Annotated in this window: 56 protein-coding genes (2 of these 56 cut by a window edge); 17 read left to right on the top strand and 39 right to left on the bottom strand. The window is 68.4% G+C overall.

Annotation, left to right across the window (positions count from 1 at the left end; translation table 11 throughout):
* A protein-coding gene (locus NA12_RS18565; protein ID WP_132370101.1) for a thiamine pyrophosphate-dependent enzyme crosses the window boundary here: on the top strand, window positions 1-1,501 show its 3' portion. 716 nt of this gene lie to the left of the window's left edge; the window shows 1,501 of its 2,217 coding nt (coding positions 717-2,217); its start codon lies beyond the left edge, outside the window; it ends in the stop codon at window positions 1,499-1,501.
* Here the strand turns inward: NA12_RS18565 and secG are convergent.
* Window positions 1,488-1,721: a preprotein translocase subunit SecG gene (gene secG / locus NA12_RS18560; protein ID WP_067452533.1), complete on the bottom strand. Its 234-nt coding sequence runs from the start codon at window positions 1,719-1,721 to the stop codon at window positions 1,488-1,490. The two genes, NA12_RS18565 and secG, sit on opposite strands and share 14 nt — an antisense overlap.
* A 34-nt stretch (window positions 1,722-1,755) precedes the next feature.
* Window positions 1,756-3,351, bottom strand: a complete 1,596-nt coding sequence (locus tag NA12_RS18555) for an MFS transporter (RefSeq protein ID WP_067452445.1) — start codon at window positions 3,349-3,351, stop codon at window positions 1,756-1,758.
* A gap of 225 nt (window positions 3,352-3,576) precedes the next feature.
* On the opposite strand from NA12_RS18555, the gene NA12_RS18550 reads away from it, so the two are divergent.
* Window positions 3,577-4,086: an MmpS family transport accessory protein gene (locus tag NA12_RS18550; RefSeq protein WP_067452442.1), complete on the top strand. Its 510-nt coding sequence runs from the start codon at window positions 3,577-3,579 to the stop codon at window positions 4,084-4,086.
* 70 nt (window positions 4,087-4,156) lie between these two features.
* Window positions 4,157-4,942, top strand: a complete 786-nt coding sequence (locus tag NA12_RS18545; protein ID WP_067452439.1) for an META domain-containing protein — start codon at window positions 4,157-4,159, stop codon at window positions 4,940-4,942.
* Between the two features lie 73 nt (window positions 4,943-5,015).
* Here NA12_RS18545 and tpiA read toward each other — a convergent pair whose 3' ends face one another.
* From tpiA to uvrC, 7 genes are all read right to left on the bottom strand, one after another.
* Complete coding sequence (gene tpiA / locus NA12_RS18540) at window positions 5,016-5,804, bottom strand: triose-phosphate isomerase (RefSeq protein ID WP_067452436.1); 789 nt, start codon at window positions 5,802-5,804, stop codon at window positions 5,016-5,018.
* A gap of 3 nt (window positions 5,805-5,807) precedes the next feature.
* Entirely contained in the window at window positions 5,808-7,022 is a 1,215-nt protein-coding gene (locus NA12_RS18535; RefSeq protein WP_067452433.1) for a phosphoglycerate kinase, read from the bottom strand.
* 5 nt (window positions 7,023-7,027) lie between these two features.
* Window positions 7,028-8,044 (bottom strand): type I glyceraldehyde-3-phosphate dehydrogenase, encoded by a 1,017-nt coding sequence (gene gap, locus NA12_RS18530; protein ID WP_067452430.1) that lies wholly within the window; start codon window positions 8,042-8,044, stop codon window positions 7,028-7,030.
* 205 nt (window positions 8,045-8,249) lie between these two features.
* Complete coding sequence (gene whiA, locus NA12_RS18525; protein ID WP_056810477.1) at window positions 8,250-9,233, bottom strand: DNA-binding protein WhiA; 984 nt, start codon at window positions 9,231-9,233, stop codon at window positions 8,250-8,252.
* Entirely contained in the window at window positions 9,224-10,288 is a 1,065-nt protein-coding gene (locus NA12_RS18520) for a gluconeogenesis factor YvcK family protein (RefSeq protein ID WP_067452427.1), read from the bottom strand. Before NA12_RS18520 ends, whiA begins: the two co-directional genes overlap by 10 nt.
* Window positions 10,285-11,241: an RNase adapter RapZ gene (rapZ, locus tag NA12_RS18515; RefSeq protein WP_067452424.1), complete on the bottom strand. Its 957-nt coding sequence runs from the start codon at window positions 11,239-11,241 to the stop codon at window positions 10,285-10,287. Before rapZ ends, NA12_RS18520 begins: the two co-directional genes overlap by 4 nt.
* Before the next feature lie 120 nt (window positions 11,242-11,361).
* Window positions 11,362-13,347: an excinuclease ABC subunit UvrC gene (gene uvrC, locus NA12_RS18510; protein ID WP_067452421.1), complete on the bottom strand. Its 1,986-nt coding sequence runs from the start codon at window positions 13,345-13,347 to the stop codon at window positions 11,362-11,364.
* A gap of 112 nt (window positions 13,348-13,459) precedes the next feature.
* On the opposite strand from uvrC, the gene NA12_RS18505 reads away from it, so the two are divergent.
* Complete coding sequence (locus NA12_RS18505) at window positions 13,460-13,873, top strand: hypothetical protein (protein ID WP_067452417.1); 414 nt, start codon at window positions 13,460-13,462, stop codon at window positions 13,871-13,873.
* Between the two features lie 243 nt (window positions 13,874-14,116).
* Window positions 14,117-16,069, top strand: coding sequence for a gamma-glutamyltransferase (ggt, locus tag NA12_RS18500; RefSeq protein ID WP_067452414.1), 1,953 nt, complete (start codon window positions 14,117-14,119; stop codon window positions 16,067-16,069).
* Window positions 16,070-16,120: 51 nt separating this feature from the next.
* Here the strand turns inward: ggt and NA12_RS18495 are convergent, their stop codons facing one another.
* The 4 genes from NA12_RS18495 to NA12_RS18480 all read right to left on the bottom strand — a co-directional run bounded on the left by NA12_RS18495 (window position 16,121) and on the right by NA12_RS18480 (window position 19,184).
* Complete coding sequence (locus tag NA12_RS18495; RefSeq protein WP_165914830.1) at window positions 16,121-16,606, bottom strand: PH domain-containing protein; 486 nt, start codon at window positions 16,604-16,606, stop codon at window positions 16,121-16,123.
* A 2-nt stretch (window positions 16,607-16,608) separates the two neighbouring features.
* On the bottom strand, window positions 16,609-17,085 hold the full coding sequence (gene ribH, locus NA12_RS18490) for a 6,7-dimethyl-8-ribityllumazine synthase (RefSeq protein WP_067452411.1): 477 nt from the start codon (window positions 17,083-17,085) through the stop codon (window positions 16,609-16,611).
* 25 nt (window positions 17,086-17,110) lie between these two features.
* A complete protein-coding gene (locus NA12_RS18485) occupies window positions 17,111-18,355 on the bottom strand; it encodes a bifunctional 3,4-dihydroxy-2-butanone-4-phosphate synthase/GTP cyclohydrolase II (protein ID WP_067452527.1) in 1,245 nt (414 codons plus the stop codon).
* Window positions 18,356-18,560: 205 nt separating this feature from the next.
* Window positions 18,561-19,184: a riboflavin synthase gene (locus NA12_RS18480; RefSeq protein WP_067452407.1), complete on the bottom strand. Its 624-nt coding sequence runs from the start codon at window positions 19,182-19,184 to the stop codon at window positions 18,561-18,563.
* 550 nt (window positions 19,185-19,734) lie between these two features.
* Here NA12_RS18480 and NA12_RS18475 point away from each other — a divergent pair.
* The gene (locus tag NA12_RS18475) at window positions 19,735-20,205 is read left to right on the top strand and encodes a hypothetical protein (protein WP_243654977.1); all 471 of its coding nucleotides are present in this window, start codon (window positions 19,735-19,737) and stop codon (window positions 20,203-20,205) included.
* Here NA12_RS18475 and rpe read toward each other — a convergent pair whose 3' ends face one another.
* Window positions 20,206-20,862 carry a ribulose-phosphate 3-epimerase gene (rpe, locus tag NA12_RS18470; protein WP_067452405.1) on the bottom strand — a complete coding sequence of 219 codons (657 nt, stop codon included), beginning with the start codon at window positions 20,860-20,862 and terminating at the stop codon, window positions 20,206-20,208.
* Between the two features lie 153 nt (window positions 20,863-21,015).
* Between rpe and NA12_RS18465 the strand changes: the two genes are divergently transcribed.
* Together NA12_RS18465 and NA12_RS18460 are read left to right on the top strand one after the other, a co-directional pair.
* Complete coding sequence (locus NA12_RS18465; RefSeq protein ID WP_243654976.1) at window positions 21,016-21,384, top strand: ATP-binding protein; 369 nt, start codon at window positions 21,016-21,018, stop codon at window positions 21,382-21,384.
* A gap of 152 nt (window positions 21,385-21,536) precedes the next feature.
* Window positions 21,537-22,292: an RNA polymerase sigma factor SigF gene (locus tag NA12_RS18460; protein WP_067452521.1), complete on the top strand. Its 756-nt coding sequence runs from the start codon at window positions 21,537-21,539 to the stop codon at window positions 22,290-22,292.
* Between the two features lie 27 nt (window positions 22,293-22,319).
* On the opposite strand, the gene NA12_RS18455 is transcribed toward NA12_RS18460, so the two are convergent.
* From NA12_RS18455 to NA12_RS18425, 7 genes are all read right to left on the bottom strand, one after another.
* Window positions 22,320-22,664: an MmcQ/YjbR family DNA-binding protein gene (locus tag NA12_RS18455; RefSeq protein ID WP_067452400.1), complete on the bottom strand. Its 345-nt coding sequence runs from the start codon at window positions 22,662-22,664 to the stop codon at window positions 22,320-22,322.
* Between the two features lie 94 nt (window positions 22,665-22,758).
* Window positions 22,759-24,117 carry an RsmB/NOP family class I SAM-dependent RNA methyltransferase gene (locus tag NA12_RS18450; RefSeq protein WP_132370097.1) on the bottom strand — a complete coding sequence of 453 codons (1,359 nt, stop codon included), beginning with the start codon at window positions 24,115-24,117 and terminating at the stop codon, window positions 22,759-22,761.
* 533 nt (window positions 24,118-24,650) lie between these two features.
* Window positions 24,651-25,574, bottom strand: coding sequence for a methionyl-tRNA formyltransferase (gene fmt / locus NA12_RS18445; RefSeq protein WP_067452397.1), 924 nt, complete (start codon window positions 25,572-25,574; stop codon window positions 24,651-24,653).
* Window positions 25,574-26,113 (bottom strand): peptide deformylase, encoded by a 540-nt coding sequence (gene def, locus NA12_RS18440; RefSeq protein ID WP_067452394.1) that lies wholly within the window; start codon window positions 26,111-26,113, stop codon window positions 25,574-25,576. The genes fmt and def overlap by 1 nt, the downstream gene beginning before the upstream one ends.
* 76 nt (window positions 26,114-26,189) lie before the next feature.
* Window positions 26,190-27,209, bottom strand: a complete 1,020-nt coding sequence (locus tag NA12_RS18435; protein WP_084472884.1) for an esterase/lipase family protein — start codon at window positions 27,207-27,209, stop codon at window positions 26,190-26,192.
* Between the two features lie 62 nt (window positions 27,210-27,271).
* Entirely contained in the window at window positions 27,272-27,958 is a 687-nt protein-coding gene (locus NA12_RS18430) for a PadR family transcriptional regulator (RefSeq protein WP_067452391.1), read from the bottom strand.
* A gap of 110 nt (window positions 27,959-28,068) precedes the next feature.
* Window positions 28,069-28,656 carry a TetR/AcrR family transcriptional regulator gene (locus NA12_RS18425; protein ID WP_067452388.1) on the bottom strand — a complete coding sequence of 196 codons (588 nt, stop codon included), beginning with the start codon at window positions 28,654-28,656 and terminating at the stop codon, window positions 28,069-28,071.
* A gap of 79 nt (window positions 28,657-28,735) precedes the next feature.
* Here NA12_RS18425 and NA12_RS18420 point away from each other — a divergent pair, with 79 nt between their 5' ends.
* Window positions 28,736-29,581, top strand: a complete 846-nt coding sequence (locus tag NA12_RS18420) for an SDR family oxidoreductase (RefSeq protein ID WP_067452385.1) — start codon at window positions 28,736-28,738, stop codon at window positions 29,579-29,581.
* An 8-nt stretch (window positions 29,582-29,589) separates the two neighbouring features.
* Here NA12_RS18420 and NA12_RS18415 read toward each other — a convergent pair whose 3' ends face one another.
* From NA12_RS18415 to NA12_RS18350, 14 genes are all read right to left on the bottom strand, one after another.
* Window positions 29,590-31,860, bottom strand: coding sequence for a primosomal protein N' (locus NA12_RS18415; protein ID WP_243654975.1), 2,271 nt, complete (start codon window positions 31,858-31,860; stop codon window positions 29,590-29,592).
* 14 nt (window positions 31,861-31,874) lie between these two features.
* The gene (metK, locus tag NA12_RS18410) at window positions 31,875-33,086 is read right to left on the bottom strand and encodes a methionine adenosyltransferase (RefSeq protein WP_084472883.1); all 1,212 of its coding nucleotides are present in this window, start codon (window positions 33,084-33,086) and stop codon (window positions 31,875-31,877) included.
* A 215-nt stretch (window positions 33,087-33,301) separates the two neighbouring features.
* Entirely contained in the window at window positions 33,302-34,519 is a 1,218-nt protein-coding gene (gene coaBC, locus NA12_RS18405) for a bifunctional phosphopantothenoylcysteine decarboxylase/phosphopantothenate--cysteine ligase CoaBC (protein ID WP_067452376.1), read from the bottom strand.
* A gap of 28 nt (window positions 34,520-34,547) precedes the next feature.
* Entirely contained in the window at window positions 34,548-34,826 is a 279-nt protein-coding gene (rpoZ, locus tag NA12_RS18400) for a DNA-directed RNA polymerase subunit omega (RefSeq protein WP_067452373.1), read from the bottom strand.
* Window positions 34,827-34,853: 27 nt separating this feature from the next.
* On the bottom strand, window positions 34,854-35,438 hold the full coding sequence (gmk, locus tag NA12_RS18395) for a guanylate kinase (RefSeq protein ID WP_067452369.1): 585 nt from the start codon (window positions 35,436-35,438) through the stop codon (window positions 34,854-34,856).
* Between the two features lie 6 nt (window positions 35,439-35,444).
* Window positions 35,445-35,765, bottom strand: coding sequence for an integration host factor, actinobacterial type (gene mihF / locus NA12_RS18390; RefSeq protein ID WP_056815410.1), 321 nt, complete (start codon window positions 35,763-35,765; stop codon window positions 35,445-35,447).
* Window positions 35,766-36,741: 976 nt separating this feature from the next.
* Window positions 36,742-37,563 (bottom strand): orotidine-5'-phosphate decarboxylase, encoded by an 822-nt coding sequence (gene pyrF, locus NA12_RS18385; RefSeq protein ID WP_067452366.1) that lies wholly within the window; start codon window positions 37,561-37,563, stop codon window positions 36,742-36,744.
* Between the two features lies 1 nt (window position 37,564).
* Window positions 37,565-40,927 carry a carbamoyl-phosphate synthase large subunit gene (carB, locus tag NA12_RS18380; protein WP_067452363.1) on the bottom strand — a complete coding sequence of 1,121 codons (3,363 nt, stop codon included), beginning with the start codon at window positions 40,925-40,927 and terminating at the stop codon, window positions 37,565-37,567.
* Window positions 40,927-42,042: a glutamine-hydrolyzing carbamoyl-phosphate synthase small subunit gene (gene carA / locus NA12_RS18375; RefSeq protein WP_067452360.1), complete on the bottom strand. Its 1,116-nt coding sequence runs from the start codon at window positions 42,040-42,042 to the stop codon at window positions 40,927-40,929. The genes carB and carA overlap by 1 nt, the downstream gene beginning before the upstream one ends.
* Window positions 42,039-42,545 carry a PH-like domain-containing protein gene (locus NA12_RS18370; protein WP_067452357.1) on the bottom strand — a complete coding sequence of 169 codons (507 nt, stop codon included), beginning with the start codon at window positions 42,543-42,545 and terminating at the stop codon, window positions 42,039-42,041. Before NA12_RS18370 ends, carA begins: the two co-directional genes overlap by 4 nt.
* A gap of 12 nt (window positions 42,546-42,557) precedes the next feature.
* A complete protein-coding gene (locus NA12_RS18365; RefSeq protein ID WP_067452354.1) occupies window positions 42,558-43,856 on the bottom strand; it encodes a dihydroorotase in 1,299 nt (432 codons plus the stop codon).
* Entirely contained in the window at window positions 43,853-44,806 is a 954-nt protein-coding gene (locus tag NA12_RS18360) for an aspartate carbamoyltransferase catalytic subunit (protein WP_067452351.1), read from the bottom strand. Before NA12_RS18360 ends, NA12_RS18365 begins: the two co-directional genes overlap by 4 nt.
* Window positions 44,803-45,429 (bottom strand): bifunctional pyr operon transcriptional regulator/uracil phosphoribosyltransferase PyrR, encoded by a 627-nt coding sequence (pyrR, locus tag NA12_RS18355; RefSeq protein WP_067452348.1) that lies wholly within the window; start codon window positions 45,427-45,429, stop codon window positions 44,803-44,805. Before pyrR ends, NA12_RS18360 begins: the two co-directional genes overlap by 4 nt.
* Before the next feature lie 290 nt (window positions 45,430-45,719).
* Window positions 45,720-46,568 carry an SAM-dependent methyltransferase gene (locus tag NA12_RS18350; RefSeq protein ID WP_067452346.1) on the bottom strand — a complete coding sequence of 283 codons (849 nt, stop codon included), beginning with the start codon at window positions 46,566-46,568 and terminating at the stop codon, window positions 45,720-45,722.
* Window positions 46,569-46,667: 99 nt separating this feature from the next.
* Between NA12_RS18350 and NA12_RS18345 the strand changes: the two genes are divergently transcribed.
* The 3 genes from NA12_RS18345 to NA12_RS18335 all read left to right on the top strand — a co-directional run bounded on the left by NA12_RS18345 (window position 46,668) and on the right by NA12_RS18335 (window position 48,358).
* A complete protein-coding gene (locus NA12_RS18345) occupies window positions 46,668-47,225 on the top strand; it encodes a TetR/AcrR family transcriptional regulator (RefSeq protein ID WP_207905631.1) in 558 nt (185 codons plus the stop codon).
* Window positions 47,226-47,288: 63 nt separating this feature from the next.
* Window positions 47,289-47,864: a GNAT family N-acetyltransferase gene (locus NA12_RS18340; protein ID WP_084472882.1), complete on the top strand. Its 576-nt coding sequence runs from the start codon at window positions 47,289-47,291 to the stop codon at window positions 47,862-47,864.
* 203 nt (window positions 47,865-48,067) lie between these two features.
* Window positions 48,068-48,358, top strand: coding sequence for a hypothetical protein (locus NA12_RS18335; protein ID WP_067452341.1), 291 nt, complete (start codon window positions 48,068-48,070; stop codon window positions 48,356-48,358).
* 10 nt (window positions 48,359-48,368) lie between these two features.
* Here the strand turns inward: NA12_RS18335 and NA12_RS18330 are convergent, their stop codons facing one another.
* The 4 genes from NA12_RS18330 to NA12_RS18315 form a co-directional block, all read right to left on the bottom strand.
* The gene (locus tag NA12_RS18330; RefSeq protein WP_084472881.1) at window positions 48,369-49,253 is read right to left on the bottom strand and encodes an EamA family transporter; all 885 of its coding nucleotides are present in this window, start codon (window positions 49,251-49,253) and stop codon (window positions 48,369-48,371) included.
* A 184-nt stretch (window positions 49,254-49,437) separates the two neighbouring features.
* On the bottom strand, window positions 49,438-50,970 hold the full coding sequence (locus NA12_RS18325) for an FAD-dependent monooxygenase (protein ID WP_243654974.1): 1,533 nt from the start codon (window positions 50,968-50,970) through the stop codon (window positions 49,438-49,440).
* 124 nt (window positions 50,971-51,094) lie between these two features.
* On the bottom strand, window positions 51,095-51,730 hold the full coding sequence (locus NA12_RS18320) for a LysE family translocator (RefSeq protein WP_067452335.1): 636 nt from the start codon (window positions 51,728-51,730) through the stop codon (window positions 51,095-51,097).
* Between the two features lie 43 nt (window positions 51,731-51,773).
* Window positions 51,774-52,349 (bottom strand): TetR/AcrR family transcriptional regulator, encoded by a 576-nt coding sequence (locus NA12_RS18315; RefSeq protein ID WP_067452332.1) that lies wholly within the window; start codon window positions 52,347-52,349, stop codon window positions 51,774-51,776.
* A 99-nt stretch (window positions 52,350-52,448) separates the two neighbouring features.
* On the opposite strand from NA12_RS18315, the gene NA12_RS18310 reads away from it, so the two are divergent.
* The 5 genes from NA12_RS18310 to NA12_RS18290 all read left to right on the top strand — a co-directional run.
* Window positions 52,449-53,414, top strand: a complete 966-nt coding sequence (locus tag NA12_RS18310) for a quinone oxidoreductase family protein (RefSeq protein WP_067452329.1) — start codon at window positions 52,449-52,451, stop codon at window positions 53,412-53,414.
* 94 nt (window positions 53,415-53,508) lie between these two features.
* Entirely contained in the window at window positions 53,509-54,180 is a 672-nt protein-coding gene (locus NA12_RS18305) for an HD domain-containing protein (RefSeq protein ID WP_243654973.1), read from the top strand.
* Between the two features lie 118 nt (window positions 54,181-54,298).
* A complete protein-coding gene (locus NA12_RS18300; RefSeq protein WP_067452323.1) occupies window positions 54,299-54,922 on the top strand; it encodes an alpha-ketoglutarate-dependent dioxygenase AlkB in 624 nt (207 codons plus the stop codon).
* A 222-nt stretch (window positions 54,923-55,144) separates the two neighbouring features.
* Entirely contained in the window at window positions 55,145-56,338 is a 1,194-nt protein-coding gene (locus tag NA12_RS18295) for a serpin family protein (protein WP_067452319.1), read from the top strand.
* A 111-nt stretch (window positions 56,339-56,449) separates the two neighbouring features.
* Window positions 56,450-57,671 carry the 5' portion of an NERD domain-containing protein gene (locus NA12_RS18290; protein ID WP_084472879.1) on the top strand. 1,016 nt of this gene lie beyond the right edge of the window, so 1,222 of the gene's 2,238 nt are visible here — the first part of the coding sequence; its start codon is at window positions 56,450-56,452; the stop codon falls past the right edge of the window.

The following is a 57,671-nucleotide window of genomic DNA, read 5'->3' as shown; positions in this document are numbered from 1 at the left end:
CGTTCTCGGTGCCGCCGAAGACGCGGTGGAGCTGGCACGCACCTGGCGGGTGCCGGTTTTCCTGCACCTGCGTACGGTCCGGCTCGGTGGACACGCCGGGTCCGATGTCGAATCCGCCTACCGTGGTCGCGCCGATATCGCCGCTGACCTAGCCCGTGATCCGCTCCTCGGGACCGCCCGCTACCTGATCGCGGCGGGTGTCGCCGACGCGGGCGAACTGCTCGCGCGCTACGAGCGCATCGGTGTCCGCGTCCGCGAGACCGCCGACGAGGTGGTTCACCAGGCTCGGCTCGATTCCGCCGAGGCCGTGATCGCGCCGCTCGCGCCGACGCACCCCGACGCGATCCGCGACGACGTCACCCGTTCGGCGACCCCTGCCCTGCCCTCGGAAACGGCCGGCGAATCATTGTCCGCCGCAAGCGCATTACCCCGCACAGCCGTGCCCCGACCGTCTGAGCCACCGACCACGGTGGCCCCTCGGATGACGCTGGCGCAGGCGATCAACCACACCCTCGGCGAACTCCTCGCGCGCGACCCCGACGTGCTGGTCTTCGGCGAGGATGTCGGTCGCAAAGGCGGCGTGTACGGCGTCACTAAGGGCCTCAGGAAGCGCTACGGCGCACGTCGTGTCTTCGATACCCTGCTCGACGAACAGTCCGTCCTCGGCACCGCGCTCGGTACCGGACTGGCCGGGTTCGTCCCGATCCCCGAGATCCAGTACCTGGCCTACGTTCACAACGCGGCCGATCAGATCCGCGGCGAAGCGGCCACCCTCCAGTTCTTCTCGAACGGGCAGTTCCGCAATCCGATGGTGGTTCGCATCGCCGGGCTCGCCTATCAACGCGGCTTCGGCGGCCACTTCCACAATGACGATTCCCTGGCGGCCCTGCGCGATATCCCCGGCGTGATCGTCGCGGTGCCCGCGCGCGCCGACGACGCGGCGGCCATGCTGCGCACCTGTGTGTCGGCGGCCCGAGTGGACGGGCGAGTGTGCGTGTTCATCGAACCGATCGCGCTGTACCACACGAAGGACCTCCATCCGGGCGACGAAGCCTGGCTGGCCGCCCCGACCACCGACCACATCCCGATCGGCGCGGCCCGCGTCTACGGCGAGGGCACCGACCTCACCATCGTCACCTTCGGCAACGGCGTCCCGATGAGTCTGCGCACCGCGAATCGCCTTGCGGCCCAGGGAATCCACACGCGAGTGCTCGATCTCCGATGGCTCAATCCCCTGCCGGCCGTCGACCTGCTCCATCACGCCGAAGCCACCGGACGCGTACTGGTCGCGGACGAGACCCGGCGCGGCGGAGGCGTCTCCGAGTCGGTCTTCGCCGCACTCGTCGACGCCGGTTACCGCGGCGCGCTCGCGCGCGTCACCAGTGCGGACAGTTTCATCCCGCTGGGACCGGCCGCGGACACAGTTCTGCTCGGAGAATCAGCGATCGACACCGCCGCCCGGCGAATCGTGTCGTCGAGCCGACCCGTCAGGCGAACTTGATCTCGAGGCCGATGCCGAGGATCGCGATGAACCAGACGAGGCCGACGAAGATGGTGATGCGGTCGAGGTTCTTCTCGACGACGGTGGAGCCGGACAGGCTCGACTGGACGCCGCCACCGAAGAGGCTGGACAAGCCGCCACCCTTGGCGCGGTGCAGCAGCACCAGCAGCACCAACAGCAAGCTGGTGATCACAAGGAGGATATCGAGGAACAGCGACATGAGGTTCATCCTAGGTGGTGCGGGACCGACTGGTCTAACCAGGCTCGACTGCGACCAGGTGGGTGACCGTCTGGCGGCCCGCGGAGTACTCGGCGACGGTCTCCTCTATCTCCCGGTCACGGGCGGTGAGGCGCACCTGGTGCTGGTGCATGTGCTCGGCCCAGGAGCGCACGACGAAGGCTTCGACGAAGCGGTCGACGGTGCCGACATCGCGGTAGAGCCGCCACTCCATCGCGCCGGTGCGCTGCCTCGATCGCCCGACCAGCGCCATCGAGTCGGTGAAGACGGCGACGTCGGCCGGTGGCACGTCGTAGCCGCGCATCACCAGAACGGGACCATCCGCGGGGTCGGGCTCGACCACGAGTTGCGGCTCGGGCCAGAACGCCGCCGGGGACAGGTCGATCTCCTCGACGTTGTGCCGGATCGGCCACCACAGGGTGCTCACGGCACAGCAAGCCAGCATCGCCGCCGCGATCAGCAGCGCCGTCACGGCGCCGTAGGCGCCGGCGACCACACCCCAGAGCAGGGAACCGATCGCCTGCCCGCCCATGAACACCAGCATGTACACCGACAGCCCGCGGGCGCGGACCCAGGCGGGCAGGAGCAACTGCATGGTCGAGTTCAGCGTCGACATCGCCAGCAGCCACGCCAACCCGGCACCCACCAGCAGCACGAGGACCAGCACCACCTGGTGGACGAGCGCGGTCGCGATCGCACCGAGACCGAACAGGACCGCCGCCAGTGCGAGTCGCTGGGTGGGGGTGAACAGCACCCGCAGTCGTGACAATCCGATCGCGCCACACACCGCGCCGATCCCGAGCGCGCCGAGCAGCAGCCCGTAGCCCGACGACGACAGTCCGAGTCGGTCGTGCGCGATCACCGGAAGCAGTGACCAGACCGCGCTGGCGGGGGCGATGAACAGGATCGCGCGGAGCAGTACCCGCTTGATCGCGGGCGCGGCGCGAATGAATCGCGTGCCCGCCTGCAAGGCCGCGAGCGGCCGCTCGCTGGGCAGCGGACTCATTCGCGTCGGCCACTTCGACACCACCAGCACCGCGACGATGCCGACGAACGACACCGTATTGAATCCGAACACCACGGTCGGCCCGGCGATCGAGACGATCACGCCCGCCACCGCGGGCCCGACGGCGCGCCCGATATTGACGCTCATACTGCCCAGCGCCGCCGCCGAGGTGATCTCCTCGCGCGGCACCAGCTCGGGCTGCACCGCCTGCCAGGCGGGTGCGGTGAGCGCCTGCCCACAGCCGAGCAGGAACAGCAGGCTGAGCAGCACCGCGGGCGTGGTGTGGCCGGTGGCGGTGAAGACGGTGAGCGTCAGCGAGGCCAGTGCCATACCGGTCTGCGCGCCGATCAGCAGCCTGCGCCTGTCGACCAGATCGGCCAGCACCCCGGACGGGATCGACAGCAACATCACCGGCAGGGCGAGCGCGGTCTGCACGAACGACACCAGCGCTGCGGCATTCGGCTGATCCACGAGGATCCACTGCGCGCCGACCGTCTGCATCCACGTGCCCAGATTCGACACGAGCTGGGCGATCCACAGCGCCCGGAAGATCGGTGAACGCAACGGCGCCCAGGTCGAGATCCGCGCCGCCGCCACTGTACCCACCGGTCGAGCATATCCCCGGCGACCGACGATCCCCGGCCCACACTCCTGCCCGGACACCGCGCCGCCGGCACCGACGGACTCCGAGACACCTGCGGAAACACTGTGGTGCAAGACAATAGAAGAACGAATGTTCGATGCGGTGTTACCTTCCGCGCGCTGTCGAGCGATCAGTACAGTGCTCGGCGTTTTCGTTCGGCGGGCCCTGTACGACACGGAGGAAAACGTATGACTGTCCCACCCGGCTACCCACAGCAGCCTTACGGCCAGCAACCGCCGCCCTACGGCCAGCAGCCCGCCGGTGGCTACCCGCCCCAGGGCGGTTACCCGCCGCCGCCTCGCAAGAAGAAGGTGTGGCCGTGGGTACTCGGTGGGGTGCTGGTGGTCCTGCTGCTGGTCGTCGGCGGCTGTGTCGCGCTCGTCGGCACCGTCGCCAATGAGATCGAGAACGAGGTGAGCCGGGAGGTCACCGTCTCCTACCAGGCCGGTGGAACCGGGACCGGCACCGTCATCCACACCGACGGCAGCATGGACGTGGTCACCGAGTCCGATGTCGCGTTGCCGTGGTCCAAGGATGTGGCGGTCACGGGGCTGGTGAAATTCGTGTCACTGAGCGTGATGTCGGGCATCGACGGCGGCACGGTCTCCTGCAAGATCACCGTCGGCGGCAAGGTGATCGCGCAGGATGAGGCCACCGGTCAGCTCGCCACCGCCAGCTGCACCGGCGACGCGGGCTAGGTCCCGCCGGATCGCGACCCGCCCCGAATACCGCCGAGCGGTATTCGGGGCAGTCCGTACCATCGGCTCCATGCGGATATCACCTCGCCCCCTGGCCGCTCTGCTCGCCCTGGTCGGTCTGGCGGCGACCGGGTGCGGATCGACCGAGAACGAACCGGCGGACGAGACTGCCTCGCCGATGGGCCATACCTATATCTCCACCGAGGTCGTCGGTGACAAGATCCCCGGCGGTGGCCCGATGACGCTGCGCTTCACCGACGGCCGGATCTCGGCGAATTCCGGCTGCAACTCCGCGGGCGGCACCGTCGACCTGAGCAACCACATCCTGCACACTTCGCCGCTGGCGGGCACCCTGATGGCGTGTCCCGGCGATCGCGGCCGCTCCGACGCCTGGCAGAGCAACTTCCTGGAGTCCGACCCCACCTGGCGCCTCGACGGTGATCGACTGACGTTGACGGGCAAGACCGTCACCATCCATCTCACCGACAAGAAGATCGTGACCCCCGACAAGCCACTGACCGGCACCGCGTGGGTGGTCACCACCATGCTCACCCCCGACGCGCAGATCCGCTCGACCACGCTCGACGAGGTGAGGCCGAATCTCGTCATCGGTGACGGCGGTACCGTCAACGGCTCGGCGGGCTGCAACCGGATCACCGGAACCGCGGGCGTCGGCCCCGGCGACGCGGTGAACTTCGCCGTCGCCACCACCAGGATGATGTGCGCGCCGGAGGTGATGGAGGTCGAGCAGAACGTGCTGCGCGCGCTGGACGGCCGAACCACCGCCACCATCGACGCCGACACCCTCACCCTGCGCAACGACAACGGCTACGGCCTCGTCCTGCGCGCGCAGTAGCGGCGCCCGCTCCGGACGAGCGAAGGGCCGGAAAACCTGGTGGTTTCCGGCCCTTCGGCGTCGAGTGCGGCGATCAGGGCAGCGGACCGCCCGCGGCGATCGCCGAGAGGGTGGCGAACTCGTCACCCTTGAGCGAAGCACCACCGACCAGCGCGCCGTCGATATCGGTCTGCCGGATCAGCTCGCCGATGTTCTTGGCGTTCACCGAGCCGCCGTAGAGCACGCGCACACCGGCGGCGACCTCCGGGGAAGCCAGTTTCTCCAGCTCACCGCGGATCGCGCCGCAGACTTCCTGGGCGTCGGCCGCCGAGGCGACCTTGCCGGTACCGATGGCCCAGACCGGCTCGTAGGCGATGACGACCTGCGAAATCTGTTCCGCCGTCAGACCTTTGAGCGAACCACGCAACTGCTCGAGGTTGTACTCGACGTGCGTGCCCGCCTCGCGGACGCCCAGACCCTCGCCGATGCAGACGATCGGGGTGATCTCGTTCTTCAGCGCCTGCTTGGTCTTGGCCAGCACGGTCGCGTCGTCCTCGAGGTGGTACTGACGACGCTCCGAGTGCCCGACTACCACGAAGGTGCAGCCCAGTTTCGCCAGCATGGACCCGCTGATCTCACCGGTGTAGGCGCCTGCGTCGTGCGCGGAGACATCCTGGGCACCGTAGGTGATCAGGAGCTTGTCGCCGTCGACGATCGACTGCACACTGCGCAGATCGGTGAACGGCGCGATCACCGTCACGTCGACCTTCGCGAAGTACTTCTCGGGCAGCGCGAAGGCCACCTTCTGCACCAGCGCGATGGCCTCGAGGTGATTGAGGTTCATCTTCCAGTTGCCCGCGATGAGCGGTTTACGTGCTGCCATCGTTCAGCCCTCCAGCACCGAAATACCGGGCAGCTCTTTGCCTTCCAGATATTCCAGGGAAGCACCGCCACCGGTGGAGATGTGCGAGAAGCCGTCATCGGGCAGGCCGAGCGCACGCACGGCGGCAGCCGAGTCGCCGCCGCCGACGACCGTGAACGCGCCCTTGGAGGTGGCGGTCACGATGGCTTCGGCGACGCCACGGGTACCCGCGGCGAACTTCTCGAACTCGAACACGCCCATCGGGCCGTTCCAGAACACCGTCTCGGCCTCGGTCAGCAGCGCGGCGAACCGCGACACCGACTCGGGACCGATGTCGAGGCCGAGCCAGCCGTCGGGGATCTCGGTCGACGCGACGGTCCTCGTCTCGGCGTCGGCCGCGAACTTGTCGGCCACCACGATGTCGACCGGCAGGTGCAGCACGTCGCCGAAGCGGTCGAGCAGGTCCTTGCAGGTGTCGATCATCTCGGCCTGCAGCAGCGAGCCACCGACCGGAAGTCCTTGCGCGGCAAGGAAGGTGAAACACATGCCGCCACCGATCACCAGGGTGTCGACCTTGGGGGCCAGCGCCTCGATCACCGCGAGCTTGTCGGAGACCTTGGAGCCACCGAGCACCACCGCGTACGGGCGGGCCGGGTCCTGGGTGAGCTTCGCCAGCACCTCGACCTCGGCCGCGACCAGCGTGCCCGCGTAATGCGGGAGCTGCTGGGCCACGTCGTAGACCGACGCCTGCTTGCGGTGCACCACGCCGAACCCGTCGGAGACGAACGCACCGTCGTCACCGACCAGCTCGACGAACGCCGCGGCCAGTTTGGCCCGGTCCGAATCGTCCTTGCTGGTCTCGCGCGGATCGAAGCGCACGTTCTCCAGCAGCAACACGTCGCCGTCGGTGAGGCCCTCCGAGCGCGAGAGCGCGTCGTAGCCCACCACGTCACCGGCCAGCTGCACATTGCGGCCCAGCAGCTCGGCCAGCTTCGCCGCCACGGGGGCGAGGGAGAACTTCGCGTCGGGCTCGCCCTTGGGGCGGCCCAGGTGCGCCATCACGACCACCTTGGCACCGGCCTCGACCAGTGCCGCGATGGTGGGCACCGAGGCGATGATGCGGCCCGGGTCGGTGATCCGGCCGTTGTCGTCGAGGGGAACGTTGAGGTCGGAGCGCACGAGCACGCCCCGGCCCTCGACGCCCTCGGTCAGCAGATCCTGCAGTGTCTGAACTGTCATCGCGGTCAGAGCGACTTGCCGACGAGATCGACCAGGTTGGCCAGGCGGTTCGAGTAGCCCCACTCGTTGTCGTACCAGGAGACGACCTTGACCTGGTTGTCGATGACCTTGGTCAGCGGTGCGTCGTAGATCGACGAGTGCGGGTCGGTGACGATGTCACTGGACACGATCGGGTCCTCGTTGTACTTGAGGATGCCCTTCATCGGGCCCTCGGCGGCGGCCTTCATCGCGGCGTTGATCTCCTCGATGGTGGCCGGCTTCGCCAGGGTGGCGGTGAGGTCGGTGACCGAGCCCGTCGGGACCGGAACGCGCAGCGCGTAGCCGTCGAGCTTGCCCTGCAGTTCGGGCAGCACCAGGCCGATGGCCTTGGCGGCACCGGTGCCGGTGGGCACGATGTTCAGGGCCGCGGCGCGGGCGCGACGCAGGTCCTTGTGCGGCGCGTCCTGCAGGTTCTGGTCCTGGGTGTAGGCGTGAATGGTGGTCATCAGACCGTTCACGATGCCGAACGAGTCGTTGAGCACCTTGGCGATCGGGCCGAGGCAGTTCGTGGTGCACGACGCGTTGGAGATGATGTTCTGGCTGCCGTCGTACTTGTCGTCGTTGACGCCCATCACGATGGTGATGTCGTCGCCGGTGGCGGGCGCGGAGATGATGACCTTCTTGGCACCGGCGGACAGGTGCCCCTTGGCCTTCTCGGCGGCGGTGAAGATGCCGGTCGACTCGACGACCACGTCGACGTTCAGGTCGGCCCACGGCAGCGCCGAGGGGCCTTCCTTGATCGCGAGCGCCTTGATGCGCTGCTCGCCGACCACGATGGTGTCGCCCTCGACCGAGACGTCCTGCGGCAGCCGACCCAGGATCGAGTCGTACTTGAGCAGGGTGGCGAGGGTGCTGATGTCGGTGAGGTCGTTGACCGCGACGATCTCGATATCGGTCTCGCCGACGGCCTTCAGCGCCTCCACCGCACGGAAGAAATTACGTCCGATACGACCGAAGCCGTTGATACCTACCCGGACAGTCACGTTATCGCTCCTCAGCTTTCAAGCGGATTCATTCCGACGGTACCCACAGTAGTAGCCGCGCCAGCCTTCACAACAGCCACCTGTGAGTTGTGAGCTCCCCGGCCTCAGGCCTGTGGAGCCCATAGAATAAAGGGCAGAGCGGTCATCTCGGACCGCTCTGCCCTAATCGTCGGATTCGCCACATCTTCGGCGTGCGGGTTGCGCCTCAGGCGTCGTCGAGCAGTTCCGCCGTGACCGCCGACTCGGTATCGGGGATGCCGAGGTCCTTGGCGCGCCGATCGGCCATCGACAGCAATCGCCGGATCCGGCCCGCGACAGCGTCTTTGGTCATCGGCGGTTCGGCCAGCTGACCGAGTTCCTCCAGCGATGCCTGCCGATGCTGTACCCGCAGCCTGCCCGCCGCGGCGAGATGCTCGGGTACATCGTCGGCGAGGATCTCGAGTGCCCGCTCCACCCTGGCCGCCGCAGCGACGGCCGCGCGCGCCGATCGACGCAGGTTCGCGTCGTCGAAGTTGGCGAGCCGGTTGGCGGTGGCCCGCACCTCACGACGCATCCGCCGTTCTTCCCAGGTGAGCCTCGTGTCCTGCGCGCCCATCCGGGTGAGCAGTGCGCCGATCGCCTCACCGTCGCGAACCACCACCCGATCCGTGCCGCGCACCTCGCGCGCCTTCGCGGTGATGCCGAGCCTGCGCGCCGCGCCGACCAGCGCCAATGCCGCCTCCGGACCGGGGCAGCTCACCTCGAGCGCGGAGGAACGACCGGGCTCGGTGAGCGAGCCGTGCGCGAGAAACGCACCGCGCCATGCCGCTTCGGCGTCCCCGATGCTGCCGCCGACCACCTGCGCGGGCAGCCCGCGCACGGGGCGGCCGCGCACATCGAGCAGTCCGGTCTGGCGCGCCAGCGCCTCGCCCTCCTTCGACACCCGCACGACGTAGCGGGAGGTCTTACGCAACCCGCCGGCACCGAGCACATGCACGTCGGAGCCGTATCCGTACAGCTCGAAAATCTCTCTGCGCAGTCGCCGGGCGATGGAACCCATGTCCACCTCGGCTTCCACGATCACCCTGCCCCCAACGATGTGCAGACCGCCCGCAAACCGCAGCAACGCCGACAGTTCCGCTTTGCGCGAGCTGACCTGCGACACCACGAGCCTGCTCAGCTCGTCCTTCACCTCGGCTGTCATCGCCACGAGACGCGCTCCTTTCCCACCGACCCCGAACGCTCATCTGGAACACTGTGCACATCGGAGGCACCGTGCCGTCTCTCGAATCGAAGCCCAGTCAGTTGCGACCGCGGCGACCGGATCAGCTGATCCAGTGCGGCGGCGAGTTTTCCGGGATGATGCCGATCCGTTCCCGGCTCGGCCACATCGCAGAACGTTACCCGTGCGCGCAACTGTTCGGCAGCTCTTGCCACATGTTCCCGTTGCCGCCCCTCGGGCACCGACGCCGAGTCGACGAGTACCTCGTCGACCGCGAAATCCGGTGCGTGCTGGGACAATACATGCAGATGACGCTCCGCGGAAAAGCCGGCCGTCTCGCCGGGCTCCGCCGCCAGATTCAGCACGAGCACTTTGCGCGCCCGCGTACCGACCAGCGCCTCGTGCAGACGCGGCACCAGGACATGCGGAATGACGCTGGTGAACCACGAACCAGGTCCGAGCACAACGACATCGGCGGCATCGATCGCCGAGGTCGCCTCGGGACTGGCAGGCGGATCGGACGGAATCAGCCGCACCCGCCGGACCTTACCCGGCGTGGTCGCCACCGCAACCTGGCCGCGCACGCGCCGACCGATCCGCGGATCCGACTCCAGGCCCGAGACTTCGGCCTCGATGTCGAGCGGAATCGGTGACATCGGCACCACCCGACCGGTGATCCGCAGCAGTCTGCCCACCTCGTCGAGCGCGGCCACCGGATCACCGAGGATGTCGGTGAGTCCGGCCAGGATCAGATTGCCCACCGAATGCCCGGCGAGCGCGCCCGTGCCGCCGAAGCGATGCTGGACCGTCGTGGTCCACACACTGTCGGCGTCGTCGGACAGCGCCGCCAGTGCCATTCGCAGATCACCCGGTGGGAGCATGCCCAGCTCGGCGCGCAGCCTGCCGGAGGATCCGCCGTCGTCGGCGACGGTGACGACGGCGGTGATCCGCTTCGTCAGCCTGCGCACCGCCGTCAAGGTCGCGTACAGCCCGTGGCCGCCGCCCAGCGCGACGACGGCTGGGTCGGCGTCGATTCCACTCATTCGCGCCCCAGATCCCGGTGGACGACGCGCACGACATCCACCGCCACGTGCCCGGTATCGGCGCCGATGCGCTCACCCAGTGCCTCGGCGATAGCGACGCTGCGATGTTTGCCGCCGGTGCACCCGACTGCCACGGTCATGTATCGCTTCCCCTCTTGGCGGTATCCGGTCGTCGTCAGGTCGACCAGGTGTTTGCCGGTCTGCAGGTAGTCCCGCGCACCCGGCCTCGACAGCACGTAGTCGCTGACCACCGACTCCTGCCCGGTGTGTTCCCGCAGTTCCGGAATCCAATGCGGGTTGGGCAGGAATCGCACGTCCAACACCATGTCGGCGTCGAGGGGAACACCGTACTTGAAGCCGAACGACTGCACGGTCAGTTGCAGTGCGGCTGGCGCGCCCGCGCCGTATGCCTCCTCCAACTTGCGGTGCAACTGGTGGATCGAGAGCTCGGTGGTGTCGATCACGAGGTCGGCGGCCCCCTTCACCGGGGCCAGCCTGGCTCGTTCGGCGGTCAGACCGGCCGAGAGCGTCCCGTCGGGGCTGTCACTCTGCAGCGGATGACGGCGGCGGGCGAACCCGAACCGCCGGATCAGCACGTCGTCGGAGGCCTCGAGGAACAGCACTCTGGTGCGGATGCCCGCGCCGCGCAACTGCTCGGTGACCCCGGAGAGCTCGCCGGTGAAGAACCGGCTGCGCACGTCCATGACCAGCGCGAGTCGCCGGATCGGCGGGTCGGCGGCGGCGCCGAGTTCGATCATCCGCCCGATCAGCTCGGGCGGTAGGTTGTCGGTCACGTACCAGCCCAGGTCCTCCAGCACGCGCGCGGCAGTGCCGCGGCCCGCGCCGGACAAGCCGGTCACGATGACCACTTCTACTGGTTGCTGTGTGTCGGTGACTGCCCCGGATTGCCCGGGTGCCGCCCCCGCATTGTTATTCGATTCGACGCGTGTCATGTCCTACCGGATCCGTTTCTGGGTGCCTTTCGATCATCCCGCACCGGTTCGGGTATCGGGCGCAGACACACAACGTACGGCACACACAATCTCGCGTCCTGCGATACCGGCCCTCGGCGGTTACGGACTGTTGAGTGCCGCGAGCACCGCTTTCGCCGTCGAGACCCCGATTCCGGGCACCGAGGTGATTTCGTCGATGGTCGCGTCCTTGATCCTGGCGACCGACCCGAAGTGGGTGACCAGGGCGGTCCGCCTCGTCTCGCCGAGGCCCGGCACCGAGTCCAGCGCCGATGCCGTCATCCGGCGCGAGCGTTTGCTGCGATGGAAGGTGATGGCGAAACGGTGGGCCTCGTCACGCACGCGTTGCAGCAGGAACAGCGCTTCGCTGTTGCGCGGCATGATCACCGGGTCGGCTTCGCCGGGCACCCACACCTCTTCGAGACGCTTGGCGAGGCCGATCACCGCGACATCGGTGATGCCGAGTTCGTCGAGGACCTCGGCGGCGGCCGCGACCTGGGGTGCGCCGCCGTCGACGACGTAGAGGTTGGGCGGGTAGGCGAAGCGGCGCGGACGGCCGGTGGTCGGATCGATGCCGGGACGTGACGCGGGTTCGTCGACCTCGTCGGGTTCGATCTCGACGGCTTGTTCACGATCGCGCGCCAGCCGGGCGAAGCGACGGCGGGTCACCTCGGCGATGCTGCCGACGTCGTCGGAGCGGCCGTCGCCCGCGGCTTCCTTGATCGCGTAGTGGCGGTAGTCGGACTTGCGGGCAAGGCCGTCTTCGAAGACCACCAGCGAGGCGACGACGTCGGTGCCCTGGACATGGCTGATATCGACGCATTCGATCCGCAGCGGGGCGCTGTCGAGTTCGAGTGCGTCCTGAATGTCTTGCAGCGCTTGTGATCTCGAGGTGAGGTCACCGGCGCGGCGGAGCTTGTGCTGAGCGAGCGCCTCGGCGGCGTTGCGCTGCACCGTCTCGGCCAGCGCCTTCTTGTCGCCGCGCTGCGGGATGCGCAGCGAGACCGCCGAGCCGCGCATCGTGCTGAGCCACTGCCCGATCTCCTCGGCGTCGGCGGGCAGTTCGGGAACCAGCACCTCCCGGGGAACCACGATGGCGACGTCACCGTTCTGGTCCGCCAGCGCGGCCTGCTCGCCGTAGAACTGGGTGAGGAACTGTTCGACCAGGGCGGCCATCTCGGTTTTCGATTCCGCGACGTCGAGCGCGTCACCGGATTTGTCGACGACCCAGCCGCGCTGGCCCCGGACGCGTCCGTCGCGGACGTGGAAGATCTGGACGGCGGCTTCGAGTTCGTCGGTGGCGAAGGCGATCACATCGGCGTCGGTGCCGGTGCCGAGCACCACGGCCTGCTTCTCGAGGGCGCGGCGCAGTGCCGCCACGTCGTCGCGCAGGCGGGCGGCGTTCTCGAAGTCGAGGTCTTCGGCGGCCTCGTGCATGCGGCGTTCGAGCGCGCGCACCATCTTGTCGGTCTTGCCGGACAGGAAGTCGCAGAAATCCTCGACGATCTGACGGTGCTCGTCGACGCTGACCCGGCCCACACACGGCGCGGAGCACTTGTCGATGTACCCGAGCAGGCACGGGCGCCCGATCTGACTGTGCCGCTTGAAGACTCCGTTGGAGCAGGTTCGCGCGGGGAATACCCGCAGCAACAGGTCAAGGGTCTCGCGGATCGCCCAGGCGTGCGCGTACGGACCGAAGTAACGCACGCCCTTCTTGCGGGCGCCCCGGTAGACGAACAGGCGCGGATACTCCTCGTCGAGGGTCACCGCGAGTACCGGGTAGGTCTTGTCGTCGCGGTATCGCACATTGAATCGCGGATCGAATTCCTTGATCCAGTTGTACTCGAGCTGCAGTGCCTCCACCTCGGTGGACACCACCGTCCACTCCACGGCGGACGCCGTGGTGACCATCTGCTTGGTCCGCGGATGCAACGAGTACACGTCGGCGAAATAGGAATTCAACCGGCTCCGCAGGCTCTTCGCCTTGCCCACATAGATGACCCGCCCGTGCACGTCCCGGAACTTGTACACACCGGGTTCGACGGGAATCGTGCCCGGCGCCGGCCGGTACGTCGCGGGATCTGCCACCCATCCAGCCTAGCGAGGGGCTCCGACAGGCCCGCGGCGACGACGGCCGCCGGTGCCGAGTGCGTGCCTGTGTAGCGTGGGGCCTCGGATGCCGCGCACGAAAGGACGACCGATGAGCTACGCCGCCGCCCTGCCGCGAACCGGTGACAACCACTACGACGACGAGGTGACCCCGCCCTGGGTCATGCCCGGCACGGTGCGTGGGGCACGCCTGATCGCGGCGGTCGCCGCCGCCGTCGGCGTGATGCTGAGCGCGATCACGGTAGCGCTCGGCGGTTCACTCGGCGCGCTGCTCGCCGGGTACCTGCCGTCCTTCGCGCTGGTCCCGCTGGTGCTGATGTTCCGGCAGGGTGGTGACCTGGTGCGCAAAGCGGCGATCGGGGTCGCGGTAGTGGCGCTTCTGGTGTCATCGACGGGCATTCTCACCGGCCTGCCGCCCGGGGTGGTCGGCATCGTCGCCAACGGGGCGGTCGCCGGACTTCTTCTTCGCCCCTCGGCCCGCACCTGGTTCGTCCGCGCGCGCTGACCGGTGCGTCGGCCGGCTCATTCGACCGCGCCGACCTCGTGTCACGGCGATGCCGAGCGGAACTACCTGGGTGGCAACAGAGTTCAGCACCGTGCCGGTGAGGCCGGGTGCGTGTCCGGCGAAAATCGGCCGGGGAAAACAGAATTGGCGTGTCCGCCATCGAGGTGTCGACGACGGGCGCGCGGCGGGCGGCCCAACGGAAAAAGCTCGAATCGTGTCGTACCGGCGGGTTACCCTGGCCTGATGACGCCAAGGCGACGGACGTGGATCGGGGCCACGACGGCCGCAGTGCTCGTGGTGGGGGTACTGGCCGGATGTTCGACAGACGAGAAAGCGGCCGCGGAGTGCACCAGCACGCCCAACGGCACGCCCGTATCCGCGGCGCCCGCCACCGGCACGGGTGCGCCGACCTCGCAGAATCTCAGCACCAATCCTGAGATCGCGTCGGGGTATCGCTCGGGTATGACGGCGGTGCGCACCAGCACCTACGCGGTCTCGACCGCCAATCCGATCGCCACCGAGGCCGCGTGCCGGGTGCTGCGGGCGGGTGGCACCGCCACCGACGCGCTGGTCACCGCGCAGGCGGTGCTGGGGCTGGTCGAACCGCAGGCCTCCGGTATCGGCGGCGGCGCGTTCCTGGTGCACTACGACGCGAAGTCGCGCACGGTCGACACCTACGACGGCCGCGAGACCGCCCCCGCCGCGGCGACCGAGAACTATCTGCGCTGGGTCAGCGACACCGACCGCACCGAACCGGCGCCGAACGCCCGGGCCAGCGGTCGATCCATCGGTGTACCCGGTGTGCTGCGCATGCTCGAACTCGCGCATGCCGAGCACGGGATGAGCGCCTGGAAGGAACTGTTCGATCCCGCGATCAGCCTGTCCGACAGCGGTTTCGAGATCAGTCCACGGCTGGCGGGCCAGATCGCCGAGTCCGCGAAAGACCTGGCCGCCGACGAGGCCGCGCGCGGCTACTTCCTCGAAGCCGATGGTTCGCCCAAGAAGTCGGGCACCGTCCTCACCAATCCGGCGCTGGCGAAGACGCTCTCGGCGATAGCGACCGACGGCGCGAAAGCCTTCTACAGCGGCGCCATCGCCCGCGACATCGTCGAGGCCGCGGGCAGTACGGCGGGTGGCCGCACCCCCAGCGCGCTGACCACTACCGACCTGGCCGACTACCAGGCCAAGAAGCGCTCGGCGCTGTGTACCGGATATCGCAAGTACGAACTGTGTGGCATGCCCGCGCCGTCCTCCGGCGGCAGCACCGTCGCCGCGACCCTGGGCATCCTCGCCAACTTCGATATCCCCGCGCTGCGCCCCCAGGAACTCGATGCCAACGGCGGGCGTCCCGACGCGCAGGCCGTGCACCTGATCTCCGAAGCGGAGCGACTGGCCTACGCCGACCGCAACAAGTACGTCGCCGACCCGGATTTCGTTCCGCTGCCCGGCAATTCAGCTCTCTCGCTCGTTCACCCGCAGTACCTGAAAGAGCGGTCGACGCTGATCGATCCGCAGCGCAGTATGGGTACCGCCGAGCCGGGCAACCTGGGACCGGTGCCCCTCGGCAACGGACCACAGCCTCCCGAGCACGGCACCAGCCACATCTCCGTCATCGACAAATACGGCAACGCCGTGGCGATGACCACGACGGTCGAATCGGCGTTCGGGTCGTTCCATCTCGTCGACGGATTCGTCCTGAACAACCAGCTCACCGACTTCGCCGCCGACCCGGTCGCGCCCGACGGGACGCCGGTCGCCAACCGTCTCCAGCCCAACAAGCGCCCGCGCAGTTCGATGGCCCCGACCTTGGTGTTCGATCGTGACGACCAGGGCGACCGTGGCGAACTGAAGCTCGTCACGGGATCACCCGGTGGCTCGGTGATCATCCAGTTCGTCGTGAAAACGCTGGTCAATGTGCTGGATTGGGGCCTCGACCCGCAGCAGGCGGTCTCCGGGGTGTCGTTCGGCGCGGGCAATACGCCGGTCACCGGCGTCGGCGGCGAGCACCCCCGCATCGACGCGTCCGACAACGGCGACCACGATCCCCTGGTCCAGAAGCTCCGGGCGATGGGCCATCAGGTGTCGGTGGCGCCGCAGTCCAGCGGACTCAGCGCTCTGCAACACAACGGCAAGGACGGCTGGATCGGCGGCGCGGATCCGCGCCGCGAGGGAGCGGTCCTCGGCGATACCCGCTGACGTGCTGACCTGTGCGTCGCCACCGGGTGGCGCACAGGCGGTCAGCGGGGCTCAGTCCTGTGGGGCGTAGCGGGCGCCGAGTTCGCGAACGCGTTCGATGGCGTCGGCGGCGTGGGTCTTGTCGTTGGACCGAATCGCGAGCATCGGGACATAGTCGTCGTCGGCCAGTTCCAGGCGGGCCCATGCCTTGCGGTCGGGGAAGCTCGCGCCGCGGATGTAGGCCCAGGGGTACACCTGCTCGCCCAGGATGTTGCGTACCCCGACACCCTGACTACCCACGCGCACGCGTGGTCGGGTGAGCATCAGTACCGCGCCCGCGCCGACCACGCCGATCAGGATCATCGCGACCTGATCGGCGACCCGGAAATTCACCCCGGTCGACCCGGTGCGCAGCAGCAACCCACCCGCGGTGAACGCGACGACGATGATGATCGCGACCACGATCGCGGTGCGGGTCGAGCGCCGGGGGCGCACCTCGAACTCCCAGGCCGCCTCGGGTTCAGGGGCACCGCGACGCCAGGTCCGCACCACCGGCACGCTCACACCGATCGCAGCGCGCGCAAGGTGAGCGCGGCGTCGAGCGCGGCGGCGCAGGCCTGTTCGCCCTTGTCCTCCGCAGAACCGGGCAGCCCGGCCCGATCGCGCGCCTGCTCCTCGTCGTTCGTGGTGAGCACGCCGTTGGTGACCGGGGTGGCCGCATCGAGCGAGACCCGGGTCAGCCCGGCCGTCACCGCGTCACACACGTACTCGAAATGCGGTGTGCCACCACGGATCACCACGCCCAGCGCCACCACGGCATCGTGTGTGCGCGCGAGCTCCTGCGCGACCACCGGCAGCTCCATCGCACCGGCGCAACGCACCACGGTCACATGCTCGACGCCGGATTCCTTGGCCACCCGCTCGGCATTCGCCACGAGGGTGTCGCAGATCTCGGTGTGCCAGCGCGAGGCGACGATCCCGAGTTTGACGTCCTTGGCCTGTGCCAGGGCGAAGCTCGGAACACCGGTGCCGCTCATCGTTGCCGCCTTTCGTCAGAAGTGATCACTGCGCGGTTTCGCCGAGATCGAGATCGTCGAGGCCGACCAGGTCGTGCCCCATCCGATCCCGCTTGGTGCGCAGGTAGTGCAGGTTCTCTGCATTGGCGCGCAAGGGCATCGGCACGCGCTCGGTGATCGCGAGGCCGTAGCCGTCGAGGCCGACGCGCTTGGCCGGATTGTTGGTGAGCAGACGCATCGAGCGGATGCCGAGATCGACCAGGATCTGAGCCCCGGTGCCGTAGTCACGGGCGTCGGCGGGCAGGCCGAGGTCGAGGTTGGCGTCCACGGTGTCGCGCCCGGTGTCCTGTAACTGGTAGGCCTGCAGCTTGTGCATCAGCCCGATGCCACGGCCCTCGTGCCCGCGCATGTAGAGGACCACGCCACGGCCCTCCTGGTCGACCATCTCGAGTGCCGCGTCCAGCTGCGGACCGCAATCGCAGCGCAGCGAGCCGAAGACGTCACCGGTCAGGCATTCCGAGTGCACGCGCACCAGCACATCCTCGCCGTCGGCGATGTCGCCACGCACCAGCGCCACGTGCTCGGCATCGTCGAAGATGCTCTGATAGCCCACCGCCTTGAAATCGCCGTGCGCGGTCGGAATGCGGGCCTCGGCCACACGCACGACATGCTTCTCGTGCTTGCGGCGCCAGGCGATCATGTCGGCGATCGAGATCATCGCCAGGTTGTGCTCATCGGCGAACACGCGCAACTCGTCGGTGCGTGCCATGTGCCCATCGTCCTTCTGGCTGACGATCTCGCAGATCACGCCGGCGGGCTGCAACCCGGCCATCCGGGCCAGATCGACCGCGGCCTCGGTGTGCCCGGGCCTGCGCAGCACGCCGCCGTCCTTGGCGCGCAGCGGCACCACATGGCCGGGGCGGGTGAAGTCGTCGGCCTTGGCCTGCGCGCTGGCCAGCAGGCGCATGGTGACGGCCCGGTCGGCACCGGAGATGCCGGTGGTGATGCCCTCGCGAGCGTCCACCGAGACGGTGTAGGCAGTGCCGTGCTTGTCCTGGTTCATCGCGTACGCGGGTGGCAGGCCGAGCCGGTCGCAGTCGTCGGCGGTCAACGGCACGCAGATGTAGCCGGAGGTGTAGCGGATCATGAACGCGACCAGCTCCGGAGTGGCCTTCTCGGCCGCGAAGATGAGATCGCCTTCGTTCTCCCGGTCCTCGTCGTCGATGACGACCACAGCCTTGCCGGCCGCGATATCGGCGACCGCGCGTTCGATGCTGTCCAACCTGGTCACGTCTGCTTGCTCCATAATTTTGGCGGCTGACGCCGCGGGTTTCTCGGCCCGGGGGCCTCGATCTTCCCTCCCGGCGGGCACTCCTTCGCCGCGCCCGCTGGTCGGTCCAGATCGGGTCGGCCGAGAAACTGCCGTGGGGATGGCAATGACACTTACATTACGGCGTGGTCCGGGGACGTTCGGTCAGGCCCGGTGCCGATCGGTGTCAGCCTCGTTGGGCGAGGCGTTCCACGTACTTCGCGATGACGTCCACCTCGAGGTTCACGGTGGCGCCGACGGGGGCGGTGCCGAGGACGGTCAGGGCGAGGGTGGTCGGGATCAGGGAGACCTCGAACCAATCGCGGGATCCGTCGCCGTTCGGTTGCTCGTCGATGCCGAGCGCGGAGACGGTGAGCGAAACACCGTCGACCGTGATCGAGCCCTTCTCCACCACATAGCGGGCGACGGAATCGGGCAGCGAGATCCGCACGACCTCCCAGTTCTCCGACGGGGTGCGCCGCAGCACGGTGCCGGTGCCGTCGACGTGGCCCTGTACGAGGTGCCCACCCAGGCGGCTGTTCAACGCGGCCGCGCGTTCGAGGTTGACCGGTGATCCAGGAACCAGACCGCCGATACTCGAGCGCTTCAACGTCTCGTCCATGACGTCGACGGTGAAGCTGTCGCCGTCGATCACATCGACGACGGTGAGGCAGACGCCGTTGACGGCGATCGAATCGCCGTGTCCGGCATCGGAAGTCACCAACTTGCCGCGGATCGTCAATCGGGCGGCGTCGGTCAGCGCTTCGGTGGCCACGATTTCGCCCAGCTCCTCGACGATCCCTGTGAACATGCCTGACTCCCTTGTCGCGTCATCCGTACCCGTTGGGCCCAACAGCAAGAGGGTGGCCGCTATTCCCTTACCGACACCCGACTCGTCGCACAGCCTAATAGCGCGACCCGTGAGCCCCGGTCGGGGGCCGAACCCGTCCGTGCGTGGGATATCGGCCACGGCCGGTGATCGACTGGTCCTCGGCGCGGCGGCGCGGTGTTTCGACACGGCAAAACGACGCCGTAAATTGATACGGCGGTTGTCGGTCAATACAATTTTCAGCCAACCGATCCCGCGCATTCATCCGGTTGCCTTACCGTGGCATTACCCGCCATTACGAACTGGAAACACGGTGAGTGGAATGCTTGCGCCCGCCGCGTCGTTGACGCAACATTGTCACGTCGACGATTCCTACTGTTCAACCCGATGTCGGGCCCTGGAACTGCGGGTTTCTCCCGACATCATTGCCCGGAGCGCTGTGGCTACCGGGAGTTCACCCCAGGGATAGTCCACCACTCCAGGAAGACAACACTGTGGGTTATAACAGGTTCGCTATATATGGGGGTGCCGCGTGAGCACATTGGTCGATTCGACGCTGGAAATGCGCTGCGTGCATTACCGCCGAGAACTGCACCTACCGGCCAAGATCGATTTCGATTCCCGCCGCATTCTGCTCCAGATCGGCGCGCACTACGGCGCGGTGACCATGCCGAGCGACCTGGGCGAGCGCGTACAGGCCCGGCTGCGTGAGGCCGCGATCGCGGGTCCGGTGGTCGATCACCCCCGTGCGCGGCGCTGGACCTTCCTCACCGGCCCGTGCCGGCCGGACTCCGTCGCCACGACCGCGTCGGCCGAACTGTTCCGCCTGTACGCCACCGTCGCCTGCGCGGGCAGCCAGATCGTGCTGCCCTCCCCCGACGACGAGCGCACCGGCTACCGCACCTGGGTACAGGCCCCCGAATCCAGCGACCAGCGCCCGATGGTGCAGGCCGTCATCGACGCGGCGCGGGTGCTGGGCACCCGCAGACTCCGCTCGCTGTAGCTACGGAAGCCAGGCCGAGGTGGCCAGGTTGCGCAGCTTCTGCACGGCGGCGCCGGGATCGGCCGTGTTGTAGACGGCCGACCCGGCCACGAAGCAGTCGATCCCGGCCGCGGCGGCCTGCTCGATGGTGTCGTCGTTGATGCCGCCGTCGATTTCCACGACCAGGCGCAGTTCACCCGAATCGACCAGGTTGCGCACGATCCGGGCCTTCTCCAGCACGCCGGGGATGAACGACTGCCCGCCGAAACCCGGTTCCACACTCATTACCAGCAGGGTGTCGAATTCGCGCAGAATCTCCAGGTACGGCTCGATCGGAGTGTTCGGCTTCACCGACAGGCCGGCCCGGGCGCCCGCGGCGCGGATATCGCGCGCCACCGCGATCGGATCATCGGTCGCCTCGGCGTGGATGGTGACGTTGTAGGCGCCTGCCTCGGCGTAGCTCGGGGCCCAGCGGCCGGGATCGTCGATCATCAGGTGGCAATCGAACGGAATATCGGTGGCCTTCAGCAGGCTCTGCACGATCGGCAGACCCAGCGTGAGATTCGGCACGAAATGACCGTCCATGACATCGACATGGAGCCAATCGCTTCCTTGCACCGCGGCGGCCTCGGCGGCCAGATTCGCGAAGTCCGCGGACAGGATCGACGGGGCGATCATCGGCTGGGACGGACGAGAGAACGTCGGAGTGGACACAGCGCGCCAGTCTAGCGACGGCGATGGTGATTGCCCTGCCGGGATATGGGTAGCCTTCTCAGGGTGACCAATTTTTCGGCGGAACATGGGCCCTTCGGCGCCCCGGTGGAGATTCGTGTGGCAGCCCAGCTGACGCAGCTGCCAATCGTGCGCGGACTGGCCGAAACACTGGTACTACTCAGCGATTTCACCCTCGACGAGGTAGCCGACGTCCGCCTCGCCGTCGACGAGGTGTGCTCGACGATCATCGCGATCGCGGGCCCGGAGACGCTGCTCACCTGTGAATTCCTTGTCGGTGACGCCGAACTCCAGGTGCGCGTCGACGGTGTCGCCGCCGCGCAGGGCATGCCCGATCAGCGCAGCTTCGGGTGGCATGTGCTGCGCACGCTCTGCGACGAAGTCATCGCCGAACAGCAGGATTTCGACGCCAGCCTGTCCGGGTACCCGACGACGGTCCGATTCCGCAGGGTCCGGGGGAAGGCATAGTGCACGGCGAGGACAACCAGCCCGACCAGCACAATCTCAGCGAACCTGACAAAACCGACTCCCCTGCCGCCGAGGAATCGGACGTCGAGGAATCGAACAAGGAATCCCTCGAGCAGGAAAGCCTCGAGGAGGAGACCGAGACCCCGGAACCGGTGTCCGGGTACGACGATGTCAGCGCCCTGTTCGAGCGGCTCGCGGCGACCGAGCCGGGCAGCGTCGCGCACGCCGTCGCGCGTGACGCGCTGATCAACCGCTGTATCCCGCTGGCCGACCACATCGCCCGCAAATTCAGCGGACGCGGTGAGCCGTTCGACGATCTGTCGCAGGTGGCGCGCGTCGGTCTGGTCCACGCGGTGGACCGGTTCGACCTGAGCCGTGGCTCGAATTTCCTGTCCTTCGCCGTGCCGACGATCATGGGCGAGGTCCGACGGTACTTCCGGGACAACACCTGGGCGATGCGGGTTCCCCGGCGCGTCAAGGAAACCCACCTGCGCATCGGCGCGGCGGTGGATCAGCTGTCGCAGCGGTTGGGGCGCTCACCCACCGCCAAGGAGATCGCCGCCGAGCTCGATGTCGACCCCGACGAGGTCACCCAGGCCGTCATCGCGGGCAATGCCTATCAGCCCACGTCGATCGACGCGGCCTCGATCGGGCGCGACAGCGACGCCTCGCTGCTCGATACGCTCGGCGAGGAAGAGGCGCAGTTCGACCGGGTCGAGGAGTACATCGCGGTGCGTCCGCTGCTGGCGGGCCTGCCCGAACGTGAGCGCCGCATTCTGACCATGCGATTCTTCGAGTCGATGACGCAGACCCAGATCGCGTCGCAGCTGGGGATCTCGCAGATGCACGTGTCCCGGATTCTCGCGAAAACCCTGGCGCGCCTGCGTGAATTGTCCGAACGGGACTGACTCGGGACAGGACAACGGAGTCCTCTCCTAGCTACCCTGCCTCGCCCGCCGCAGCTTCGCGGGGGCACGCAGCCACCACGCGCTGTCGAGCAACTCGGCGAGCTGCTGTGGGTCGACCGCGTCGAGGTCGATGAGGATGTAGGGGTGCCCGTCGTAGTGCGGGGTCGTGTAGAAGGCCGGGTCGCCGCAGGCGAGCAGGGCTTGCTTCTCCGTGGGCTCACAGAGCAGTACGAGGCCGCCTTCGGCTTCATCACGCAGTCGGGCGAAGCTCTTGCCGCCGACATTCAGGCCGGGACTGCGCCACCAGGTGCCTTCCGCCACACCCGGCAGTGCCGTCGCCATCGCGACCACCTGATCCCATGTCATCGTCATACGCCGATTCTGCGCCGCGGCACTCGCGCCTCGCTTGGACGAATGGAACGGCGCCGTCCCCCGGGTGGGCAACGGCGCCGTCGTAGGATCTCGTCTACTTCTTACGCAACGTCGCCAGGAACATGGCGTCGGTGCCGTGGCGGTGCGGCCACAGCTGCGCGGACGGGCCGTCGCCGAGCTCGGTGACACCGGGCAGGAACTCGCGACTGTCGAGTTCTTCGGCACCGGTGCGGCGGACGAAATCGGCGACCACCGACACGGTTTCGGCGAGGTGCGGCGAGCAGGTCGAATACACGACCACACCACCGGGACGCACCAGATCCCATGCGGCGGTGAGGAGTTCACGCTGCAGGGTCACCAGTTCCGCCACATCGGCCGGAGTGCGGCGCCAGCGCGCCTCGGGGCGCCGACGCAGGGCACCGAGGCCCGTGCACGGCGCGTCGACCAGGACGCGGTCGTAACCGGGCGTCAGGCCACTGTCGCGACCGTCCGCGACGTGCACGGTGACGGGCAGATTCCGCGTGGATTTGCGGACCAGTTCGGCCCGGTGTTCGGCCGGTTCCACGGCGTCGACGGTGAACAGGTCGATCGCGGCGAGCGCGCCGAGCAGGGCCGCCTTACCCCCGGGACCCGCGCAGAGATCGAGCCAGCGCCCCGTGTCGGGGCCTTCCAGCGGTGCGCGGGTGAGGGCGAGCGCGACCAGCTGGCTGCCCTCGTCCTGCACGGCGGCGATGCCGTCACGGACCGGCTCCAGCAGGCCGGGATCGCCACCGTCGAGGTACACCGCGTACGGCGACCAGCGGCCCTCTTCCCCACCGGTGACCAGCGCCAGCTCTTCGGCGGTGATCTCGCCGGGCCGGGCGACCAGGTGCACGATCGGGCGCTCGTCGTCGGCGGTCAGCAGGGCGTCCAGCTCGCCCGCCCGCGCGCCGAGCGCGTCGGCGAACGACTGGGCGATCCACTTCGGATGCGCGTGCTCGAAGGCGAGTTTGCCGACCGGGTCGGCGGGGGCCAACTCGGCGACCCATTCGTCGGCGGTCTTCTCCCCTGCCCGACGCAGCACCGCGTTGACGAAACCGGCACGCCCCTGGCCGAATTCGGCACTGGCCAAGTCGACGGAGGTGTCGACGGCCGCGTGCGCGCCGGTGCGGGTCCGCAGCAGCTGGTAGACGCCGAGGCGCAGGATATCGAGGATGGGTCCGTCGATCTCGTCGACCGGGCGGCCCGCGCACGCCGAGATCACCGCATCGAGCTGCCCTTGCGAACGGCTGGCGCCGTAGGTGAGCTCGGTCGCGAACGCGGCATCGCGCCCGCTGATCTTGCGCTCGCGCAACAGCTTCGGCAGCGCGAGGTTGGCATAGGCGTCGCGCTCGCGCACGGCCCGCAGCACATCGAGGGCGACTTCGCGCGCGGGGTCGACGGGCTCGCCGCGGCGCTTGCGCGGACTGGGCACGCTGGGATCGGGACGCTCGGGCCGACGCTGCGTGGGGGCTTTGCTCGTCTGCTCACCGGCATCCCGGGTGCCCGCACCACGGCCACGCGAGTCTCCCGCGCGCGCACCACGATCGGGACGCGACGCGCCACGATCGGAACGTCCCACACCGGAACGCGCCGCGCCTGTCCGTCCCGCGCCACCACGATCACCGCGCTGGTCGCCCGAGTCACGACCCTGAGCCCGATCGTTCGCGCCGCCGAAACCGGGGCGGTCGTCCGCACGGCGGGGCGCGCCGGATCGAGTGCCCCCGTCACGGTCGTCGCGGCGGGGTCGATCGGAGCCGCCGCGGTCTGTCCAGCGGTCGCCGTCCGCGCGCGGGGTGGCGGTGCCCTTCGCGGCGCGGGCCGCCCAGCCACCGTCGACGTTCTTGCCGGTGATCTTGCGGTCGTCGCGGGGGCTCGCGCCGGACTTACCGGCGGGCTTGCGGTTCTCGCGCGGGCTCACGCCGTTCGCGGCATCGGCTTCGCGGCGACGGCGGCGGTCCGAGGCACTCATCCGATCACCGTGCCGGGCGCCAGGCGGGCGCCGCGCGCCCAGTCGAGGGCGTTCATCATCTTCTTGCCGGGCGGCTGGACCTGCCCCAGGCGGACCGCTGTGGTCGATGTTCCGACGAAGACGCCGGACTTGCGCACCTCGATCTCGCGTTCGGGCAAGGTTTCCTCCACCATTTCCACCGGGCCGAGTTTGAGGCGCAGCCCGTTCACCTCGGTCCACGCGCCGGGCGCCGGGGTGACGGCGCGGATATGGCGGGAGATGGCGAGCGCGGGTTCGTCGAACCCGATCCGCCCGGCCTCCACGGTCACCTTCGGTGCGTAGGTCACGCCGTCGTGGGATTGCGGAATCGCTTGCAGCGAACCGTCTTCCACACCGTCCAACGTCTTCTCGAGCAGCACGGCACCGGCTTCGGCGAGCCGGGTCAGCAGTTCGCCCGCGGTGTCGGTGAGCCCGATCTTCTCGGTCATCACCCCGTACACCGGGCCGGTGTCGAGGCCTGCTTCGATCAGGAAGGTCGACGCACCGGTCATGTCGTCACCCGCGTCGATCGCGGCCTGCACGGGAGCCGCCCCGCGCCAGGCGGGCAGCAGCGAGAAGTGCAGGTTGATCCAGCCGTGCGTGGGGATGTCGAGCACCTGTTGCGGCAGCAGCGCACCGTAGGCGACGACCGGGCAGCAGTCCGGTGCGAGCTCGGTGAGCGCGGCGACGAATTCGGGCTCGGACGGCTTGCGGGGCGTGAACACCGGAATGCCGTGTTCGTCGGCGAGCTGCCCGACCGGCGAGCGCAAGAGCTTGCGGCCACGGCCCGCGACCGCGTCGGGCCGGGTGAGCACCGCGACGACCTCATGTCCCTCGCTCTCGATCAACCGGCGCAGCGAGGGCACGGCGGGCTCCGGCGTGCCGGCGAAGACCACGCGCATCAGCGACCACCGCCGACACCGCTGGATTCGCGCACGGTGATCCCGCCGCGGAACCAGTCGGATTCACGGATGGTGCGCATCGCGTCCTTGCGATCGGCCGGTTCGAGCCGGTTGACGAACAGCACGCCGTCGAGGTGGTCGTACTCGTGCTGGACGCAACGCGCGAGCAGCCCCTCGGCCTCGAATTCCACCGGCGCACCGGTGATATCGACCCCGCTGACCCGCACGCGCGCGGCCCGGCGCACGTCGTAGCGCACGCCGGGGATCGACAGGCAGCCCTCGGGTCCGACCTGTTCGTCGGCCCCGACCGTCGACCATTCGGGATTCACCACATGTCCCGCGGCATCGCCGGTGTCATAGACGAACACCCGCAGCCCGACGCCGATCTGCGGCGCGGCCATCCCGACCCCACCGTCGTCGTGCATGGTCTCGGTGAGGTCGGCGACCAACGTGGCGAGGTCGGGACCGAACTCGGTGACCGCGTCGGCACGAGAACGCAGGATCGGGTCGCCGAACAGGCGAACGGGCTGAATGGTCACGGCGGCTCCCGGGGAGGACGAATGGCGGTCGTCCCAGTCTAGTGACCCCGCGCGGCGCTTCCGTCCCGCCCGGCCGTCAGGAGTTGCCCGCGATGATCACCTCGGGGATACCGGTGCCGAGCGGGACCGGCTCGCAGACCGGCGCGGGGGCCCGGACCGGGTCGAGAACGCGCTGCAGCAACTGCTGCACGAAGGGGTCGTAGACCAGGTGGAAGTGCCCGGTCAGGTTGGCGGCGCACAGGTCCTGCAGGACGAGGTTCTCCGCGCCCGCACCGCGCAACGCGATGTTCGAGAACGGCTGGATCATCTCGTCGACCCGGCTGCCGACAGTGACGTAGCGGACACCGGGCACGGTGTCGCCGCCCGCGTTGAGTTCCACCATGAGCGGTTCGCCCTGCGCCTGCTGCACCGCGGCCGTCGAGGTGACCTTCGCGAAGACATCCATCATGCCGGGAATAGCCTGCCCCACCGGAACCAGCCCGTACATGACCCCACCGTAACTGGGTGAGGCCAGCCCGACCCAGGTCTCGACCTTCGACGCGCCCCCGAGCTTGTTGACATAGAACCGGCTGATGTTCGCCCCCTGGGAGAACCCGACCAGATCGATCTTGCTCGCCTTGGTCGCGGCGAGAACGTCATCGACGAAGTGAGCGAGCTGGGCGAAACTGACGCGCATGTCCTCGGTGCCGTAGGTGTCGGCGCCCGGCGCCCCGCCGTAGTTCGGCGCGAAGACGCAGTAGCCGGCCGACACCAGTTGCGGCCCGATTCCCGCCCAGTCGGAGTACGCGCTGGAGTCGGTGCCGTGCACCAGCACGATCGGCCGCGGGTGCTCAGCGCTCGGCGAACACCCGAAGTTGTTGAGGCCCACCGGAACCGAGTCCGGATTGGCTTTGATGTAATGGGCGGCATCCAGGTGATCGGACTGTGCCGGACCCGCCAGCATCGGAATGACAGCGGGCCGATAGCCCGCCGGTTCGGCGGCGGTGATCGGTGCGAACGACACACCGATCACCGCTGTGCAGGCGAGTGTCGTGACCGACGCCGCCGCCCGCAATCGTGATGTTCCCCAACCCCACAACGTTCCCAGTTGTTCCATGACCCAAACATTTACTCCATGGGTCCGACAATCGCACGCCGGGAAGGTGTTTCACGACGCCCTCACTTCTCGGGGGTTGCGTCGCCTTCGTCCACGGTCGGGGTGACATCGTCTTCGGCGAGGATGCGATACAGCGCCCGACGGGTCTCGGCGAGCACCTCGGCCGCCTTCGCCGCCTGCTGCGCGGTGCCGACCTGGGCTACCTGACCGACCGCGCCCATCACCTGTCCGACCAGCCCGCGCAGGTCGAGCGCCTGGGCTCCGACGTCCTGCTTGACCTCGGCCCACGGGTCGCCGAGATCCTCACGATGAGTCTCGACATAGGCCTTGCCCTCGCCGGTGAGCTGCGCGGTCTTGCGACCGGCCACCTTCTCGATGAGTACCAGACCCTCGTCCTCGAGCTGGGCCAATGCCGGGTAGATGGACCCCGGACTCGGGCGCCAGACATCGTCGCTGCGGTCGCGGATCTGCTGGATCAGTTCGTAGCCGTGCATGGGGCGCTCGACGAGCAGCAGCAGTACCGCGGCCCGCACGTCGCCGCGCCTGCCCCGACCGCCGCGGCCGCGTCCACGGCCGAAGCCGGGACCGAAGCCCGGTCCGAAACCTGGGCCGAAGCCCGGTCCGAACTCGGGGCCGTGGCCGTGACGCCCGCCGTGGCGGAACTGCTGACGATCGGGACCGAATTCCCGGGGACCCGGTCCGCGACCGCGCCGGAAGTGTCCGAATTCTCGCTGTTCTTGGTTGTGCATGACAGCCTCCTCAGGCTCTCTCGATGTACTTGACACTATCGACGATATATCGGCAATGCATCGAATGCAAGGAGAGATCTGAATTCGTGGTGTCGCGACAAGACCGCGAGTTACCGCACCCGGAGTTCATCGATCCACCGCTCCAACCGCGCCCCCTCGGTGACCATCAGCTGCGGATCACGAAAGGTGTTGGTGAGCAGAGAGATTCCCTGATAGGCAGCCACGAACGCGATCGCGAGCTCGTCGGCATCGGGACGCCCCAGCTCGGCGAACTGCGTGCGGCCCCACTCCACGAGCAGGCCCATCACGCGCGCCGGCTCGCCACGGAAGGCATCCTCGCGCTTGTCGAGTTCGGCGGCCAACGAGCCGAACGGGCACCCGAATCGCGCCGCCATCTCCCGCTGATCGACCCAGCTGCGCACCATCGCCTTCAATCGCTCAGCCGGCCCGGGCAGCTCGGCGATCTCGGCGACAGCCCCGGCCAGGACCTGCGCGTGCAGTTCGATCACCGCGGCGACGAATTGATCCTTCGTCTTGAAGTAGTAGTAGACATTGCCGACCGGTACGTCGGCCTCCCGCGCGATCTCGGCGATCGTCGTCTTCTCGATACCCTGCCGGTAGAACACCCGCATCGCCGCCTGAACCAGCCGTTCCCGCTTCCCGACCTTGGTGCTGACCTGCGCATTCGAGTTAGTCATACAACTAACTATAGACAGCCGACACCCGATGGGATACGTTCTCAGCAGGAGTAAGTCAGCCAACTAACTAAGGAATTGTATGTTCGTCGTCACCGGAGCGACCGGCAACATCGGCAGCACCCTGGTCGCACTACTCGCCGACGCGGGTGAGCAGGTCAGGGCCGTGTCTCGGGGTACCCGCCCCGTCGACCTACCCGCGGGTGTCGAGCACGCGGTCGCCGACCTGGGCGATCTCGACAGTCTCGCCCCCGCGCTGCACGGCGCCGACGCGCTGTTCCTGCTGATCACCGGTGAGCAACTGATGACCGGCCCCGAACCGGCACTGCTGCTGAAAACCGCCGCGGACGCCGGCGTGCGCCGGGTGGTCTTCGTGTCCTCGCAGGGCGCGGTGACCCGACCCCACTCCGACGGCTACGCCAGAACGATCGCCTTCGAACGGGCGCTCGCCGAGTCCGACCTGGAGTGGACGGCGCTGCGACCCGGCGCGTTCTTCTCCAACACCTACGCCTGGATCGAACCCGTCCGCACTCGGCGCATCGTCGCGGCGCCCTTCGGCGATGTCGGCCTGCCCGCCGTGGACCCCGCCGATATCGCGGCCGTCGCCGCGGCGGCGCTGCGCGAAAACGGCCATCACGCCCGCGCCTACACCCTGACCGGGCCCGCCGTGATCACCCCTCGCGACCAAGCGGCTGCACTCGCCGAAGCGACCGATACCCCGATCACCTTCGTCGAACTCACCGCCGAACAAGCCAAGGAGAACATGCTCCGCTTCATGCCCGAACCGGTCGCCGACCACACACTGACCATCCTCGGCTCGCCGACAGCGCACGAGCAGCAGGTCAGCACCGATATCGAGAATGTCCTCGGTCGATCCGCCACGTCATACGCGCAGTGGGCACAGCGCCATCGAGCGATGTACACCTGACCGCGGTATCAGCCGATATCGACGGGGTCGATCTGGACACGAAGGGGGGCATCGGATCGGTGGGAGCTGCGAACCGCCTGGGCGGCGGTGAGCGCGCGGGCCAGCGGCGCGCCGCCCGAGCGGGGTACCCGCAGCAGCATGCGCTCGACCTCGGCAGGAGAGTCGCTGCCGGAGAAGGGTTTACGGGCCGTCGGTGGTAGCGGGACCGGGCCGAGGACCTCGGTGCCGTCGGGAAGGGTGGTGGCGTCGAGTAGTTCGCCGATCGAGGCGGTGGTGCCGTCGACGGCGGCGAGGCGGACCGCGGGCGGGAAGCCCACCTCGGCGCGGGCTTCGAGTTCGGCGGCGGCATGGTTGACGGGGTCCCAGCGGACCAGCGCCTGGACGGTGGGCAGGGCGGGTTCGGCCATCACGATGACCTGCCCGCGCGGCCGCACCAGCGCCGCCGCGCCCATCCAGCGGCGCAGGGTGTCCTCGCTCGCGCGCAGGTCGGCGCGGCCGAGCAGCGCCCATCCGTCGAGCAGCAGCGCCACGCCATAACCGCCCGGCACGCGCGGTTCGGCGCCGACGGTGGCGACGACCACCTGAGCCCCCGGTTCGACGGTATCGAGCACCTCCCCGCCCCCCGAGGTCCGGATCGGCACCCCGGAGAAGGCGCGACCCAGTTCTTCGGCGGTCCGGGCCGCGCCGATCACCGTCGCCCGCAGAGCGCGCGCACCGCACGCCTGGCAGCGGAACGCCGCCTCGGTGATCCCGCACCACTTACACTGCGGGCTCGCCGCTTCACCGCCGGCCGACTGCGGCAGCGCCAACGGACCGTTGCAGTGCCGACAGCGGGCAGGCGTGCGACATTTCGCGCAGGCCAGGGACGGGACGTACCCGCGCCGGGGCACCTGCACCAGGACCGCCACGTTCTCCTTGATCGCGGAGCGGGCGGCCGAGAACGCGACACCGGGCATCCGCACCGACCGCGCCAACGCGTCGCGCTCCAGCGCGAAATCGCTGTCACCGGGCGCGCTGATCCGTGGCGTCACCTCACGCAGCACGTGACGTTCGGCGAGAAGGTCACGTGCCCAACCGGATTCGACCACCGCTTGGATCTCGGCGGTCCGGGCGAAACCGGCGGCGACGAACGCGGCTCCGGTCTCGTGCGCCCGCAACATCGCCACCTCTCTGGCATGTGGATACGGGGACCGGGGTTCGGCATAGGTGTCGTCGCCGTCGTCCCAGATCGCGATCAGTCCGAGGTCGCGCGCCGGGGCGAACACCGCGGCCCGCGTCCCGACCACGATCCGCGCCTGCCCGCGCAATACCGCCAGCCACCGCCGATACCGCGCCGCCGGCCCCAATCCCGCCGCCAGGCCGACGGCCGAATCACCGACCAGCGCAATACATTCGGCGAGCAATCGGTCGAGATCGCGCTGGTCCGGCACCATCAGCACGGCGCTGCGCCCATTGGCTACGACCGTCGCCGCCAACTCGGCCAGCCGCGCCGCCCAGTCCTCCCCCGGCAACGCCTGCCACGCCGCTCGCGCGCCCTTGCCGTGCGCCAGCGCGTCGACAAAGGCCTGTCCGTGCACATACCGGCCCCAGGCCGACGCATCGATCTCGATGCTCGATCGCGCGACGGGCACGTCGGGTGTCGAGCCGAGCCGGGCCCCCGCGGTCGTCGGACCCGGCTGATCCGCAGGGATCCGCTCCGGCGCGGCGGATTCGCCCGAACCGTTCACCTCGGTCGAGTCGGCACCTGGACCTACACCTGAGTCGGCACCGGCATCGGCCCGGCCACCAGCACCGGCCTCGGCATCGGCATGGCCATCGGCCTTGTCCTCGGAATCGGCATCCGCCGGCGAGTCATCCTCTGTGCCAACAGCTTCCGGCACAGATGCCGTAGCGGCCTTCTTGACTCCGCCGGTTTCGGTCCGCGCGTGCCGCGGTGGAATCGCCAGGCGAAGCACATCGGCGCGCGTTCCCGCATAACGGGCGGCGACGGCGGTGGCGAGCCGCAGAATTTCCGGGGTGAGTACACGCTCCGCGGAGACGACCCGTTCCAGCGGCATCATCTTGCCGTTGTGGTCACTGTGTGGGAGACGGTCGAGGAGGTACCCGTCGACGAGGCGACCGGCGAACCGGACGCGCACACGAACGCCCGGCTGCGCGATCTCGTCCAGCTCAGCGGGGACGAGGTAGTCGAAGTCGCGGTCGAGGTGGGCAGGCGAGAGCAGCGGGAGCACCCTCGCGATGGGGTGTCCCGCTGCTGTCGATGTTTCGCCCGCTGCCACGCGGTCCGTGGGTATTACAGGCCGACGGCCGCGCGCAACTTGTCGGCGCGGTCCGTGTGCTCCCAGGGCAGGTCGACATCGGTGCGGCCGAAGTGCCCGTACGCGGCGGTGGGCGCGTAGATCGGGCGCAGCAGGTCGAGATCGCGGATGATCGCACCGGGACGCAGATCGAAGACCTCGGAGATGGCGGTGGAGATCCGCGCCGGGTCGACCTTCTCGGTGCCGAAGGTCTCGACGAACAGCCCGACCGGGGCCGACTTGCCGATCGCGTACGCGACCTGCACCTCGACCCGCTCCGCCAGATCGGCGGCCACGACGTTCTTGGCGACCCAGCGCATGGCGTAGGCGGCCGAACGGTCCACCTTCGACGGGTCCTTGCCGGAGAACGCGCCGCCACCGTGGCGGGCCATGCCGCCGTAGGTATCGACGATGATCTTGCGACCGGTCAGGCCCGCGTCGCCCATGGGTCCGCCGAGGACGAACTTGCCGGTGGGGTTGACCAGCAGGCGGATCTCGGAGGTGTCGAGGCTGGGCAGGTTCAGATCGCCGATGACGGCGTCGACGACCTTCTCGCGGATATCGGGAGCGAGCAGGTTGTCCAGATCGATATCGGCGGCGTGCTGGGTGGAGATGACGACCGTATCGAGGCGAACCGGGCGGTCACCGTCGTATTCGATGGTGACCTGGGTTTTGCCGTCGGGACGCAGGTAGGGCAGCACACCCGACTTGCGGACCTCGGTGAGCTTGCGCGAGAGCCGGTGCGCGAGCGCGATCGGCAACGGCATCAGCTCGGGCGTGTCGGTCGTGGCGTAACCGAACATCAGACCCTGGTCGCCGGCGCCCTGGCGCTCGATCTCGTCGTCGGAACCGCCGACGCGCGCCTCGTGCGAGGTATCGACGCCCTGGGCGATATCCGGCGACTGGGCACCGATCGCGATGTTGACGCCGCAGGAGTTGCCGTCGAATCCCTTTGCGGAGGAGTCGTATCCGATCTCGAGGACCTTCTCGCGCACGATCCGAGGGATGTCGGCGTAGGCGGAGGTGGTGACCTCGCCCGCCACATGGACCTGCCCCGTGGTGACCATTGTTTCCACCGCTACCCGACTGCCCGGATCCTCCGCGAGCAGAGCGTCGAGGATGGAATCGCTGATCGCGTCACAGATCTTGTCCGGATGACCCTCGGTCACGGACTCACTCGTGAAAAGCCGACTACCTGTCGTACGCACAGTTATTCCCTCTCCCTCAACGGGTTACTCGTTCGGCTTGTGACGGTAACTTCTCGGTGCTACCGCGCAACCCTTCTCATCAAGACTATTCCAAACCACCGACCTGGTGGCGAGTAAGCGCCAAGCCACACCACGAACACACGCGCGACCCGTACACTGCATGATCCGCGTTGCCGCGCAACCGTTTTCGCGCCGAATCGACGCGAACTCCCCGGTCAGCGCAGCAGCGGAACCAGCGCGTCGAGCACCCGACTGGCCAGCAGCGCCTTCGAACCGTGATCGAGGGCGACTTCGGTGCCGTCGGCGCCGAGCAACCAGCCGTCGTTGGTGTCGACCTCGAACGCCTTGCCCTCGCCGACCGCGTTGACCACGAGCAGATCACAGCCCTTGCGAGCCAGCTTCGCGCGGGCGTGGGTGAGCACATCGCCGTTGTCGTCACCGGTCTCGGCGGCGAAACCGACGATCGCGGTACCGGTGAGCCGTCCCTCGGTGCGCGCGTCGACCAAGCCGGCGAGGATGTCCTCGTTCTTGGTCAGCGGGATCACGTCGGGTTCGTCGGCGCCCTTCTTGATCTTCGCGGCGGCCACATGGGTCGGACGGAAATCGGCGACCGCGGCCGCCATGATCACCGCGTCGGCGCCGAGCGCGTGCTTGTCGACCGCGGTCTTGAGCTGGTCGGCGGTGGTGATGTGGACCAGTTCGACGGCGGCGGGCGGGGCGAGCTCGATCGTATTGCCCGCGATCAGCGTCACCTGGGCACCGCGCTGGGCGGCGACCCTGGCCAGGGCGTAGCCCTGCTTGCCGGAGCTGCGGTTGCCGAGGAAGCGCACCGGGTCGAGAGGTTCCCTCGTACCACCGGCGGTGATCACCACACGGCGACCGGCCAGGTCGCGGGGCAGCGCATCGGCACGTTCGAGCAGCAGCGAGGCCAGACCGAAGATCTCCTCCGGTTCGGGCAGCCGCCCCGGACCCGTATCGGTGCCGGTGAGCCGACCCGACGCCGGCTCCATCACGGTGGCGCCGTGCGCGCGCAATGTCGCGACATTGGCCACTGTCGCCGGATGCTCCCACATCTCGGTGTGCATCGCGGGCGCGAACAGCACCGGACATCGAGCCGTCAGCAACGTGGCGGTGAGCAGATCGTCGGCGCGCCCCTGCGCGGCGCGCGCCATCAGATCCGCGGTGGCGGGGGCGATGACGACGAGATCGGCCTCCTGGCCGATCCGGACATGCGGCACCTCGGGCACGTCGGCGAACACCGTGGTGTGCACCGGCTGCCCGGACAGCGCCTCGAAAGTTGCCTTACCGATGAACTGGAGAGCCGACTCGGTGGGAATGACCCGCACCTGGTGTCCGGTCTCGGTGAAACGGCGAACGAGGGCACACGCCTTGTAGGCGGCGATGCCCCCGCCGACCCCGACGACGATCCGCATGGTCTTTACGCCTCCGGACTAGAGATTGTCACTCGCCCTCGGTGTGTTCGAGCAGGTCGGAGTGGATTTCGCGCATGGCGACCGACAGCGGCTTCTCCTGCAGACCCGGCTCGACGAGCGGGCCGACGTACTCGAGGATGCCGTCACCGAGCTGGTTGTAGTAATCGTTGATCTGACGGGCGCGCTTGGCCGCGTAGATCACCAGGGCGTACTTGGAGGACGTGCGCTCGAGCAGCTCGTCGATCGGGGGGTTGGTGAGGCCGATCGGAGTGTCGTACGCGGGTGCTGCGGAGATGTCCGTGCTCACTAGGGGTGACTCCTGCGGGTTAGTGGGTCAAGAACTCGAATTTGTGCTAACGAACAACGATACCAACTGCTCACAAGCAGTCGTTACCTCGCTGTTCACGATGACCGTGTCGAACTCGTCACGGGCCGCCAATTCGACCCGGGCCGTCTCGAGCCTGCGCTCGATCACCTCGGGCGTCTCGGTGCCGCGCGAACGCAACCGCGAGACCAGTTCTTCCCAGCTCGGCGGCGCGAGAAACACCAGCAGTGCTTCCGGCATCGCCTGCCGGACCGACCGTGCACCGGCCAGGTCGACTTCGATCAGTACCGATAGTCCGCTCGCCAGCGCTTCACGCACCGGGGCGGCGGGGGTGCCCGATCGCTGCAACCCCCCATGGATGTCCGCCCATTCGAGCAGCTCGTCCGCCGCGATCATGGCGTCGAACTCGACTCGGGAAACGAAGCGGTAATCGAGACCGTCGACCTCGCCGGGACGGGGGTCCCTGGTGGTGGCCGACACACTGAAAACCAGTTCGGGCAGGCGTTCCCGCACGCACCGCACAACCGTGGATTTACCCACGGCCGAGGGGCCGACCAGTACTACCAGCCGGCCCTTCCGCGTGTTTTTGTCCACCAGACTTTAGGCGTCGAAGTCGAAGCGGGTGAGCAGCGCGGCGCGCTGCCGGGCACCGAGACCACGGAGACGACGCGTAGGCGCGATCTCCAGCTCGGTCATGATCTCCGCCGCCTTGACCTTGCCCACCTTCGGCAGAGCCTCGAGCAGCGCAGAAACCTTCATCTTGCCGAGAATCTCATCGGACTCGGCATCGGTGAGGACCTGCTTCAGGTTCGTTCCACCGCGCTTCAGGCGCTCCTTGAGCTCTGCCCGAGCGCGGCGAGCGGCAGCCGCCTTCTCCAGAGCAGCGGCGCGCTGCTCATCAGTCAGCTGGGGAAGGGCCACGGGTTCCTCCGTCTCATCGTTCATTGCCATATCTACCGCCGGTTACCCGGACGGTCTGTGCGACCGTACCCACGGTGCGCGCCGATTGCGAACCCGACCCCCAGGTCAGGGCAGGATTACGGATGCCGTATGGCGCGCGCGGACCCGATGCGGTGACGCCCGATTCCTTGGTAACGATCGTACAGTCGAATTCCTGAAATACATCTTCACCTGCGGTTATACGGATATGGGCGATGATAGCCACCAGGTAGCGCGAGTGTCCGTCGCGGCCCCGGCAAACCCGCTAGTGCGCGACCAGCGGGTTTCCAGAAAAAGCCCGCGTGTCGCCCGATTTCGTACCGCGTGTCGCCAGGGCGGGCCTGAAAACGGTCGAGAATCGCACCCGAAGCGGTCGTCACGACGTCGTCGATCCGGTCCGGATTCGGGACGCCCCGGGCGGCATAGCCAGTGACTGAACCGGACAAAACCGGCGCCACGGCGACGCTCGCGATGGCCTGCGAGCGGTCCTCGGTCGGGTAGGCGCGGTGACAGCACGGCGCAAACGCGACGGCGGCGCGCGCCGGTTCGGTGCCGCGATGAAGCCTCGCGGTATCGGCGGATCGACCGCGGCACAGCCGGGCGAGCAGTTCGTCACGTGAGGCGAAACGCACAGGGATCGCCCTGGCGCAAGGTGCCGGTGCGCCTGACGATCCCCGGGAGGGCGGGCCGGATGACCACGGCTCGCCGAGCAACGGCGGCTCGGTGTCGCGCGTTCGGCTGTTGGCACGCGGGCAGTGCCAGGGGCATACGCCATCGCTACGCGCCGAATCGGCATTCAGGTCGAAATACCCTGCGGCAGAGTCCATTTCGGGCCACAGCGGCCGTTCTGGGCACAGCGACGGCAGCCCGTGGTGGCGCTCACGTCGCTTCGAGGGACCCGGCGGGACAGAAACGGGGGCCGGGGCAGCGGTCGCTGCCCCGGCCCCGCATGCTCGCGTCAGTGCTGCAGGAAGGCGAACTCCTCTTGCAGTTGAGCCGTCTTATCGCACAGCGCCGTCACCGACGGGCCCACGGTGAGGATCTCGCGCGACACCGCGGGCACGACAGCAGCCAGGTTCGCTTCGGCGACCAGGTTCCTGATGGACTCCGCTCCCCCGCCCTGCGCACCTACACCTGGCATCAGAATCGGTCCGTTCAGTGCCGACAGATCCGGTGCCTCGGTGAGCGTCGCGCCGACGACCACGCCGACCGAGCCGAAGCCGTCACCCGCATTGCGGGACGCGGCCTCGTCGACCATGGTCTGCGCGATCGTGCGCCCATCGGCGGCGGTGATCCGTTGCAGTCGCGCGCCCTCGGGATTCGAGGTAGCCGCGAGCACGAACACGCCACGATGATGGGCCTGGGCCAGACTCAGCGCCGGATCCAGGGATCCGAAACCGAGGTAGGGCGAGACGGTCACCGCGTCCGAACCCAGCGGGCCGTCGCCGAGCCACGCGTGAGCGTAGGCATCCATGGTGGATCCGATGTCGCCTCGCTTGGCATCGGCCAGCACCAGAGTGCCCGAGGCCCGCAGCACCGAGATGGTGCGCTCGAGCACCGCGATGCCGCCGGAGCCGTAGGTCTCGAAGAACGCGACCTGTGGCTTCACCAGGGCGACCCGACCGTCGAAGGCCTCGACGCAGATCTCGGCGAAGGCCTCGAGTCCGTCGACGTCTTCGGTGAGCCCCCACGCCCGCAACAGCGCGGGGTGGGGGTCGATGCCGACGCACACGGGTCCGAACTGCCGCATGGCGTGCTGCAATCGGTGGCCGAAGGTCATGTCAGCCACGCAGCTTCGAGTGCAGTTCCTGCAGCGAGCGCACCCCGATACCGCCGTTGATGCTCGCCTCGATGCCCTGCACCGCGGCCGCGGCGCCCTGCACGGTGGTGATGCACGGGATGTTCGCGCCCACCGCGGCGGTGCGGATCTCGTACCCGTCCACGCGCGGGCCCGAGTTGCCGTAGGGGGTGTTGAACACGATGTCGATCTCGCCGTCGCGGATCTGCTCCACGATCGAGGCCTCCGGCATGCCGGTGGCCCGATCGGTGGCGTCCGGATCGGAGTGCTTGCGCACCTGCTCGCACGGAATGCCGTTGCGGCGCAGGGTTTCCGCGGTGCCCTCGGTGGCGAGGATGCGGAACCCCAGGTCGTGCAGGCGCTTGATCGGGAACACCATGGCGCGCTTGTCGCGGTTGGCGATCGAGACGAACACGGTGCCCTCGGTCGGCAGCGAGCCGTAGGCGGCGGCCTGGCTCTTGGCGAACGCGGTGCCGAAATCGGCGTCGATGCCCATGACCTCACCGGTGGACTTCATCTCCGGGGAGAGCAGCGAGTCGACCCCGGAGCCGTCGGCGCGACGGAACCGGTGGAAGGGCAGCACGGCTTCCTTCACCGCGACCGGCGCGTCGAGCGGCACGTGACCGCCGTCGCCCTCGGGCGGCAGCATGCCTTCCTTGCGCAGGTCGGCGATGGTGGCGCCGAGCATGACGCGCGCGCAGGCCTTGGCCAGCGGCACGGCGGTGGCCTTCGAGACGAACGGAACCGTCCGGCTCGCCCGGGGATTGGCTTCCAGGACGTAGAGCACGTCGTCCTTGAGCGCGTACTGCACGTTGAGCAGGCCCTTGACGCCGATGCCCTTGGCCAGCGCGATGGTGGAGCGGCGCACGGCCTCGATGTCGCTGCGACCCAGCGTGATCGGGGGCAGCGCGCAGGCGGAGTCACCGGAGTGGATACCGGCCTCCTCGATGTGTTCCATCACGCCGCCGAGGTAGACCTCGTCGCCGTCGCACAGCGCGTCGACGTCGATCTCGATGGCGTCTTCGAGGAAGCGGTCCACCAGCACCGGGTGATCCGGGTTGAGCTCGGTGGCGCGGGAGATGTACCCCTCGAGCGACTGCTCGTCGTAGACGATCTCCATGCCGCGCCCACCCAGCACATAGGACGGGCGAACCAGGACCGGGTAGCCGATCTGGTTGGCGATCTTCTTGGCTTGGGCCACCGTGGTGGCGGTGCCGTACTTGGGCGCGGGCAGTCCGGCGGCGACGAGCACATCACCGAATTCGCCACGGTCCTCGGCCAGGTCGATCGCGGCCGCGGAGGTGCCGACCACCGGCACGCCGGCGTCGGTGAGCCGCTGCGCCAGACCCAGCGGCGTCTGGCCGCCGAGCTGCACGATCACACCGGCGACGGTGCCCGACTCGGCTTCGGCGTTGTACACCTCGAGGACATCCTCGAAGGTGAGCGGCTCGAAGTAGAGACGATCGGCGGTGTCGTAGTCGGTGGAGACGGTCTCGGGGTTGCAGTTGACCATCACCGTCTCGTACCCGGCGGCCGAGAGCGTCTGTGCCGCGTGCACACACGAGTAGTCGAACTCGATCCCCTGACCGATGCGGTTCGGGCCCGAACCCAGGATGATGACCTTCTCGCGCTCTTGCTGCGGCGCCACCTCGGACTCCGCACCGGGATCGAGCTCGTAGGTGCTGTAGTGGTACGGGGTCTTGGCCTCGAACTCCGCGGCGCAGGTGTCGACGGTCTTGTAGACCGGGCGCACCGCGAGCCGGTGCCGCAGCGAGCGCACACCCGACTCACCGGCCAGCTCGGGCCGCAGCGCGGCGAGCTGACGGTCGGACAGGCCGTAGTGCTTGGCGCGACGCAGCAGCTCCTCGTCGAGGACGGGCGCGTCGAGGACCTCGGCCCGCAGCTCGACCAGGCCGAGTACCTCGGCGACGAACCACGGGTCCACACCGGAGGCCTTCGCGACTTCCGCGACGCTCGCGCCGTAGCGCAGTGCGCGTTCGACCTGGTAAATGCGACCTTCGGTGGGCACGCGCAGGTCGGCGAGAATGGCTTCGATCGCCTCACGCACCGAGGCCGGATCGCTCGGATCCGCCGGAGCCCACCGACCGTCGTCGGTGGTCCAGAAGCTGGCGGCCTTGGTCTCGAGCGAGCGCAGCACCTTGCCGAGCGCCTCGGAGAAGTTGCGGCCCATCGACATCGCCTCGCCCACCGACTTCATGGTGGTGGTGAGGGTGGCGTCGGCGCCGGGGAACTTCTCGAACGCGAACCGCGGCGCCTTCACCACGACGTAGTCGAGGGTCGGCTCGAACGATGCCGGGGTCTCACCGGTGATGTCGTTGACGATCTCGTCGAGGGTGTAGCCGATGGCCAGCTTCGCGGCGATCTTGGCGATCGGGAAACCGGTGGCCTTCGACGCCAGCGCCGAGGAGCGCGAGACGCGGGGGTTCATCTCGATGACGATCAGACGACCGTCGGCCGGGTCGACCGCGAACTGGATGTTGCAGCCGCCGGTGTCGACGCCGACCTCGCGCAGGATCGCGATGCCGAGATCGCGCATCTTCTGGTACTCGCGGTCGGTGAGGGTCATCGCGGGGGCGACGGTGACCGAGTCACCGGTGTGCACGCCCATCGGGTCGACGTTCTCGATCGAGCAGACGATGACCACGTTGTCGTTGCGGTCGCGCATGAGCTCGAGTTCGAACTCCTTCCAGCCGAGGATGGACTCCTCGATCAGGACGTTCGCGGTCGGCGAGGCGGACAGGCCGCCACCGGCGATGCGGTCGAGGTCTTCCTCGTTGTAGGCCATGCCGGAGCCGAGCCCGCCCATGGTGAACGAGGGACGCACGACCACGGGGTAACCGAGGTCGGCGACGGTCGCGCGGACCTCGTCCATCGTGTAACAGACGGCGCTGCGGGCACTCTCGCCGCCCACCTTCGCGACGATGTCCTTGAACTTCTGCCGGTCCTCACCGCGCTGGATGGCGTCGAAGTCGGCGCCGATCAGCTCCACGTTGTACTTCTGCAGTACGCCGTTCTCGTGCAGCGCGACCGCGGTGTTGAGCGCGGTCTGCCCGCCGAGGGTGGCCAGGATGGCGTCGGGGCGTTCCTTCTCGATGACCTTCTCGACGAACTCCGGGGTGATCGGCTCGACGTAGGTGGCGTCGGCGAACTCCGGGTCGGTCATGATGGTCGCCGGGTTGGAGTTCACCAGCGACACGCGCAGTCCCTCGGACCGCAGCACCCGGCACGCCTGGGTACCGGAGTAGTCGAATTCGCACGCCTGGCCGATCACGATCGGGCCAGAGCCGATCACCAGAATGTGCTTCAGATCCTCGCGGCGAGGCATCAGGCTCCTTCCATGAGACCGGCGAAACGGTCGAACAGGTATGCGGCGTCATGCGGGCCTGCGGCGGCCTCGGGGTGGTACTGCACCGAGAAGGCGCGGCCGTCGATCAGCCGGACCCCTTCGACGGTGCCGTCGTTGGCGCAGATGTGGGAGACCTCGGCCTTGCCGAACGGGGTGTCGAACACCTCGCCCCGCTCGCCTTCGAGGGCGAAGCCGTGGTTCTGGGCGGTGATGGACACGCGGCCCGTGCCCTCTTCGATCACCGGGATATTGATGCCACGGTGGCCGAACTTCATCTTGTAGGTGCTGCGACCCAGAGCCCGGCCCAGGATCTGGTTGCCGAAGCAGATGCCGAACAGCGGGATTCCGCGCTCGAGCACACCCTGGGTGAGCGCGATGGCGCCGGTCTGGGTGGCCGGGTCGCCGGGGCCGTTGGACAGGAACACGCCGTTGGGGTTCAGCGCGAGGATGTCGTCGAGGGAGGTGTTCGACGGGACCACGTGGGTGCGTACGCCGCGCTCGGCGAACATGCGCGGGGTGTTGGTCTTGATGCCCAGGTCGACCGCGACGACGGTGAATCTGTGCTCGCCCACCGGTTCGATCGTGTACAGCGCGTCGGTGCTGACCTCTTCGGCGAGGTCGGCGCCCAGCATCGAGGCCTGGCCGTTGACCCGCGCGAGGAGTTCGGTGTCGTCGGCCAGTGCGGCGCCGGAGAAGATGCCCGCCTTCATCGAGCCGCGGCTGCGCAGGTGGCGGACCACCGCACGGGTGTCGATCCCCGCGATGCCGACCACGTCCTGGCGGTCGAGCTCGTCGGTCAGCGTGCCGGTGGCGCGCCAGTTCGAGGAGACCCGCGAGGGGTCGCGCACGGCGTAGCCGGCGACCCAGATCCTGGCGGACTCGTCGTCCTCGTCGTTCCAGCCGGTATTGCCGATCTGCGGGGCCGTGGCCACCACGATCTGGCGGGCGTAGCTGGGGTCGGTCAGGGTTTCCTGGTACCCGGTCATCGCCGTGCAGAACACGGCCTCACCGAGTGTCTGGCCCTGCGCGCCGAAAGCGGTACCGCGGAATACGCGGCCGTCCTCGAGCACCAAGGCCGCTTGTGCCTTCGTCATTCATCGTCTCCCGTCGTCACCCTGGTCGCATCCGCAATCCATGCCGGGTACACCGTCTTGTCGTCACCCCGGAAACCGGTATCTACCTCGGTTCCGGTCGGCAGTGTCCAGCGAATTACCAGCACACCGCCTTCGGTCATCACTTTGCCCGCGTGTCCGCGCTCGGTCCGCACGGCGGTCACCGATTCCTGCGGAATCCAGATCACCGTGGCGCCGTCGCGTTCGAGCAGAATTCCGCGTTCGAACCGCGTCAGTTCGGCGGTCGCCCGGAATCCCAGGTCACCGACCGCGATCCGGTCCTGCCAGCTGGGCGCGATGGTGCTGCCCAGGTACATCCCGGTGGTCGGTTCCAGTAGTTGCGCGCCCAGTTCGGCCGGCACCGTCGGCAGTTCGCCGATGCGTGCCTGCTGCCGCGTGGCCTTCTTCTGCCAGGCCCGGTACATCAACCACAGGCACAGAAAGAAAAATGCCAGCAGCCCGACAATCCACAGCGTTCTTTCCACTTCCTGGCCTCCCTAGATCCCGACCGCCTTGCCCTCGCGGGCAGTTACCCGGCCGCGCAGCACCGTGGCTGTGACCTCGGCCGGGAACGTCATGTCCTCGAACGGTGTGTTGTTCGAGATGCTCGCCAGTTCGGCGCCGCGCACCGTCCACTCGGCATCGGGGTCGATCAGCGTGAGGTTGGCGGGCTCGCCGACGGCGATCGGACGGCCGTGGTCGTCGAGGCCGACGATCGCGGCGGGCTTCTCGCTCATCACCTTCGCGACACCGCGCCAGTCGAGCAGGCCGGGCCGCACCATCGTCTGCACGATGATCGACAGCGCCGTCTCCAAGCCGAGCATGCCGGGACGCGCGGCCGCGAATTCGCAGCACTTGTCCTGTTCGGCGTGCGGGGCGTGGTCGGTGGCGACGCAGTCGATGACGCCGTCGGCCAGTGCCTGGCGCAAGGCCGCCACATCGGTGGATTCGCGCAGTGGCGGGTTCACCTTGTTGACCGCGTCGTAGGTTTCCAGGCGCGAGTCGTCGAGCAGCAGGTGGTGTGGCGTGACCTCGGCGGTGATCGAGATGCCCTGGGACTTGGCCCATTTCACCAGTTCGACGGTGCCCGCGGTGGAGGCGTGGCAGATGTGCACACGGGCGTTCGCGTCGCGGGCCAGCAGGGCGTCCCGCGCGACGATCGACTCCTCGGCGGCGCGCGGCCAGCCGTGCAGTCCGAGGCGTGCGGCGTTGGGTCCTTCGTGCGCGATGGCGTTCCTGGTCAGGCGCGGTTCCTCGGCATGCTGGGCGATGAGCACGCCGAGCGAGTTCGCGTATTCGAGTGCGCGGCGCATGATCAGCGGGTCGTCGACGCAGACGCCGTCGTCGGAGAACATTCGGACCCGGCCGACGCCCGCGGCCATGGTGCCCATCTCCGCGAGCTGTTTACCCTGCAGGCCGACCGTCACGGCGCCGACCGGAAACACATCGACGAGGCCGACTTCCTGGCCGCGCCGCCACACATGGTCGGTGATGACGACCGAGTCGGCGACCGGGCTGGTGTTGGCCATCGCGAACACCGCGGTGTAACCGCCCAGCGCGGCCGCGGCCGAACCCGTTTCGATGGTCTCGGTGTCCTCGCGGCCGGGTTCACGCAGGTGCGTGTGCAGATCGACGAAGCCGGGCAGCAGGATCTGGCCGTTGCCCTCGATCACCTCGGCATCGTCGGACGCGGTCAGGCCGGTGCCGATATCGGCGATGCGGGTGTCGCGCACCAGGACATCGACGGGATCGCCTTCGCCGTAGGGCTTGACGTTCTTGATCAGCAGCTCACTCATACCGTTTCCTCCTGACCGACGAGCAGCCGGAACAACACGGCCATCCGCATGTGCACTCCGTTCGAGACCTGCTGCAGCACAGCCGATTTCGGTGAATCCGCGACCGCGGAGGCGATTTCCATACCGCGCAGCATCGGGCCGGGGTGCAGGACCACCGCGTCGTCGCCGAGCATCGCGAGCCTGCGCTCGGACAGTCCGTAGTTGATCGAGTACTCGCGGGCCGACGGGAAGAACCCGCCGTTCATCCGCTCCGCCTGCACGCGCAGCATCATCACCGCGTCGGCGCCGGGCAGTTCGGCGTCGAGCGAGCTCGAGACCCGGCAGGGCCAGGCCTCCACGCCGACCGGCAGCAGGGTGCGCGGCGCGACCAACACCACTTCGGCGCCGAGCGTCGCGAGCAGGGAGACGTTGGAGCGGGCCACCCGGCTGTGCAGGATGTCGCCGACCAGCACGATCCGCTTGCCCTCGATGTCGCCGAGGCGCTGACGCAGGGTGAGTGCGTCGAGCAGTGCCTGGGTGGGGTGCTGGTGCGTGCCGTCACCGGCGTTGATGATCGAGGGGGCGGCACGGTTCTCCTCGCGCGCCCACTGCTCCATCCAGCGCGCGATCTGGTGCGCGGCGCCCGAGGCCGGGTGGCGCACGATCAGCGCGTCGGCGCCCGCCGCGTGCAGGGTGAGCGCGGTGTCGCGCAGCGATTCTCCCTTGGAGACAGAGGAACTCGACGCGCTCACATTGATCACGTCGGCGCTCATCCACTTGCCCGCCACCTCGAACGACACCCGGGTACGGGTGGAGTTCTCGTAGAACACCGTCATCACGGTGCGACCGCGCAGGGTCGGCAGCTTCTTCACCTCGCGGCCCAGCAGGGCCTGTTCGAAGCGTTCGGCTTCGTCGAGGAGTTCGGTGGCGGTGCCGCGATCCAGGTCGGCGACCGTCAGCAAGTGCTTCACTCTTGACCTTCCTGATGCAGATAGACGCCGTCACGGCCGTCGTGCTCGATCATCAGCACCGAGATGTCCTCGGCGCGCGACGTCGGCACGTTCTTACCCACGTAGTCGGCGCGGATCGGCAGTTCGCGGTGGCCGCGGTCGATGAGGACCGCCAACTGCACGGCGCGGGGGCGGCCGAGGTCGCGCAGCCCGTCGAGGGCGGCGCGGACCGTCCGGCCCGAGAACAGCACGTCGTCGACGAGCACGACCAGGGAATTCTCGATGCCGCCGTCGGGCACCGAGGTGCGCTCGAGCGGGCGATGCGGGCGACTGCGCAGGTCGTCGCGATACAGGGTGATGTCGAGGGAGCCGAGGGCGGGACGCACACCGGAGAATTCCTCGATCTTGTCCGCCAGCCGATTGGCCAGGGTGGTGCCGCGCGTCGGAATTCCCATCAGAACCACCCGCGGTGCGTCGGCGTCGCCGGAATCCAGGGCGGTCTTCTCGATGATCTGGTGCGCGATCCGCGCTACGGTCCTGGTCACATCCGAGGGCGACAACAGCTCACGTCCGGCCGCCACCCACTCCGGGGTGTGCCGCTGCGATGTTTCGCCGGTTCTGGCCGCCCGTTCGGGCACAGCCATGCCGACCTCCTTCCCCGCCTCACCGGACGGTCCGTTAAAGGATGTCTCACTCGCCCGTCAGCCTATCAGCGCCGCGAGACGCCTTTGACCAGGTAGGCCCGCCTGTGAGCGCGACCACGAACCGCCGCTGACCGACCGTCGTCGTGTCGGTGCTCACAGACGCGCCGAAAGTGCAGCGAGCGCCCATGTTTCACCGCACACGACCGTGCGGCAGCGAGCGGTCCGTGATCGCGTTCACGTCGTCGCGGCGACTCCGATAGCCGCCGCTGCGCGACACGGTGAACCTTCGGTCATACCCGCTCGGCGAGCACGACGCCGACCTTCGGATCGTGCACCGCCACGTCCCTGCCCAGCGGCACGATCTCGTCGTCCCAGGTGCGGAACCGGACGTGCCAACCGTGCTCGACGAGCCACTGTTGTCCCGGACGCCCGGCCTCCAGCGGTGGCATCGGTGCGTCGTCACCGGAGACGAGTCGACGAAGTTCGGCGTAGGGCGGCGCGTCGGAATCGACCGCGAACCGGCTGAGGCCGAATCGGCTGCCGGGCACGGACAACGTCGTCAGCGTCGCCACCGTGCGGAGATGATCCTCGGGTGGGAGATACGGGAGAGCGCCCTCGTCGACCCAGTGGGTCGGTAGGTCCGATCGAAATCCTCGCTCGCGCAGCGGAACCGCCCAGGCGGTGCGCAGATCGATCGGCAGGACGTGTCGTCGCGCGGTCGGTGCGGCTCGGACCGCGCGCAGTACCGGCTCCTTGAACGCGAACAACTCCGGCAGGTCCAGTTCGTAGACGGTGACGTCGGCGGGCAGACCCATGCGGAACGCACGGGTGTCCAGACCGGCGCCGAGCAAGACGATCTGGCGGCATCCGGCGGCAACGGCCTCGGTCACCCGGTCGTCGACCAGGCGGACACCGACGGATCTGCCCGCGAAGAACTGTTCGGCCAAGGCCTCCACTCGCGCCCATTTCGCGGCGCCCGCCTCGGTGCGGGTGAAGTCACGCCGCGCCGCGTCGACGAACGCCGTGGCGAGCGGGTCGTCGTAGAGCCGATCCGGCCTGCGCGATTCCCGCTCGCGGATCAGCGCGACGCCGATCGCCGTCAGCGCCACCCCCTCGGTGGGCGTGTTCTGGTGTGTCATCAACCCCTCCGTCAAACTAACTTGTCGACCGGCTAGTAATTTCGGTCACGTTTCGACGGTAGGCTCCCCCTAGCCGGTCGTCAAGCAAAGGAAAGCCCCGTGGACGGACGTCGTAGCGATACCAGGGAACGCATTCGCACGGTGGCGATGGAACTGTTCTCCGAGCGTGGGTACGAGAAGACCTCGCTGCGCGAGATCGCCGAGCGGCTCGGCGTCACCAAAGCCGCGCTGTACTACCACTTCCGGACCAAAGAGGACATCGTCGTCAGCCTGTCCGACGACCTGCGCCGCGGCATCGACGACATCGTCACCTGGGCCGAACAGGCTCCGCCGGGGCGCGAACGCGCCGAGCAGATCCTGCGCCGCTACAGCGCGTTGCTCCACAGCCTCGGCCGTGACATGGTGCGGTTCTGGCACGAGAACCAGCCCGCGTTCCGCGATCTCGGTTTCGGCGCGGGTCTGCGCTACCAATTCCGGGTCCTCGCCGACCTCATGACCGAGCCCGACGCCGCCGCCACGAAGGTCTATCACGCACGGCAAGCCCTGCTCGCGATCAGTTGGAGCGTGTCGATGATGGACGATCTCGAACTGACCGACGACCAGATGCACACCGCCGCAACAGCTATCGCGATCGATATCCTCGCCAGAATCCAGTAGCCGCACGTCGCCCGGCACCGGAAATGCTTTGCTCGCAAGCCGCGGTATCCGCCATCATCGGTCATGACCACCGGCACGAACGCCCCTCCCGGATCGACTCCCCCGCAGCGGATAGACCTGGGCGATCTCCTGCTGCGTCGATGGCGCCCCACCGACCTGACCCGCCAGTTCGCGGCGCTGAGCGCGTCACACGCACACCTGCACGCGTGGATGTCGTGGGCCGAGGAGCCGCCGACGCTCGCCGGGCAACGCCGAACCCTGCGGACCTCGGCCGCCCACTGGCCGACGCCCGACGGCGGCTATCTCTACGGGATCTTCACCGCGAGAGGCGAGGTAGCGGGCGGCATCGGACTCCACGACAGGATCGATCCGGCTGCCCTGGAGATCGGTTACTGGTGCCATGTCGCCCACACCGGGCGAGGAGTCATTACGCGCGCCGCTTATGCCTTGACCGCCGCCGCACTCGCCCTGCCCCACATCGGCCGCGTCGAAATCCATTGCGACGCAGCCAATATCCGTAGTGCGGCAGTTCCTCGGCGGCTCGGCTATCAGCTGGTCAGCACTGCCCCGCGCCCCCGCACCGCGCCCGCCGACTCCGGTATCGGCATGGTCTGGGCGACCGTGGCCGGTCCGGGGTAGGCCGACGAGGTCGCTTGTCGGCCGATGACCCCCCGACTAGAATGTGACGGGCACCACATCGCAGCGGTGGAATCGCGTCGCCGCGCGGAGCGATCGTGATCCGATCGGAGCGCCGGGTCACGATGTTCGACTGCGACCCCCCGCTCGTCGGGCCGGGCCCGAAGACACTCCAACCCGCTCGACCGCGCTAGGAGATGACCGTTATGGCGGTTGCCGTCGAACTCGAATTCACCGGCTCGACCCTCGAACAGTACGACCAGGCACTCGAGAAGATGGGCTTCGTGCACAGCGGCTCCGGCGGCCCGGGCATGCTGTTCCACCTGGTCAGAAAGACCGACACCGGATTTCACGTCACCGACGTCTGGGAAACCCGCGAACAATTCCAGACCTTCGCCGAATCGACCCTCGGCCCCATCGGGATGGAAGTGGGCATGCCCAACCAGCCCACCATCGAAATCCACGAAATCTACAACTACCTGGCCCAGCGCAGCTGACGCTCGAAGGTCACAGTGGGGCGGGCGGTTCCGGCGCGGGCCGGCGGGTGGGTAGCGCGCTGATCGTCAGTGCCAGCATGACCAGTGCGATGCCCGCGAGTTCGAGCAGGGTGGGTCGTTGGGCGAGGGCGATCGCGCCGACGATGGTCGCGGTCGCCGGGAGTAACGCGAGGAGTAGAGCGAAACGCGCGCGACCCACCGCGGTCAGTACCACCTGGTCCAGCGCGTACGGCACCGCGCTGGACAGCATGCCCACGCCGAGACCGAGCAGCCAGGTCCGCGGGTCGGCGAAGACCGCGGCATCGATCGCCAGCTGCGGGATCAACACGAACGGCGCCAGCGACACCGCCGCGGCCACCATACCGACGGCGAGAGAGTCCTGGCCGTCACCGGTGTCGGCGACGCGCTTGCCGACGAGGATGTACGCCGCCCACAGGACCGCCGAGGCCAGAGCGAACCCCACTCCGACCGGCTCGACCTCGAATTGCACGCCGGCCAGCAACACCACACCGACCGCCACCAGCGCCACGGCGATCAGGTCTCGCGCCCGCCGCGATCCGAGCGCCGCGACGGCGACCGGACCCAGGAATTCGATCGCGACGGCGGTGCCGAGCGGGATCCGCGCGATGGCCTCGTAGAACACGATGTTCATCGACACAGTGACAATGCCGAAGCCTGCCGCCGTCGCCATGCCACGCCGGGTCCAGCGGGTGCGCCACGGCCGCCGCCAAGCCAGCAGCACCATCCCCGCCGCGGCGGCGCGCAACCAGGCCACGGTCGCCGGTTTGGTGTCGAAGAGGAATACGCCGAGCGCGGCGCCCCATATTGCGAGGTCGCCGCCACGATGAACACCATCGGCACCGACCAGCCCGGGAGCGCGCGCGGCGCCGACCATCCGGTAGTCGGAACCGAGTTCATCCCAGGAGTAATCTACACATCGGCACGGAATTCAACGCGCACCGGCCCGGTGTCGGAATGGCTTTGGGCCGGTGCGCGATTCAGGTCTATTCCGTCACGTGGCGATCAGGCGGCGGTGTCGGATAGGGCAGCGCGGGAATTCGACGGTCTTCCATGTCGCGCTACGACTGGACGCCGAACCATCTGGTCAGCGCGGCGCTCAGCTCGGCCGTGGCGGTCTCGGATGACTCATCGATCGCCGCCGCCCAGGCGATATGACCGTCGGGACGGATCAGGATCGCGTCGGCGGGGCGATCCACAGTCCCGGCCGAACGGATATCGACGGGTATCCACTTCTCGACGATCTCGCGCAGGTCGGCGCGGTCGGCCAGGTCGAGGAACACCGGGCGCGCGGCGTGCATGAGTTCGGCGACGGTGGTCGTGCCCTGATCGGTGTCCAGGATCAGGTCGGGCGCGAAAGTGCCGGTGAGCGAGGAGGTTCCGGGCATCGGGTAGCGCAGATCGGTGCCCGCGACGAGTGCTCCCATCCGGCGCAGTGCAGGTTCGTCGGCGAGTAGTTCGCCGAACACCGCGCGCAATGCTTGGGCCGCCGGGTCCTGACCCTGGCGAAGCGCCGCCTGTGCGCGGGTCTGCAGCAATGCGCGGCCACCGACGAAGTGACGTTCGAGGTGGTAGGTGTCGAGTAGGTCCGCCGGTGCCCACCCGTGGATGTCGGCGGCCAGCTTCCAGGCCAGGTTCACCGAATCGGTCATTCCGAGGTTCATCGCGGCACCGGTGGCGGGCAGCAGGTGCGCCGCGTCACCGGCCAGGAAAACTCTGCCCACACGATAGTTCTCGGCCTGTCGGTCCTGGAACTGGTAGCGCGACAAGCGAGTCGGCGCGCCGAGCGCGACCTCCCCACCCAGCACACGCCGGACGCTGTCGCCGAGTTCGACCATGCTCAGTGGTTCGTCGTTGTCGTATTCGGTGTCGTCGTTCTCGGTGGTCTGGAAGAACATCACCCGATCCTCGGAGCTGACCCGGCCGAGCGCGAACACCCCCGTGCCGGTGTGCGTGAAGCCCGGCTCGACCCGGCCGACACCGGGCGCCACGATGCCGCCGTCGTCGAGCACGGTCACCGACTCGTGGACGGCGACCACTGCCAACCGGTTGACCTCCGGATAGGTGCTGCCGGGGAACCCGATTCCGGCTAGTTCGCGAATCCGGCTGCGGCCGCCGTCGCAGCCGACCAGGTACCGGGCGCGCACCCGGTACGGACCGTCGGGCCCCTCGACGTCCGCGACCACCGCGTCGTCGTCCTGGGCCACCGCGACTACCTCGTGTCCGCGCCGGAACTGCGCGCCCAGGTCGACGGCGTTTTCGGCGAGCAGTTCCTCGACCTCGGCCTGCGGGATCGCCATGGCGTGCAGTGGAAGTTCGTCGAGGCCGGTGAAGTCCAGGTACACGCCGCCGAAGGGGAAGATCGGCTTCGGACTCGCGTCGGCGCTGATCGCCGTCAGCCGGTCGAGCAGTCCCCGATAGCGCAGCACGTCCAGAATCCGCCCACCGAGGCCACTGGCCTTCTGCGCGGTTCCCGGCCGCGCCCGGCGTTCGAGCACCAGCGGCCGAACCCCGGCCCGCCCCAACTCCCCCGCGAGCATCGCACCGACAGGCCCAGCCCCGACAACGATCACGTCGGTGGTCATCTCTTGCATCTGGTCACTCCCGAATGTGGCTGGTCCCTGCATTGCCCAGCGATTCTGCGGCACCACCGGGGTCTTGCCGCAAGCCCCGGGGTGAGCTATAAGTTAGAGGGGGCAACGAATGGGTCGGCCGTCATCAGGTGGTTCCGGTCAGTGCCATCCCCGCCCCGACTCCGATGATCATCAGCCCGCCGGTGCTGCCGACGGTTTCGAGACGACGCGGAGATCGGACGAACCACGACCGCGCCGTCGCCGCGAGCAACGCCCAGCAACCGTCCGACAGCGCTTGGATCGTCAGGAAGATCGCGCCCAGGATCAGCATCTGCGCGGGCAGAGCGCCGTCAGCCGGTACCGCGAACTGCGGAAGGACCGCGCCGAAGAACACAATCGTCTTGGGGTTGGTGGCACCGACGATGAATCCCTGTCGCAGTACCCGACTTCCACCGATACCCGGGGCGTCGGATCGCAAGGCCGCCGCCAGTTCCTTCCGCTGTCTGATGGTCGCGATGCCCAAATAGATCAGGTACGCGGCGCCGACGACCTTCACGATGAGAAACAAGGTCGCCGAGGCCATCAAGACCGCACCGAGGCCCACCGATACGGCGACCAGCGGAACGAACGATCCGGCGACGGCGCCCGCTACCGACAGGACAGCGGACCGACGCCCCAGCGTCAGCGCGCGGCCGATCGCGAACAGCACGTTCGGGCCGGGAATCACGATGATGATCAGCGAGGCGACGGCGAAAGCCGCGGCGTGTGACAGCGGAACCATCTGTCGCAGCGTAGCCGCTGTCGACCGTTGAGAACACGGGTGTTCAGGGATCGCGCAGCACCGAACGAACCAATTCCTCGATCGCCGAGCGCAACCGGTCGACCTCGCCCGCTCTGGCCATCTGCTGCGCGAGTTCCCCACCGACCGTCGACAACAGCAGGGCGCCCACGGTATCGGCGTCGATATCGGGCCGGACCTCGCGCAGGAGCGCGCCGATGTGCTGTGCCCAGTACGCGTGGAATTCGGCGCTGCGCGGATGTGGCGGCATCGCCTGGTAGGCCGCGATCAGTTCCACGTCGTCGGTGACCATGCTCGTCATCGCGTCGAAGAAGGCCAGTAGCCGGTCGGTCGCCGGCGCGCCAGGACCCAGCGGTGGCGGACCACCCGAGACCGCCGCCATCAAGGCGACGGCACCCTCGGCGACGAGCTCGTAGAGCAGTCCCGCGCGACTGCCGAACCGGTGGAAGATGGTGCCCTTTCCGACGCCGGCCGCCGCGGCGACCCGGTCCATCGTCACCCCGGCCGCGCCGTGTTCGGCCAGCAGCGCGGCGGTGGCATCGAGGATCGCTCGACGGTTGCGCGCGGCATCGGCGCGTTCGGTCCGACGTTCGTCGGTCATCGCACCCACTTTCTCGGCACCTGCCGATCCGTTGACAAGTTGACCGACGGTCCATATCGTTCGAGATATCTGGACCAACAGTCAACTTATGGAGTTCTGATGCAGGCAATCGTAATGACCGAGACCGGCGCACCCGACGTGCTGGTGCCACGCGAGATCGGCGCCCCGCATCCGGCGGACGGACAGGTCGTCCTGCGAGCCGAGGCGGTACCGGTGCTCTACCCGGAGACCAAGGTTCGGGCAGGCGCGTTCCCCTTTCCCGCGCCGCTGCCCGAGGTCTTCGGATTCCAGGCGGCGGGCACGGTGACCGATATCGGGGCTGGCGTCGATCGGGCATTGCTCGGCGCACGGGTGGTTGCCTCGACCAACGGTTTCGGCGCCTATGCCGAACTCGTTGTCGCCGAAGCCGATTCGGTGACAGTGATCCCCGCCGAGCTGACCGTCGAGCACGCCGCCGCGATCCAGATGCCGGGGTCGGTGGCGCTGGCACTGACGCGGACCGCGGCCGTCACCGCGGGCGAGACCGTCCTGATCGAGGCGGCCGCGACCGGGGTCGGCGCCTGCCTCACCCAACTGTGCGCCGCCGCGGGCGCGCGCGTCATCGGCACCGCGGGTGGGCAGCGGAAGGCCCGGCTCGCCCGCGACAACGGCGCGCACGAGGTGCTCGATCACACCGCACCCGACTGGGCCGACCGGCTGGCCGGCCTCCTCGGCGACAGCACCGTCGACGTCGTCTTCGATTCCATCGGGAGCGAATCGCTGACGCCGCTGCTCGACCTGATCACCCCACTGCGCGGCCGCGTCCTCAGCTACGGCTGGCTCGACGGCGCGCCCGCACAGCTGAGCGTCACCGACCTGATCCTGCGCGGGCTCACGCTCACCGGCTGCGCGGGCACCGCCTGGCTGGGCGAAGTCGCCGGGCAGCGGTCGGCGGCACTGACGGCGGCTGCGCAGGGCCTGCTGACACCGGTGATCGATTCGGTTCTCCCGCTCGCCGACGCCGCGCGGGCGCATCGAATGCTGGAGGACCGGCTCGCATTCGGCACCGTTCTACTGACCCCTTAAACCTTCAGCCCCATTGAAACTCCGGGTATGCTTCAGTCAGCCTGAAGGTTGGTGGACGTCACGCGACCCGGGCGCACCGATGGGAGCAAACCTCATGTCACAGACCACATTCGGTATGGACTCACTCGCCCTACCGGCCACACCACTCGCGATCGAAACTCACAGACTGATCAACGAGGCACTCGCAGCGACGGTGCGCCATCACAGCATTCGCGGATTCCTGTTCGGGCGCGCCCATGCCGCGGCCCGCGGCCTGCGGCCCGGTACGGACTACGACGAGGAGCTCATGTACCTCATCTGCGCGCTGCACGATATCGGCCTCTCCGAACGCGCCGAAGGCACACGGCGATTCGAGATCGACGGTGCGGATTTCGCGGCCGAGTTCCTCGAAGCGCAGGGCATCCACGATGAACGCGTCGACATCCTCTGGGATGCCATCGCCGCACACACGACCGGTCTCAGCGACTCACCCGTGTACCGGCGCCGCCGCCCCGCCGCCATCTGGATCGCGGTCACCGGCATCGGCATCGACGTCGGTGGTGGCCCCGACGATCTGCCCGTAGGTTTCGCGGACCTGGTCCACACCTCCTATCCGCGCCTCGGCGGCACACGGGCCCTCACCGACATCATCGAACGTCAGGCGGTCGCCGATCCGCGCAAGGCTCCGCCGGGCTCGTTGCCGGGCGAGATCCTCCGGCTGCGCCATCCGGAATTGGTGCCCTTCACCTGGGACACGGTTCTCGATACGAGCGGCTGGCAGGACTGAGCCTGCCGCGCGATCGCTGCCTGTCGACCGGCAGCGACTCGGCGGACCTCGGCGGCGACACCCCGCGCCACGGTTCATCTATCGAACATACATTCGAACACGCTGTACACTGGCGCTCATGTCGCTGCCCCTGCAAGGTTCACTGTTCGACGGTGACGCGATTGCCCTGGGTTCGATCGAGGCGATCCGGCGCACCCAGCTGGACCCGTCCAGCTGGGTCGATGTGCTGCCGGGCTGGTTGAGCGGTGCGAGTCAGCTGTTCGATCGACTGGCCGAGCGCGTGCCGTGGCACGCCGAGCGCAGACCGATGTACGACCGGGTGGTCGACGTGCCACGGCTCGTCTCGTTCTTCGGGGAGAACGATCCACTGCCCGATCACATTCTGGTCGACGCGCGGACGGCGCTGACCACGCATTACGCGTCCGAACTCGGTGAACCGTTCCGGACGGCCGGGCTGTGTTTCTATCGCGACGGCCGTGACAGTGTCGCCTGGCACGGCGACACGATCGGCCGCGGCGCCACCCACGACACGATGGTCGCGATCGTCTCGGTGGGCGCACCACGCTCGCTGCTGCTGCGACCGCGCGGCGGTGGCGCGAGCGTACGATTCACCGTCGGACACGGGGATCTTCTGGTGATGGGCGGGGCGTGCCAGCGCGCTTGGGAACACGCGGTCCCCAAGACCGCACGCCCTGTCGGGCCCCGCATCAGCATCCAGTTCCGTCCACGTGGCGTCCGGTGATCCAACCCTCTCGTTCGACACCCTGTCGAAATACCCTCCATTGCTGAGTGATTCGCACGGGCTTGTGGGTAACACCAGCTCCGAGCACGACAGTCGGGAACTGATCATGCGGAGCAGTGCGTCGCCGCCCACGCGCCGGGGTCGCGTCCGGCGGGAGTCGTGCGGAGCCGACGGAATTCGGTGGCGTGGTGGTCTGTCGGTGGCTGGTCGTAGGATCCGGGGATGGGGAGTTCACTTGTGCCGCACGTGCGGGCGTCGAATGCGCTGACGGGGCGATGGTGCGCGACATTCGGGGACGGCGACGCGGTGGTATCCGGGGCCGGATTGTGGCCGCTGCTCGCACTATTGGCGGGGGCGGCGTCGGGGCGGGCGCGGGATGAGCTCGCGGCGGTGGTGGGGGTGGTGGCCGAGCAAGCGCATGCGGCGGGGCTGGATATGCTGAAATCGCTGGATACTTCGCGCGAGGTGTCGACCGCGATCGGGGTGTGGTTTCGGGCGGGGTTCACCCTGCGCGCGGACTGGGTTCGCAGCATGCCGACGGGAACGGTCGGTGAGCTGGGTGATCGAGCGGCGCTGGACGCGTGGGCGCAGGAGCAGACCCGGGGGTTGATCACGAAGTTCCCGGTGCCGATCACCGCCGATACCGTGCTCGCGCTGGCCACCGCCTTGCAAACCCGCACTCGCTGGGCGAAACCGTTCGACGAGATCCGCTACGCACCGGAAACCGGTCCGTGGCAGGGACATCGGGGAACCGGCCTGTACCGCACGAGCTCTCCCGACCGCAGCGTGTCGGTGCTGGATGACGATGTCACCCGGGTGATCGTCAGGGGCGCAGGGGAACTCGATGTGCACCTGCTGGTCGGAGCGGACCCGCGCCACGGCATCGCCACCGGCCTCGCCGCGCTCGCCGGAACCGCGGACGCGCGAACCGACCTGCCGGTCGGCACCACCGCACCCTGCCTGTCGGTCAGTCGACTGGAGGCCTTCGGTGGCGATGCGTTCGTCCTGAAGCTGCCGCCCTTCGACATCGACAACGCGCACGACCTGACGCGACTCGCGCCACTGTTCGGGTTGACCACCGCGATGGACCATCCAGGTTCCCACTTCGACGGGCTCGCCGCCGAACCGCTCGTTCTGGACGCCGCGGGCCAGAATGTCATGGCGCGATTCGACGCGGCGGGCTTCGAGGCGGCTGCCGTCACCGCCGTCGCCATGGCCCCCGGCGGCGGTCTCCCGCAAAAGACATGGTCGACGATCACCTCGGTGGACATCGACCGACCCTTCGGATTCCTCGCGGTGGATCGGCCGACCGGGCTGGTACTGGTGGCGGGTCAGGTCACGAAGCCGCCGGTGGAATGGGTTCGGTCGGTCCCCGACGCATCGGCGGCGGGGCGAAAACCGGGGCCACCCTGGTGATATCGGTAATTCACATTGCCGAAGGCGTTGCTCAGCAACAGGATTCGGTTTCGATACGGCCGGTAAAGGCCGTATCCTGATGGAAGTCCGCAGTCAGGTGCACAGGGGGTCGTGGTGATCGTCGTTGTCGCGGACGAGAGCGAACTCGAAGGCGCGGAACAGCTCGTCGGCACGGCACTGCGTGACCAGGCGTTTCGGGCGGGCGGGGTTGCCGTGTTCCGCTGCCATATGCCGGAGAGCCGCGGCGGAGCGGTCGAAGTCGACGCGTTGGTGTGCACGCCGCAGAGCGTGACCATCGTGGAGGTGAAGGGATTCACCGCCCGGCAGGAAGGCACCCTCGCCACTCCCCCGAACGGGCCGTGGACCATCGACGGCGAACCGGCCGCGCTCTATCACGCCGCTCGGGTGCCGAACCCGTTCGTGCAGGTGCGTCGACAGGTCTTCGCGGCCAAGAGTCTGCTTCAGCAGTCCGGGATCTTCGGCTGGGTGAACGCGGTGATCGCGTTGGTCGCCCAGCCCGGCGCCGACATCACCATCGAGGAATCCAGAATCGCCGACGGATACCGTGCGGTGCTGATCGATCGCGACGACGTCGGCGCCCTGCACGACTATTTCCAGGCCGAGAGCGGGCGCACGGTCCGGCTCAGCATCGATGACGTCACCCGGGTGTTCGGCGCGTTGAACCTGGGCCATCTATTACCCGCCCCCGATGAGCTGACGGCGCAGGGCTTTCCGGCCGCTCTCGACCCGGCGGCCACTTCCCGGCCGCTCGCCCCGACCGCGGTGGAGCTCGGCTCCGGGCCGGAGACAGCGGGTGCCCCGAACTCCCCTGCGGCGGCGACCGGTTCGGCCCGGGCAGCCACCCCCGCGTTTCTCGCGGCGATCGACAGGCTCTCCCATCGCAGCGCTGCGCCGACTCGTCGCGAGGAAACCCCCGTACCTGCCGCCGCCGAAGAGGTAGTGGAATCATCTTCTCCGAGTGCGGCATTCACCAGCGCTCGGGCCGACGAACCGGACGACGCCTCGGTCTCGGCCACCACGTCCGGGCCACTCGACGAGCCGAGGTCCGGCGCGGCACCCGCCGAAGCGGCGACGGTCGGGACTTCATCGGCCCACAGTGCCGAAGACGAACCACCCACGCACCCCGTCGAGCGTGCGGCGACCACAGACGACAACGCTACGGGCAGTGAAAGCGGAACACGCGCTGAGCCTTTCGACGATGACACGATCGACCTGGACGCACCCGCGCGCGGTGAAGTAGCCGAACCCTCGGATGGCAAGTCCGAATACACTGTCTCGCTGAGCAAATCCGCCGCGGGGAATGAATCGGGCA

It is taken from the genome of Nocardia alba NBRC 108234 (assembly GCF_001612665.1).
GTDB classification, from domain to species: Bacteria; Actinomycetota; Actinomycetes; order Mycobacteriales; family Mycobacteriaceae; genus Nocardia; species Nocardia alba.
Note: the sequence above shows the minus strand (reverse complement) of the source record. Positions and strands in the feature narration are given on the sequence as shown.

Bases quoted from the DNA above. Each gene is read 5' to 3' on its own strand.
- tpiA (WP_067452436.1), bottom strand. From the start codon at position 5,804: ATGGCAGCACGTAAACCGCTCATCGCGGGCAACTGGAAGATGAACCTC.
- NA12_RS18310 (WP_067452329.1), top strand. From the start codon at position 52,449: ATGCAGGCAATCGTAATGACCGAGACCGGCGCACCCGACGTGCTGGTG.
- NA12_RS18340 (WP_084472882.1), top strand. From the start codon at position 47,289: ATGACCACCGGCACGAACGCCCCTCCCGGATCGACTCCCCCGCAGCGG.
- carB (WP_067452363.1), bottom strand. From the start codon at position 40,927: ATGCCTCGCCGCGAGGATCTGAAGCACATTCTGGTGATCGGCTCTGGC.
- NA12_RS18435 (WP_084472884.1), bottom strand. From the start codon at position 27,209: ATGGAACAACTGGGAACGTTGTGGGGTTGGGGAACATCACGATTGCGG.
- secG (WP_067452533.1), bottom strand. From the start codon at position 1,721: ATGTCGCTGTTCCTCGATATCCTCCTTGTGATCACCAGCTTGCTGTTG.
- NA12_RS18550 (WP_067452442.1), top strand. From the start codon at position 3,577: ATGACTGTCCCACCCGGCTACCCACAGCAGCCTTACGGCCAGCAACCG.
- NA12_RS18520 (WP_067452427.1), bottom strand. From the start codon at position 10,288: ATGAGTGGAATCGACGCCGACCCAGCCGTCGTCGCGCTGGGCGGCGGC.
- NA12_RS18425 (WP_067452388.1), bottom strand. From the start codon at position 28,656: ATGACTAACTCGAATGCGCAGGTCAGCACCAAGGTCGGGAAGCGGGAA.
- NA12_RS18480 (WP_067452407.1), bottom strand. From the start codon at position 19,184: ATGTTCACAGGGATCGTCGAGGAGCTGGGCGAAATCGTGGCCACCGAA.
- NA12_RS18325 (WP_243654974.1), bottom strand. From the start codon at position 50,970: ATGCAAGAGATGACCACCGACGTGATCGTTGTCGGGGCTGGGCCTGTC.
- NA12_RS18315 (WP_067452332.1), bottom strand. From the start codon at position 52,349: ATGACCGACGAACGTCGGACCGAACGCGCCGATGCCGCGCGCAACCGT.
- rpe (WP_067452405.1), bottom strand. From the start codon at position 20,862: ATGATCGCCCCGTCGATCCTGTCCGCGGACTTCGCGAATCTGGCCGCC.
- NA12_RS18365 (WP_067452354.1), bottom strand. From the start codon at position 43,856: ATGAGTGAGCTGCTGATCAAGAACGTCAAGCCCTACGGCGAAGGCGAT.
- fmt (WP_067452397.1), bottom strand. From the start codon at position 25,574: ATGCGCGTGGTCTTCGCCGGCACGCCGGAGCCCGCCGTGCCCTCGCTG.
- NA12_RS18505 (WP_067452417.1), top strand. From the start codon at position 13,460: ATGAGCTACGCCGCCGCCCTGCCGCGAACCGGTGACAACCACTACGAC.
- NA12_RS18335 (WP_067452341.1), top strand. From the start codon at position 48,068: ATGGCGGTTGCCGTCGAACTCGAATTCACCGGCTCGACCCTCGAACAG.
- NA12_RS18420 (WP_067452385.1), top strand. From the start codon at position 28,736: ATGTTCGTCGTCACCGGAGCGACCGGCAACATCGGCAGCACCCTGGTC.
- coaBC (WP_067452376.1), bottom strand. From the start codon at position 34,519: ATGCGGATCGTCGTCGGGGTCGGCGGGGGCATCGCCGCCTACAAGGCG.
- rapZ (WP_067452424.1), bottom strand. From the start codon at position 11,241: ATGACACGCGTCGAATCGAATAACAATGCGGGGGCGGCACCCGGGCAA.
- NA12_RS18305 (WP_243654973.1), top strand. From the start codon at position 53,509: ATGTCACAGACCACATTCGGTATGGACTCACTCGCCCTACCGGCCACA.
- NA12_RS18545 (WP_067452439.1), top strand. From the start codon at position 4,157: ATGCGGATATCACCTCGCCCCCTGGCCGCTCTGCTCGCCCTGGTCGGT.
- NA12_RS18320 (WP_067452335.1), bottom strand. From the start codon at position 51,730: ATGGTTCCGCTGTCACACGCCGCGGCTTTCGCCGTCGCCTCGCTGATC.
- pyrF (WP_067452366.1), bottom strand. From the start codon at position 37,563: ATGACCTTCGGCCACCGATTGCAGCACGCCATGCGGCAGTTCGGACCC.
- NA12_RS18330 (WP_084472881.1), bottom strand. From the start codon at position 49,253: ATGGTCGGCGCCGCGCGCGCTCCCGGGCTGGTCGGTGCCGATGGTGTT.
- NA12_RS18350 (WP_067452346.1), bottom strand. From the start codon at position 46,568: ATGACACACCAGAACACGCCCACCGAGGGGGTGGCGCTGACGGCGATC.
- ggt (WP_067452414.1), top strand. From the start codon at position 14,117: ATGACGCCAAGGCGACGGACGTGGATCGGGGCCACGACGGCCGCAGTG.
- NA12_RS18455 (WP_067452400.1), bottom strand. From the start codon at position 22,664: ATGACGATGACATGGGATCAGGTGGTCGCGATGGCGACGGCACTGCCG.
- NA12_RS18535 (WP_067452433.1), bottom strand. From the start codon at position 7,022: ATGACAGTTCAGACACTGCAGGATCTGCTGACCGAGGGCGTCGAGGGC.
- NA12_RS18295 (WP_067452319.1), top strand. From the start codon at position 55,145: ATGGGGAGTTCACTTGTGCCGCACGTGCGGGCGTCGAATGCGCTGACG.
- ribH (WP_067452411.1), bottom strand. From the start codon at position 17,085: ATGAGCGGCACCGGTGTTCCGAGCTTCGCCCTGGCACAGGCCAAGGAC.
- carA (WP_067452360.1), bottom strand. From the start codon at position 42,042: ATGACGAAGGCACAAGCGGCCTTGGTGCTCGAGGACGGCCGCGTATTC.
- NA12_RS18300 (WP_067452323.1), top strand. From the start codon at position 54,299: ATGTCGCTGCCCCTGCAAGGTTCACTGTTCGACGGTGACGCGATTGCC.
- pyrR (WP_067452348.1), bottom strand. From the start codon at position 45,429: ATGGCTGTGCCCGAACGGGCGGCCAGAACCGGCGAAACATCGCAGCGG.
- NA12_RS18430 (WP_067452391.1), bottom strand. From the start codon at position 27,958: ATGCACAACCAAGAACAGCGAGAATTCGGACACTTCCGGCGCGGTCGC.